Genomic DNA, 57,671 nt, shown 5'->3' with positions numbered 1-57,671 from the left:
TTATCTGTGCTATGGCCCACTTACTCATATCTACAATATTGCTATACAATCCTCCTGCTGAATTGGCTACCTCGCTCCAATCTCTCCGGATTACTTTTACTACACCATCTACAGGGGCGTGAGGGTCAATTACATTGGATTTATTCTTTAATCTACGGAATGATGCGGCTGTTTGACTCATTCCCAAAGACTGAATAATGCGCTGTTCAATGAAATCCTCCCATTCCATTCCAGAGACACGCTTTACTACTTCACCTGCCACAATATATAGTAAATTATCGTAATCATACTTGGTTCGGAAACTTGACACGGGTTTCAAATAACGTAGATTATGAATAATATCCTTTTTGCTGAAATTATTAGAATCAGGCCAGAACATCAGGTCGCCTGCTCCTAAGCCTAGTCCACTTCTATGGGTTAGCAGGTCTTTTATAGTAAATTCTTCTGTTACAAAAGGGTCATACATTTTAAACTCCGGAATAAAATCTCGGACTTTGTCATCCCACTTCACTTTCTTTTCATCAACGAGCATTCCTAATGCCGCTGCCGTAAAAGCTTTGCTATTGGAGGCTATACCAAATAAGGTATTTTCATCTACCTTTTGTTTAGTATTCAATGAACTCACACCATAACCCTTTGAATGAATTACTTTTCCATCTTTTACTACCGCTACGGCTATACCTGGAACACCAAAGGTTTTAAGTGTTTTTTCAACAAGATTATCAATTTCGGTGGAAGTAATTGTCTGAGCCTCTGCGTTGTTAAGAACAATTATTAAAGCAAATAAAAGCAGAAAGAGTATTTGGGGCTTCTTCATAAAAACAAAGCATTTTAAGGTTTTGAGAAGTGAAATGATTTGAAACTTGCTATATAACAAAGATTATCGAAAATAGCTGAAATTGCAAGAAAATAGCTTAGGTAGAACTCATTTCAGTCCAAATGATCTGTATCTACAAACAACACCTCTCCTTATTTAAAAGAGAGGTGTTCTTAAAAAACTTATATGCTTATTCAATCACATCAAGGGCAGGCAGCACTAATTTTAGCCAGGAATACACTGCCCTGAGAAGCTTCAAAGCCAGGCTCAAGCAAAACATATTTATTGGCTAGATTGTCCGCTTTGCCCCCCGTATTAATTTTATTCGTCGCCTGAATATTTTGTGCGTATAAAGTCTTAACGTCACTTACTACAACATCATCTGTTGGGCTTACCAAGACAAGGGCAGAAGGAATACTCGTACCTGTAGGCAATACCTGAACTACGACACTTCCTGATAATGCTCTGTTACATTTCCCTTCAATACTAATACTTTTTAAAGTAAAAGTAGTTGAGGCCGTTAAAGGTGCTGTAGGTACTGTAGCCAATCCGTCAGCATTTAACATAATAAACCTTGTATTACCTTCTGATTCATAATAAACCAATGCACTTGGAGTTCCTGAAAATAATACTGACCCAGCAGTGCCCGGACATACGGGAGGACCAGCTGTTATATTAACAACTGCTTTCTGGTATACATTTAAGATGGCGTCATTAGAAATAGCTACCCCACATTCTCCGGTTACTTTTACTCTATATGTAGCTCCATTATCTGCCGATGTTCGGTTTGGTAGGGTCAGTACTGAAATATCTGCAAAGTCATTAGTAAGTGGACCATTTACGCCATTCGTGATCGGCGCTTGTCTTTGCCATTGGAAAACAAGCGTACCTTCTCCAGTGGCTTCACTGGCAAACACTGCTGTTTCACCTACACAAACCCCTGTTGGTGTCGGATGCTCTGTAATCAAAGTTGGAGCTTTTATTGCGATAGTTGAGTTGACGTCCAAGACCTTTTCACAACCGGTAGCCTCATTTTTTATCTTCGTTATATAAATTATCTTGGTATTATCTGCTGAAGTCAAGCCTTCAGTAAACGAAGTTTTACCTGAAGCATCAGAAGTTACAAGAACTGTTTTATCAGTTCCGCCTGCGTCAATTTTGTAAGTAATTGTAAAGGTATCAGAAACTGGTAAGCCGGTCAGATTAAAAGTGGCAGTCTGTCCCGAGCAAACACCTGCTGCCTGAGCAACTGATGCTACTGTAACAGCAGGAGGTGTATATAAATTATAGAAATAAGCAGCGCCTTTATTAGAAATGCTGGGCGGAGGGCCTCCTGAAGACCCCCCACCAGGTGAAGCCGTAATCAATATATTTTTCCCGTCTGTCACGACATCTGAACCAAATGTGTCATCCTCAATTAGGTCATCCGGCATAATCATTTCTTTCTGTACCCATTCACCTGTAGTACTTTTCTCAAATACTATTGCAGCCCCTCTATAATCAAAATTCAACGGAGCTCCTACTATTGCAATATTATCATGAATTGAAAGCGAGTAGCCATATCCACTAACAGGATCTACACCATCACCGACCAATTCACCTTTCCGCTTCCACGTACCTAGCGTATTTTTTTCAAATACCTCCACAAAGAAACCAGAGCCTGAAACTCTTGTAGCCAATATAGTATTACCACTTATAGCTGTAGATAGGCCAATTCCGGAACTCGGATCAGATGGTGGTAATGCATCTTTGAATTGCCATGTTCCAGAATTATTTCTTTCAAAGACAAGTATAGCTCCATTTATTCCAAAACCGGGAGTACCTACTGCCAGAGTATTTTCAGAAATACCTATAGACATTCCAAAGCTATTTGAAGGCGAAGGTGAAGGATCTTCAACATCTGTATCATAGGTCCATGTGCCTGTATTATCCTTTTTGTAAATAAAGACTCTATCTTCGCCCATTTGAGTTACAGCCAGAAAATCGCCAGAAGCAGATATATTCTCACCAAAATACTCATTACCAGTACTAGATGGATCAGATAGTTTAGCTACTTGTGTCCAGCTATTATTTGCCTGCTTTTTAAATACAAACACAACCCCTTTTGAGAAATTCTTATATGGTGCACCAACGAAAGCATAATCGCCGGATATGGCAACTGAGGTGCCAAAATAATCACCATACTGAAGAGCATCGCTTGCAAGTGGGGTCAATTGTGCAGTTTGAGACCATTTCCCATCCGAGCCCATTTTATATATATAAGCAGCTCCCTTTGCTTCAAAACTGAAATCCATCGATCTACCTGGTGCTCCAACTATGGCAAAGCCATTAGATATAGCTGCAACATACCCAAATCCATCAGTTGGCAGAGTACCTGCAGGAGTCGCTTTATTCTTGTAAATAATAGTTTCAGGAAAAGTAAGGAAGGCATCTTCAGTAAAAAAGTCGCACTCGCCTACTACCCGAAGGCGATAATAACCTTCATCATTTATAGTCGTATTGGTAATAGTAAGTGTTTCTGTTGTAGCCGAAGGTATATCTGTGTAAGTCCCGTCAGCTTGTCTTTTCTGCCATTGAATAACAGTTGGAGTACCTGCGATTCCGACAGTAAATGTAACGTTATCTCCTAAACAAGCCAAAACGGAAGCAGGTTGAGATGTAATATCGCTTTTAATCGTTACTGTAAAATCCTGAAATGGGCTAAAGCAGCTAATTAACACACGGCTTACACAGCGTACTTTGTAGGTAGTGGTTGTATCAGGCATTACTCCAGGATTAATTACAGGAGTAACTCCATCGTTCAGATACCAATCAGGATCAGAGTCAGCATCGCAGGTTGCGTCCAGTACGACAATACTTCCAGGACAGACAGGGTCCGCTAAAGTATTGATTGTAGGCGTTGGTGGAGTACTGACGTCGATTTGAATATCCACAAATGGACTAGGGCAATCTGTAATACTTTCGCATCTTACATAATAATGATTTTCGCCAATTGTTGATAAATTACTAATATCAGGATCAATTTCCGTTATGCTATTACCTGCATAAAATACCGCAGTGCCTGATGGACAAGTAGCATCAAGTGTAATACTACTATTCAGACAAGCCTCTACAGGGCTAGTCATTGTAGTTGAAGGAATAGTAAGATCTGGTGTATTATTTACATAAATTTTAACTTCTTGCTTAGGGCTTTCGTAGGAGCCATCAACACAACTCACAAAATAGGAAGTTGGCCCGGGAGAGTCGGTGGGAGTAACCGTTGTGCTAACCAACAGTGTAGTTTCATCGGCTTCGTACCAGGTAACAGTTCCGCTAGGACAAAGAGCCGATAATTCAAGACTTGTCCCATCGCAAATAGACTTGTCGGTTGTTACATTTGTAGGTGTATTTACGGTAATAAGTATTTCAACAGGGTCACTTTCCAAGGGGCTACCACCACAACCACATGAAGTTTCACAAACGGCGATGTAAGTCTTCGTTTCGGTAACATTAAAGGTCAAAAGAGTTAATGCAGGGGTTGCCAGTACATCTTCATACCATTTAAGAGTTCCGGTAGCACAGGATGCCTGCAAGGTAATTTCCTCATCATAATCTACAATCTGGCTGGTAGTTATCACTGTTGGAGGAGGGGGTTGCTGACCAAAAGTGAGTTGACTAGCAAGCAATAGCACACAAAAAAGTAAGATTCTTTGATAGAGTGGCTGATAAATGTTTTTCATAAGCAAGGGTTACTTTAGGTATAAAAATTATATGGTATTTCAGCTCCCTTTATACAAGAGCATAGGGCTTTACTACTAGAATGTTGCAAAGAAATTTTTTAAGGAGCAGTTTGATAGTTTCACTCATACCAAAGACATCCAGACTTTGGGTCTATAACAATAATTTTTATGGAATTTTTACCTGACCTAATTAAAAAAGATACACTTCACAACAAAAATTATCTGCAGTTTGACATGACAACAGATAGCTGATTCAGTGCAGAGGGAAAGCATTTTTTTTATTAAAAAGCTATATAAATAAGTATTGTCAAAATTAGTCAAAAAAGCCCTACTTAAGCAAGTGTTTTCATTAAAATTGTAAGGATTTGTTAAACTTTATGAACGGTAAATAACAAGTCATTTGAATTGTTTATTTTTACACCTAAAATAAAGAAGCCATTTATGAAAGCCATTACCGCCTTTTCGCAACATTATACAGGTATTCTGAGTAATAAACTTTTTCAAACAAGCATAAAGTTTATCTTCTTGCTAAATACTATATCTATACTACTTACTTATCTCTTTGATTTTGCTTCCTGCCATTTATGCTATTTGAAACTGGTGATTATTTTTTGCACTAATAGTCTTTTCTGGTTTATTTCATTTCCTTATTTTATTGAAAAAACAGGCAATTTATTTGGTCATTGGCGTAAAATTATTACTCTGGGCATGGCTGCAATCTGTCTGAATCAACTCCTGGTAGTATTAGGATGGGTAAGTATCATTGGTGCTTTTTATGATTGCCTGAGTTTGGATCTTATCCCTCCTATTGTCTTGCAAAACAATATCTTATTTTCAATCCTGAGTTTTTTGTTGGTAGTATCATGTGTGTTTTTTGAAAATGCAAAGAAGAACGCTAACTCAAGTCCATCAATAATCAATAACCCAATCTCCCAAATTGAATCGGTTAATTATCTAAAAAGCGTATCAATTAAAAACGGCACTACTACTACGCTAATTCCTGTTGAGAAAATTTATTGGATTGAAGCGGATGATAATACGATTGAATTCAGAACGCAGCTAGGAAAATTTGTGAGTTATCAATCCCTAAAATCAATAGAAGCACAATTAAACCCTGAAGTATTCGGACGTATTTATCGCTCGACCATCGTCAATAAAACCTATATCAAAAAAATACAGAGCCTATCATCCGGGGATGCCGTTGTGTCTTTAGATAACGGTGAGAATCTGAAAATGAGCAGGCACTATAAAACCCATTTCAATTGTGGGGCGAACTTGTAGTTGTATAAATATAATTGTTGCACATATACTCAAACTATAAACCTCTAGTTAGCTGTCAGTATTGAGCAGCTCACAGCTTTTCTTTTACATTTTAGTTTTACATTTCTCGGTTTTTCTGTTTTATTCTTCCTCATTTCACCCTTTCATTTCCGCAACTTGCCTTGTTACTTTTGTGTGGTTAATAAAAACCCAACTTTTTTGCGACAAAAAACAAAATTATGATTCGCAGAAAAAACTTCCTTTTACTACTTTTATTATTTATTTGTTACCTCACCATCCATGCACAGGATACTACTTATCTGAACAAAGCCCCATTATCCATTCAAAGGTTATCAGGCAAAATTACTTTAGATGGCTCTCCTCATGAAACTGCCTGGACTTATGTCACACCTTTACCTTATATCGCTTTTGAGCCGGTATGGGGTGCACCACCTACGGAGCAAACTGATATTAGGGTGGCCTATGATGACCGTTACATTTATATAGGGGGCAGTTGCTTTACCAAAGATTCTTCAACCATTGTTGCCCGTAATTTAGTAAGGGATGGCTGGCGTGGAGATGATTGGGTGAGCGTACAATTTGATAGCCGCTTTGACAGGCAAAATGCTCTGGTCTTTTCCATTTATCCTTTGGGTAGTCGTTATGATATGGCTACCTCTAATGATGCTATAGAGCTTGGAAACTCAACTTTTAATACGGCCTTGAATATGATTTGGGAAGCCAGAACCACTATTAATAAACAAGGTTGGTTTTTTGAAGCCAGAATTCCACTTTATAATCTGCGTTATAAACAAGATAGAGCCGGCAATGTACAAATGGCAATCAGTTTTACCCGGGCTATTCAGCATAAACAGGAGTACCACCAATTTCCTGCCATGCCAAGAAGCACCGCCGATTATGTTGAAAGGCCATCTGTTAAGCAGCCTGTTTTATTTGAAAAATTGCCGTCTTCTAAGCTTTTCTTGCTAACTCCTTATATTTCAGTCGGACGAGAAAGACAATTTGAACTAAAGAATAATGTTTTTAGTCCAAAAATCAAAAACAGTTTTCAGGTTGGTGGTGATGCCAAGATTGGTATCTCCTCATATCTCACTTTGGATGTATCGGTTAATCCTGATTTTTCGCAGGTTGAAGCCGATAACCAACAAGTAAATTTAACCCGGTTTAGTTTATTTTTTCCTGAGAAACGATTGTTTTTTCAGGAGCAGGCAGGTCTTTTTGAAGTAGGCCTGGGAGGTACAGCACAAGTATTTTATAGCCGACGTATTGGTATTAATAATGGACGTCTTACATCTATTTATGGAGGTGTACGGTTAACCGGTAAATTAGATGCCAAAACCGATATTGGGGTGATCAACATTCAATCGGCGCCAACAAGTATAGACAGCTTGTTAAGGTTGCCGACCGAAAATTTTGGAGTATTGCGCCTCCGTCGCAAAATATTAAATAACCGTAGTTTTATCGGAGCTATCTTAACTTCAAGGGTGAATAGTCTCAATCAGAACTATCAGGTAGGTTTTGATGCCATCATCAATACTAAAGGCAACCACTATTTAAAAACAGCTTTTGCGAATTCTATTGATGTAGTGCCTGGAGAGGCAACTTCACTAAAAGGCAATGCTACCCGTTTTTCTGCTAACTGGGAGTTGCGTAAAACCGACCGTTTCTATTACACAGCAGGGTATACTTATTCGGGTAAGAATTTTGATCCCAAAGTTGGGTTCCTAGACCGTTCTAATTTCCATCACCTGAATAGTGTACTTTCCTATGGCATATTCGCTAAGAATAAAAAGGCAACCTTTCAATATCAGAGCATTACTCTTGGGAGAATATTGTCATATTGGAATGCTGAAAACGGTAAATTGGAAAGTATGGAAACGGGTATTGGTTGGCGCGGTAATACCATTAAAGGTATGCGTTATAGTGCACAACTCGCCAATAGTTTTGAGCATCTAAATACTCCGCTTGATTTCGGGAATGGCTTGGTCATTAAGCCAGGTAGTTATAATGCTCCAGGTTTATGGCTATATATTACACCTCCCATTTACAAAAACTTCAATATGCCTATTACTTTATCAGAGGGATATTTCTATAACGGCAAGCAATTTTATACAAGCCTTAGCCCCACACTCAACTTAGGTAAACACCTGGACATAAAGGCAAATTATAGTTTCACCTACCTTCGCTTTTCCAAAGAAAACGCTTATTATCCTATTCATCTGGCTAAACTTTCGTTCAATTATGCTTTTGATTTGCACTTTTCTGCTAATTTCAATATTCAATACAATAGCAATGAAAAGCGCTTTTTCAATAATGCCAGACTAAGATACAATTTTGCTGATGGGCATGATTTATATCTGGTATGGAATGAGAATTTCTTTTCGGAGCGAAACTATACTAATGAAGCATTAATACGGCCCAGGTCAGAGCAACAGGTATTTTTAGTAAAATACTATTATACTTTTTTACCTTTAAGAAAGTGAAATAGGTTATAAAGCCAAAGATGCAATGGTTCTAATGGCAAATCATTAGAATCCATTACATCTGAGAATAGTATGATAAAACGGTTTAGGCTTAACTTTTTACGTATATTTCAGTATATTTTCCTAAATTGCCTGCTTATCTGACTTATCTATTTATTAAACCATAAATCATGAAAGCCACGCTTATAGGATTACTTGTATTATTCAATTTTCATTTCCTTTTTGGTCAAAGTTCTAAAGCACCTGCTTATCCCCTTATTACACATGACCCTTACTTTAGCATCTGGTCAACTACAGACGAACTAACCGCCTCTCCCACTAAACATTGGTCAGGAGCCGACCATTCACTGCTTGGTATGATTGAGGTTGATGGCACTATTTATCACTTTTTGGGTAAAGCCGGTGATAATTATCAAACGATTATTCCTGCAGGCGATGAAGTGAATTACGAAGCAGCCTATACTGAAACAAATCCGGGTGAGAACTGGATGAATCCTGACCTAAACGATAGTCAATGGAAAAAAGGGCAGGCTCCCTTTGGAAATAACCCGACAATGGCGAAAACTGAATGGAATACAAAAGATATATGGATGCGTAGAAAATTCACCTTGAAAGACTTAAATTTAGATGCACTATATCTGAAACTGAATCATGATGATGATGTAGAAGTATACCTGAACGGTGAAGCAGTATATAAAGTAAAAGGCTGGACAAATAAATACATTTATGTACCAATACCTGAATCTGCCAAAAGTAAACTGAAAACCGGAGAAAATCTATTGGCTGTTCACGTAATCAATAATGTAGGCGGTGCTATCTTGGATGCAGGAGTTGTTGAAAAGATTATTGACAAACCAAATCCAAAACTACAGACGGCAGTTCAGCAATCGGTTAAACTCAATGCCACACAAACCATTTATAATTTTACTTGTGGCAAGGTTGATTTAACGCTTACTTTCACTTCGCCTCTATTGATAAACGATTTAGCCATATTATCCCGTCCGGTTTCATACATAAGTGCTAAGATGAAAGCTACTGATAATCTTTTGCATGATGTAAAATTGTACTTAGGGGCTTCAACTGATATTGCTACCAATACCCCTGCGCAAGAAGTACAAGCAAACCAATATACGGCTAATGGATTGGCCATTTTGAAAGCAGGTACAACCTCCCAAAATATCTTAAAGCTAAAAGGTGATGATGTGCGTATCGACTGGGGTTATATGTACGTAGCCGTGCCTAAAACTGCCGGTGTTATACAATCAATTTCAAATGGCATTGAAACTTCTCACCCATTTAGTTCTGTTGCTAATACCAATTTAGGTGGTAAGCACCTGCTGTTAAACACAATCGTAAATACAGGTAAAGTAAGCAGTGCAGGTAAAGAGCAGATTTTCTTACTAGGATATGACGATATCCAGTCTGTACAATATTTTCATACAAATCTGGTTGCCTGGTGGAAACTGACAAAAGATGCAACAATTGAGGGTCAATTATCACAGGCATTGGCTAGTTATCCAACTATAATCAAAAAATGTGAGGCAGTTAACCGTATGATTTACAATGATGCTTTAAAAGCCGGAGGAGAACAATATGCGCGTCTTTGTGAATTGGCTTATCGCCAGAGCATTGCCGGGCATAAATTGGTAAAAAGTCCATCAGGAGAGCTATTATTCCTGTCAAAAGAGAATTTCAGTAATGGTTCTATAAATACAGTTGACATCACTTATCCATCAGCACCGATGTATCTGGCATACAACCCTGCTTTATTAAAAGGCATGATGAATGGCATTTTTTATTATAGTGAAAGTGGTAAATGGCCAAAACCTTTTGCAGCGCATGATTTAGGAACTTATCCTCAGGCTAATGGACAAACTTACGGTGAAGATATGCCTGTGGAAGAATCTGGCAATATGCTTATTCTGACAGCAGCGATTGCCAAAATTGAAGGCAACGCTCTATATGCCAAAAAATATTGGAAAACACTTTCAGTCTGGGCTGATTATCTTAGCAAAGAAGGTTTTGATCCAGCCTTACAATTATGTACTGACGATTTTGCGGGACATTTAGCCCGAAACTGTAATCTTTCAGTAAAAGCCATTGTAGCCTTAGGTGGATATGCGCAATTAGCTGAGCAACTTGGCTATAAGGATACTGCAGAAAAATATCGTAGTATGGCAAAAGAAATGTCAAAAAAATGGATGGAATTAGCAGATGATGGCGATCATTACGCCTTAACCTTCAACGACAAAGGTACCTGGAGCCAGAAATATAATCTGGTGTGGGATAAGCTATTAAAAATGAATTTATTCCCGAAAGAAGTATATCAGAAAGAAATAGCTTATTACCTGAAAAAACAAAACCTTTACGGCTTGCCATTAGATAGTCGTAAAACCTATACCAAATCTGATTGGATTATCTGGACATCAGTATTAGCCAATACAACTCAGGATTTTGATGCCATTGTAAGTCCTATGTTCAAATATGTGACAGAAACCTCTACCCGTGTGCCATTAAGTGACTGGCACGAAACTACTACTGGCAAACAGGTGGGTTTTCAGGCAAGAAGTGTAGTGGGAGGATATTTTATGAAAGTATTGGAAAATAAATTGAAAGGAAAATAATTAAATTATATTCTGACTTTTAAGGGTAATATTCTTGGTTACTACCAAAGTATTACCCTTATTGTTTTATTGACAATGACAAATGACTTGTTCCTTTTTAGAAAATTGCGAATCTTACAAAGCCAAATAAAGATTCCACCAAATGCAACTTCTATAGTTACCCACTGTCTTTTAATCGCTATTATTCCTCTCAATATGTTTAAAAATCCACCTTTTAACATAATTTAATAGCGCGATGCCTTCAAATTCCTATACCTTTGCAAGCAACTAATACGTATGATTAATCTTTATGAAAAAGCTATTATTACTGATTTTAACCTTTGCTGGTTATACTTCTCTCTATGCCCAGATTATACCAAAGCGGCTGGAAGCTAAACGCACCAATAAATCTGTGTTAATAGATGGACGCCTAAATGAACCCGCCTGGCAAGATGCTTCTCTATTAGATGATTATACAGAATTTCGTCCGGTTATAGGCCGAAAAGAAGATCATGACAACCGAACTGAAACTTACTTAATGTATGATGATGCCGGCATATATTTCGGTGGAACCTGCTATGAAAGAAGTCTTGATAGTATTTCAAAAGAGTTAGTAGGTCGCGATGGATTTGGCGCTAACGATTACATCGGTATTATTTTTGACACCTATAATGACAAGCTGAATGGTTTCGAATACTTTATCACCCCCTTAGGTGAGCAATGGGATGCCAAAATGACATCGAACACCAATAGCGAGGATGGCGGTGAGGATTTTAGCTGGAATGCTGTCTGGAAAAGCGCTGTAGTTATTCATGATAAAGGCTGGTCATTCGAAATTTTTCTCCCCTACTCTGCCATTCGTTTCAGTAAGGATAAAGTACAGGATTGGGGTATTAATGTAACCCGCAGAAGACGCAAAACTGAACAGCAAAATACCTGGAGTGCCATCGACCCGAATGTAAACGGTTTTCTAACGCAAGAGGGATTATGGACAGGTATATCTGACATAAAACCTCCTATCCGTCTACAATTGTCTCCTTATTTCTCTGTTTACGCTAATCATTTTCCAGTGAATCAGGCTGCCCAAAAGAACTGGACAAACCAGGTTTCCGGTGGCTTGGATATGAAATTGGGGCTTAGCCAAGCCTTTACATTAGACGCTACCTTGATTCCAGATTTTGGACAGGTTCAGAGTGATAACCGCGTGTTAAACCTGACACCTTTTGAGGTTAAGTACAATGAGTACCGCAATTTCTTTACCGAAGGCACAGAGTTATTCAATAAAGGAAATCTGTTTTATTCAAGGCGAATTGGTGGCTCTCATATTAATCTGGGGGCAGCTTATAACGACTTAAAGCCCGAAGAAAGAGTAATCAAGAACCCGACCGAATCGAAACTCATTAATGCCTCCAAAGTGTCAGGGCGTATGAAAGGCGGCTTAGGGATAGGGATTCTGAATGCAATTACCCGCCCACAATATGCTATTATTGAGAATACCGAAACAGGAGTAATAAGAAAGGTTGAAACAGACCCGACTACCAACTATAATATTCTGGTGTTAGATCAGACCTTGAAGCACAATTCGAGTGTGAGTTTTATAAACACAAGCGTATTAAGGGGTAATAATAACTACAATGCTAACGTGAGTTCAGGCTTGTTTAGCTTCTTCGACAAAAAAAACACCTATAACTGGACAGGTAGCGTAGCCATAAGCAACCTGACTTATAAGATACCTGATAAAAAACATACCACGGGTTATAGTCACTCTTTTGGCTTTGCTAAGACCAGTGGTCGGTTTAATTTTAGTATTAACCAGAATCTGACTGATACCAAATATACCAGTAATGACCTGGGCTATTTCACGAATAATAATTTTATTGACCATACCCTTTATGTCGGTTATCGTTATACTGAGCCTAAAAAGTGGTACAACCGATTATCTTATAATTTCAATGCAAATATAAGTTCATTGTTTTCACCGATTGGAGATATTAAATCGAAATATCAACAATCTAATATTAACGTGAACATGAATGCGCAGATGAAGAAACTGCATTGGTTTGGGATATTTGCCAATTTCACACCTAAACAAAATGATTTCTATGAACCGCGTATTACAGGCAATTTCTTTAAACGTGGTACAAGCATAATGGCAGGTGGCTGGATAGAAAGTAATTATGCCAAAAAGTATTCGATCAATGTACAAGTAGCTGAAAGAGTTTTCCTGAACTTTTATAACCTGAACGGAACGGATGTATTTTTCTCTCATCAATACCGTTTTAACAGTAAGTTTTCAATCAGACATTCTGTTGATTATCAAGGTCGGCCAACCGGCTTAGGTTTTACTACTATTCTTGCTAACTCAAACACCCCATTATTTGCCATAAGAACAGTAAACTCGGTAGACCACATTTTAAACTTGAAATATAACTTTACCAATAAAATGGGGCTTACTTTCAGAGCCAGGCACTATGCAAGTGTAGTGAAACCGCGAGAGTTCTTTACTTTAAATAGTGATGGTACGCTAAAGCCTAAAAATGATATAACAGAAAATCTTAGCCGGAACGTAAATTTCTTTAATATTGATATGGTGTACACCTGGCAATTTGCACCGGGCAGTTTCCTGAATGTGGTATGGAAAGAAGCCAGTATCATGGACTCCAATATGGCTACAAACAATTATTTAGATAATTTGCAGAATACACTTCAAACCGAGCAGAATAATAATTTCTCGCTTAAGGTAATTTACTTCTTAGATTATTTGCAGTTGAAACAATTGAAGAGAAAAAGTTAAGGTTTTGATGGGTGGAAACGTAATAATTATGTTTCCACCGATTTCTTTGCGGAGGCGATTTTCTATTTCCTGATCCCTACGTCCATACCCGCTTTGAAGAGTTTTTGAGGTGGTTTGGTTTTGATAAATTTAGGCATCTGAAAACCTACCTGAAAACGTAAACCCATCTTCTTTTTATCCTTGTCAGTAGGATCATGGGCGTTTTCTTCTACGTTGGTAATTGATAATCTGAAACCAAAACCCAGAAAATTAGTCATCTCATCTTTCAGTTCATCGTCAGTTTCTTTATTTTCCTTGACACTTTTGGCATCATAATTAATTTTCTCTGCTACCAGAAATTTCTTTTTTTGCTCCTGCGCACTTAAGGTCCCTCCTATCAGCAACAGCGTTATCAGTAAAGCAAGCTTTTTCATTCTATTATCTGGACTTAGATATTCCCCTTAGCGATAAGACAAGTTCTACCGCTAAAATCGTATTTAAACTTTAACAAATTTAAGCCTGCATTTTAGACAAACAAAAAATGCCTGTCCTTTTTTGAGATAAAATAGACAGGCATAACTTTATTAGTGATAAAATGTAAAAATCAATGGTGGATTGGCATCAATAATTTTGACTAAAAGTGTACTTTCTTCCACACAATGATAGGTTTCTCTTCATTCATTCTTTTTTCGTAAGCTACCAGAACGCTATTTCTATATAGACTAATGCTAGGATAACTGCAATCAGCCAAAGGTTCAGATAAATAAATGGTACTTATTTTAGCACCCAACTTTCGTAGCGCAATAGCATGAAAATATTCCTCGCCCTTATGCTTGGCTTCTGCATAAGTCAGAAAAGTTTCACCAGCTTTGGTAGTAGTAATTTGCGGTTGCTTTACTTTTTCTGATATTTCGGCGTTCACAATCTTGCCACTGGATACATCGCAAACCTTGATACCTGATGCCTTTTCTTTGCCTGTGTACCAACTTATCAAAACACCTTTAGAAGTTAGTGTAGCCGATAACCCTGAATGCGGACAATAAAAAAAGACAAGGCAATGCCTTGTCTCTATTCAGAATGTTTTATACTCATTACATTGTCTATTCAATATAATCCATTTCCTTAGTAAACGTCTCATCAATATTCCAAAGGGCTATTAAAGCTACTGCCGAGGTACATACACCTATTACTAAGGCAGCATACATAATTCCCATATCAGGTTTCAGGGCTTTGAAAATAGCCAATAACGGTATAGTTGCGCCACGTACAAAATTAGGAGCAGTTGTGGCGACTGTAGCCCTTAGGTTTGTACCAAATAATTCGGCCGCAATGGTAATGAAAAGTGTCCAATAACCGTTGCAGAAACCTAAGAAAGCGCAAATGATATAGAAGCTGTAGCTACTGCTTACCGGGATAAGCAGATAAACTAAAACGAAGGCAAGAGAGAGTAAAATAAACAGTAAAATTACTTTTTTGCGGCTTTGCATATACTGGCTTAAAAAGCCACTGGCAATGTCGCCGAATACTTGTCCGGTGAAAGTTAGCATAACGGCTTTACCAGCATTGATAGGTTCTACAATTCCGGCTGCTTTAGCAAATTCGGGTGAGAACGTAATAAGGATACCTACCACAAACCAGATAGGCAATCCTACCAATATCGACATCAGGTATTTAACGAAACGGGTTTTATTATTGAAAAGCATTAATAAGTTCCCTCGCGAAACATGCTTATTTTTGGCATCAACGAATATTTTTGATTCAAAGATATTGATACGCATAATCAATAGTAATAATCCCATACCCCCACCTACATAATAGGAAACACGCCAGGCAAAAAGTTCAGCCACAAAATAGGCAGCAATAGCACCGACTAAACCTAAAGTAGCAACAATAGTAGTACCATAACCTCTGATTTGCCTTGGTAAGATTTCCGTTACGAGTGTAACACCTGCCCCTAATTCACCTGCCAGACCTACTCCGGCAATGAATCTGCAAATAGCGTATTGAGGAATAGTATCAACAAAACCATTGGCGATATTAGCCAAAGAATAAATAATAATAGAGCCAAAAAGTACCGATAGACGGCCTCTTTTATCACCCATTACTCCCCAGATGATACCACCAATAAGCATTCCGGCCATCTGGACATTTAAGAGTTTAGCACCTTCTTCAAATAATTGTTCACCTTCAAAACCTAATTCTTTCAGGCTGGGGACTCGTACCACATTAAAAAGAAAAAGGTCGTACATATCTACCAGATAGCCGAGAGCGGCTACCAGTACTGGTAATTGAAGGAGTTGTTTAAGGGTATTTTGCTGATTAGACGTAGTATTGGTCATGAATAGGTTTTGTATAGGGTTGAAATTTAGATTAGTTATAAGGCCATTAAATTACCTTTGAGTATTTTAACGGCCATACAACCACCTCTCCAAAAAACAGACAACTCTCGTTGCCTGTTTTTTGGTACTCCTCCTTAAAAAGGAGCGGACACCGCGTGGGAGAAATTAAAAGAATTACTAATTACACCTTATTAGGAATCAGATAAGGTGCGCGGTATTTGCGGCTTAACATAGCATTCGCTTCTTTGTCACCTGGGAATGTTTCAGTTTTAGGGTCGAACTTCAATGTTCTGCCTAAACGATAAGCGATATTTCCTAAGTGAGCAATGCTTGCGGCTAAATGTCCTGTTTCGATTGGTCCATTCAATAGTGCCTTGTTTTTCGCTCTTACTGCGTCCACAAAGTTTTTATAGTGGTCACCGCCTGCATTTCTTGCAGGGCCAGGTTCGCGGTTTTTACCTAAATAAGTCTTATAATCACTGTACCCGTTAATAACCATATAACCTTTATCGCCGTAGAAGATATTTCCAACTTCTACCCCATCCTCTTTATTAGTCATCCATGGGCGAACCTCAAACTGAATCACCTTACCTTGTTTAGGATAATTATAGGTTGAGGTCAATACTTCAGGTGTTTCTTTACAATCATTCCACAAATATTTGCCACCTGCAGAGGTAATTTCTTCAGGCAAGCCTACATCTAAGCCCCACATACAAAGGTCTGTTTCGTGGATACCCTGGTTACCGATATCACCATTGCCGTAATCCCAGAACCAATGCCAGTTATAATGTACATAGTTTTTGCTGAACTCTCTGGCTTGCGCAGGGCCTTGCCATAAATCCCAGTTTAAGCCTGCAGGTACTGGAGATGGTCCTTGATTACCAATGTCAGGTCTCCATTTATAAACCGTACCACGTGCCATATATACTTTTCCGATAAGACCGTCTCTTAGATGCTTAATTGCTTCCTGAATACCCTCAGAACTTCTTAATTGCACGCCATGTTGCACAATACGGTTATATTTAGTAGCTGCTTCCACCAACTTGCGACCTTCGTAAAGATTATGGCAGGCAGGTTTTTCTACATACACATCTTTTCCGGCCTGACAAGCCCAGATTGCGGCTAATGCATGCCAATGATTTGGTGTGGCTATACTTACAGCATCAATGGTTTTGTCTTCGTAAACTTTTCTTAAATCCTGCTCGGTCTGCACTTTCTTTGCGTATTTTTTCTCAAAATCAGTAGCTCTTTCCTGCAATACTACATTATCAACATCGCATAGCGTGGCTACTTCAACATTTGCTTGCTTCATAAAGCCTGAAATATGGTCTTTTCCACGACCATTGATACCGATAACAGCCACTCGCAATCTATCATTGGCTCCGAAAGCAGTGGAAGGAATGATGGTTGGAATAGACATGACTGCCAACGAACCGGGAAGGGCCGTTTTGAGCATGTCTCGTCTGGAGAATTTTTTCATAGTATAAAAAGTTAAAAGGTTGAAATTTAAATCTATTGAGTGATTTAGTGAATGAGCGATTGAGTGATTGTTTTTGTCTGAACTTTGATTTAGCTGATTCTATGATTACACTGGTTTTGAATCATATCTCTAAGCAAATGCTGGTTTCGCATCGAAGCATTTTTCATAAAATCATATCAATCAGGTAAATCATAGTTCAAGAATAATCACTCATTCACTAAATCATACAATCACTAAATTATTCTCAAAGCCTCCCCAACGTCATACCCCCATCCACCATTATCACCTGTCCCGTTGAGTAAGGAAAATCGCCTTTAGCTAATGCTGCTACTGCTTTGCCTATATCTTCCGGAAAACCCCAGCGTTTTTGCACGCAAAGGCCATTTTCAATAAGTTGGTCATATTTGGCAGTAACACCTGCAGTCATATCTGTTTTAATTACTCCCGGGCGGACCTCATATACAGGAATATTAAATTCGCCCAGGCGAACCGCAAACAATTGAGTTGCCATACTTAATCCTGCTTTCGACAGACAATATTCCCCACGATTCACAGAGGCTATAGTCGCTGAAATAGACGAAACATTAATAATACAACTATGAAAGGTTAAATCATTGTTTCGTTGCTCAATCATCCAGTTAGCCACTGCCTGTGTTAAGAAGTAAGTTCCTTTCAGATTGGTTGAAATCACATAATCAAAGCTTTCTTCGGTAGCATCCAGAATATCATTTCTCTGCTTGGGTGCTACTCCGGCATTATTTACTAATACGTGTAAATGCCCGAAATGAGCCCTTATTTTTTCGAGCATTGCTTTGCGATCTTCAGTAGAAGCGATATCTCCCTGACAATAAATTACCTCTGCACCCAATCTCCCCAAATCAATCAGCACATCTTTCACAGCATCTTCTGAACGCATGCCATTAATGGCCAGATTGAAACCTGCCTTTGCCAGATGCTCAGCTATACCCAGACCTATACCTCTGCTACCACCTGTGATGAATGCTACTTTTTTCACTGCTGTTCTTTGATTAGTTTATTTATTGATATAGTTTGATATATAAATCTCGGTTTTGTAAATGATTGCATTATCTGATTTATTTGATACTAAATACAAATAATCGTCTAAGACTAGTAATCTGTTAGGGTTCATATAAAACCTTTCAACAGAAATAATTTTCTTCTCAATTAATTTAATTTCTGCGTTGAATATGTATAAATGGTTAATTTGGTCAGATATAAAAAGAGCCAGAATAAGACTTTTTTCAATAATAATATCTTGAAGAGCGCGAGGATTTTTAAAATCTTTTACCACAAAAAAATCTTCAAAAATACGCTCTCCAAATCTTGTCACCTTTAATACCCTGAATTGTATATTGTTTTCATTCAATTCCTCTTCACCATAGTTTAAAATACCCATACTCTCAGTATTTTCATCATAGAAAATCTCTGTTTTTCCAAATCTGATAGAGTCTGGTTCATCAGGTTTTCTTCTTCTCAATGTCCTATCAGCAATTTTAAAATAAACATAGGTACTAAAAAAAGCATTTAATGTCATATTCATGATAAGGAGATAATCCCCACCTATCATTATCCTATCTTTAATAAATATTGCCTTGAGTGGTCTAGTACTTCTGAACATATGATCTGCTTGAACTAATACACTAAACCAATGATTGATTTTTGCTGATAAACCAACAGGCACTGAAAGACTTACATCATTTAAATAAGATTTGGTAATTCTTTTTCTCTTTATGACAATCTTATTTTTATCTAAATCATATTTAATGATATTATTGCTTTCATAACTATTATAAACGATTATTAAACAATTATCAATCAGTAAAGAACAAAAATCCCCGGTCTCCTGTAAATTATCTTCTAATTCAGTTTGAAATATTTCTTTTCCCTCATTGCTAAAAGCAAATAGTCTTATACTACCTTTGCCACTTTCAACTCTCCCCGTTTTTATACTTCCATCACTAAATTCGAATTCCTTAGTTATTATACTTCTGATTTTCATTAGGCCAAAATACCTTTCATTGTAATTATGGAAAGATTTAAAGCATAAATAATCATCTGTATTGAAATTAAATTCAAAATCTATTTTTTTCGTTAATTGCTTATTTACAAGGGTTAAGTCAATTCTACTATTATTTGAAGAGTAGCTCTCTAAAATAATTTCATTGTTTAATGAATAAATTTTAGGGGAGGGTGTATTTTCAACAATTAAACGAAAACAATTTTTCTTCCTGAATCTTTTAAGTACAGTATTTGAATTATTAAAAATATTTTCCTCTAAAACATAGTCGACAAAATCTCTTACCCTAGAAAAGCTATCATAAAACATAGTCTCCACTTCCTGAGTATATGTCTCAAAGAAATGATATACATGTCTAATACCATTAGATTCTTTCAATAAGGTTTCATTGGTATACGTTTCATCTTCCGCAAAATCAAATTCACATACTTTCAAATCCTCATTTACCTTAAGCTTCGCATGCAAATAAGGTCTTGGCATTGGCAAATGAGGATATTCCTTTATTTCATTGAGTATTACCAAAGCACCAGCGTCAGAGAAATAAATAAAGATATAATCCTTACTTATAGGATTTACCAAAGTTTCATTTAATAATGACAGCCCTTCATACTCAATCGTATAACCTAAGATATTTTCTATTTCAGATAAACTATCCTGCTTTTCAGTTTTAATTATTAAACCAGCAAAATTCAACATAACTAAAAATTAAACTACTTTATTCGATGCTAAAAATTATACTTGCTCTTTAATCTGCTTTAATTTATCGGCAATATCTAAATTCTTATACAATGGGTCTAACGGGAAACAACCTGAAATCAAGCCATTGCGAGGAGCGGTTGTACAATCTGAGAATGTACGACAAATCAATTTTCGTTGCATAGGTCGGTTGTTCAATACATCATCAGGCAAGGTTGGATAGGATAGTACCATACGACCTAATCCGACAAAATCAGCCATATTATTTCTTAGTACGTATTGCCCAACGTTTGGTAGCCAATCCTGTGCATATGAATAGGCCGAGCCGACGATTACCAAATCAGGAAAAGCCTGCTTCAATTCATTCGTTACATTGATTTGTCTCGCTACCCCTAAAAATGGTTCTTCCGGTGGATAATAGCCATCAGAGGGTGGGAATGTTGCCGGACGCATCAGATGCGGGTTATAATATGGACTACCCACAGTAATACAAATCAACTGAATACCCAATTTCTGTGCTAATGCCAGAAAGGCTTTAGGTTCTTCTAAATCAATAGTAGTGCCTTGACCTGTTCCACCAAAGGCATAGTTATATTTTTCTCCTGCCGAATAATCCGGTTCTCCCTGTCCTTCGCTGTCTTTTTTGAATGGTACCCAGTCGAAGGCACTTAAACGGATACCCATTTCTAAGCCAGGCGCTTCTCTTTTGATGCCTTCAACTATATTTCTAAGGAAGCGGGTACGGTTCTCAAAACTTCCACCATATTTCCCGTCACGATTAAACGAGCTTAGAAACTCATGTCCTAAATAGCCGTGACAATGCTTTAAATCTACAAAGTGAAAACCTGCTTTTTGCGCCAGTACTGCAGCCTTTACAAAATCCTCTACCAATCCATCAATATCCTCATCAGTCATTAATGGATAGTTCTCTGCTAAATGATACTTCTTGTCTAATATGGGATGGTTATAGAGAATTTTTGATTCAAACTTTGTATGACTATTCGGTTTGCAGAACCTACCCGAATGTGTTAATTGTAGGCCTACTACCAGATCATCCGTATTGCCAAACTTCTCAGCATGTTTGCTCATTACCAACTGAAAAAGTTCTTCAAATTCAGGTAGATTGGCTTCATTGATGAGCAACTGATTCGGGTTTGCACGTCCATCATGGCGCACTGCTGCAGCTTCACAGCCCCACAATAATTTAGCCCCACTAATAGCAAAATTTTCCCAACGACGTTTAGTGTATTCACTGGGCTTGCCATCTTCAGTACCATCCCAACCCTCCATTGGCAGAATACAGAAACGATTGCCGATAAGCTTACCTGACTTTAGTGTTAAAGTCTGCGCATATGGTGATTCGGCTGCATCAACCAATTCATCATCAAAATTTAAATCAACCTGCCCATCTTCCAGATATTTTCTTAAATCGGCGGCGGTTTTTAATTGTGCTACTCTGGTATATTTAGGTTTAAACTTGCCACTCATATTTTCAATCGTAAATTTTATCTGTCTAAACAGTTGTAAAAAGTATAATAGGTATCGTTATCGATGATTTTCTGTACATATAATGCTACCTCACGTGCATGGTAATCACCCCACATACTTGACTCGCCATAAGCAATTTTACTACCCTCTGGCACATAATCCCAACCATTTGGCTGGTGATAGATAGAGTGTAATAAAATACCCTGGTGGTTCGGGTTGGTACTTAAATAGGGTTCCTGTAAAATAGTATCCAGAGCCGTTAAGCCCGTTTGCCAGTATTTTTCTCCGGCTTCTATCTCTCCCTTATTTATCAGGTATCTACCCAAACGCAATAGCCCTTGTGCAGCAATAGCAGCAGCAGAACCATCCACAGGCTCGTAATCATTGAAAGGATTAGAAGGTTTACTAAGATAATCACCTAATTTATGTAGGTTCGGTGCACCTGTATCCCAATAAGGTACGCCGTCTATCGGTGTATGTTCGATGTAGAAATCGCAGGTTGCTCGGGCAGCTCGTAGCATATAATTCTCAATAACTGCCCTTCCGCCATAAGGTTCTAATTCTTCATCTGTAAGAATAGTTAAGAACTCCAGTTCTTCCGGGAAACCACAGATAGCCCAGGCTAAACCACGTGTCCAGGTTGAAAATCCTGTATACCCTTGTTGAGAATTTGGACAACGGAAGTTGCCATCTTTTGTATTAAAAATACTTTCATGCGCCGTGCGTCCCCAGATATCATAAGAGTCTCGACCTTCGCCATAAAATACTGAGTAATCAGCCGTGGCTTTGATATGTGCTAAGGCTCTTTCTAATAAACTGATTTTCACATCACCTTCTGCCTGAAATACATGCCCTAATTTATAGCTCAACATCAAGGCACGACAAGAGCGAATAGTATCAACAAACAAGGAATGAGCGCCATTAAACGAATGAATAAAGCCACCTGTTTTAATAGGAGTCCAGCGGCTGGCTTGTACTGCACCAGATATTTTCAAGGCTAATTCGTAAAAATTCTTCTCCCACTTATTCGACTCAATCTTACCTTCCTGCATCAAACGCAACAAATTACCATAAGTACTTACATTGTTGAAGCCGTGGTCGTGCACCCCTATATGACTGATATGTGGTGCCATTACCTCTATGGTTTTCTGACGACCCATTTCTAAAAATTTAGTATCACCAGTTGCATCAAATTGTAAAATGGCTGAACCAAACTGAAAGCCCTGTGTCCATTCTGTCCAGCCTCGGGTTGTATATTTTCCGGCGGCAGTAAAAACAGGTGAACCTTTGGCTACATCATAGTTTTGTTCGATAGAGGAAATTTTCTCACCGGAAAGCTCCCAGAATCTTTTAAGTTTATCAGATAAGTCGGTAGGTGTAAGTTTATAATTAATACGAATCATCAGGGATGGATTTTATTTTTTCAGATTTTTTAAATAGGCAATGGTTTGTGGCACTTGCGTAGCAATACTTGAGCTTTCGTCTTCGATATAATAATGCTCAACTCCGGCCTTTTTAGCAGCTATGAGAATAGCCGGAATATCAAGCTGACCTGTTCCTAGAGGTACATCGTGTTCAGGAGATGTTCCACCTGACATATTGCCTTGCACACCTTTCTTCAGATCTTTCAGGTGCATCAATTTGAATCGATTACGGTATTTATTGAGCAATGCGGCAGGGTCCTGACCAGGGAAGAATGTCCAGAGAATATCCATTTCAAAACTCACATATTTAGGGTCGGTATTCTGAACAATATAGTCGAACAGGGTTCCATTCTCATGCGGTTGAAACTCATAGCCATGATTATGATAGCAGAAAGTAAGTCCATGCTCATCTTTCAGGATTTTACCAAATTGATTGAAGTCTTCCACAGTTTTTTGTGCCATTGCCAAAGTAAAATCTCCTTGATGAGGTATCCATGCTACGCGAACAAAGGAAGCACCCAGAGTTTTGGCATTCTGTGCTACCTCGCCTATTTTATTTTGCAAATCAGGATAGCCTACTCCATACGAAGAACATTTGATACCTCGGGCATCTAATAGTTGGCGCATTTCCTGAGCAGTTTTACCAAACAAGCTCGAAAATTCCATATCAACGATGCCCAAATTTTTGATAGTGTCTAAAGTAGTTGCTGCGTCTTTTGCCAGACTTTTGCGGTAGGTATAAGACACCATACCGGGTTTATCGGGGAAAATCAGTTTCCCTTTTTGTGCCATCAATGGGCTGATGCCGACAACAAGTAAGAGTATAGAATAAAATAGTTTATTCATAGTAGAGTTTTTTGGGGTTGAATATGGTTGAACCCCACCCTGACCCTCCCCAACCGTGGGGAGGGGATTACAAGTCCCTCTCCCCATTGTTGGGTCGGACCGCCGATGCGGAGAGGGATTTAGGGAGTGGGGTGAAAATTCTTTTACAAACCAGTATCTTTCAGCCAGCCTTTAAAGACTGCCAGGTCTTTCTTCATGGCTGAGGTAACTTCTTTAGGTTCAACAGTAATTGTTTTAGCACCGTTTTCTGCACCACCTAATTTGTACTCAAAGTGCATGGTGATAGGTACAGAGACATTATATTGCTTTAGTAATCCTAAGTATTTGCTAAAGTTCACTACGCCTTGTCCAAGTGGACAGCCTTCTTTTACCAGCTTGCCATCTTTCAATACACGTCTGAAATCTTTAATGGCTATTGATTTGATATAAGGCTCAATAATTCTGAAACCAATTTCCCACGATGTTTCACTTTCGTGCGTAGCATGGTGCACATCATACTGGCAACCTAATAGCGGTGAGTTGATTTTTTTCAGAATAGGCTCAAAATCCCAGACAGAGGCCCCTAAGAATAAACCTGCGTGATTCTGGTATTCGCCTGAAATATTATATTTCTTATTCAAGGCAGCTACTCCCCTCATTTTCTCTTCAAACGAAGCTACCTGCGTAAGAATGTCTTTTTTAACATCAAAGCCATACCAACCCATCCGGTAGTGCTTGATTCCCAAAGAAGAAGCTGTTTTCAATACCAATTCAGTAATCGGGTTAGCTTCCAGAATATTAGTTACTATCATCGGCACACCTATATTCGCCTTTTTGCAGGCTTCTACTACTTTGGGTAAGTCTTCAGCTACTCGCTCTGGGAGAACATGTCCATCAGGACGGACAGTTAAATCAATGCCATCGAAACCGATTTCAGAAACGGTCTCGGCCAGTTTGTTGTAGTCAGGAATCCAATGGAGAGTTTTAGAAAATACACTGATTTTCATATCATTGGCTGGTTTGGCAAAAACAATATTATTTTTTGCTAAAATACTACCAGTTATGGCTGTGCCTATAAAATTTCTTCTGTTCATGCTTAAAATTAGTAAAATAATTCTGATAGAAGTACAATTTATAGACTGAAAAATTATGAGTTTTTTTAAATTTTTACGTAAAGATGCTACGCTTGCGGCCACTCCCCACTCTGAATTTCAGGTAAATTATTTATTAAGATGAAAATCTTAAAAGTAATTTATTGGATTTCATAGACCAATGAAGACGGAATGCATTCCGTCTCTACGGAACAAAAAATCCCTGCCATTTCTGGCAGGGATTTCCCTATAAACATTATCCTATCACATCGCTCGCTGGTTAATAAATATCTGTGTAAAATATGGATAACCATCTTTGCCTCGCACTACTCCTATTCCCGTGAGGTTATAATTACCTTCAATATTCTTTTTATGACCCGGGCTCTGTATCCATCTTTTTACTACCTCTTTGGCTGTGAATTTGCCAAAAGCAACGTTTTCAGCACAGGCATTGGCATTGTCTATTTTGCGCATGACTTTATCCATACGGTTATCAAAGCCATCGTGTCCGAATGGTACTCTTCCCCTGCCCATATCTTTGCTATGCTTCGTAGCGGCATCGGTAATGAGTTCTACCATTTGTAAAGGTTTTAGTCTTTTGCTGGCTCTGTAAGTATTTACCTCTTGCAATATCTCTTGTTCCATAACAGAGAAATCTTCGTCAGAAGTAGGACTTTGTGCGCATGAAGGCGTAAGATAACCTATTAGCAAAATGCCTAATAACTGGAGTAATATAATACGTTTAGTTTTCAATTTCTTCCTTGATTAATTCCATCCAATAACGTGTAATTATTATGAAATGTTATAATCGAAGCTTCGCTGGATATTAAAATTTTACTTACCTAATTTCTCAATCATCTGCTTTGCATTATTGTTAAGCGGATTCAACTGTAGCGATTTTTTATAATTACTGATAGCCAGTTCTTTATTTCCTGCAGTCATATAAGCCTCACCCAAGCTATCAAAGGCATTGGAAGAATTAGGATTTTCTTCCGTATTTAAGGTAAAAAACTGAATAGCGTCATTTACTCGTTTATTGTTCATTAAATAATAACTCAAGGAATTAACTTCACTTTCACTAAAATAATATCGACTACTGGCCTTAGTATTTTTAATAAGCTTAAAATCAGCGATTGCCTGAGCCATTCCTGCCATATTCGATTCTTCAATAATCTTATTGGCCCATGATCTTTTTGGCACAGTATAAGATTTCCCTTCTAATATATTATTGATTCCCTCACGCAATTCTCCTGTGATTGAATGGCGAACATTGCTGATAAAAATAATGGTACTATGTTGCTCAGGCTGACGCTCAATGTATGAACGAAAGCCACCGAATCCGCCATCGTGTTGTATAATCTTTTTGCCTTCGTTTTCTGAAACAAACCAACCAAAACCATAGCCTTTCTTCCCATACATATCATCCTGATTCGTAAACTTGTCAGATGCAAAGGCTTTTTCTAAGGTCTTCCTTGAAACAATAGTTGATTCATATAGCATTTTATCCCACAAATAAAGGTCATTTACAGTAGATACTACTGATGCCGCTCCACCGATGAAAGTATCATAATTATATTCATCACCAAAGACATAATAACCTACCGCCCTTTTTTTATTCCTTAATGCTGCACTATTTACATAAGTGTTTTTCATTCCTATTGGTGTAAATACATTGCTGGTCAGAAAATCATTAAGCGTTTCACCTGATATTTTTTCTATAATCAGTCCTAACAAGGTGTATCCGGCATTGCAGTATTCAAATTTTTCACCTGGATTGAATCGTAAACCTTGTTGCTTCAGGAGGATACCAAAAACATCTTTTTCATTCATATCAGGAAAATCTCCAAAAAGAGCCAAGCCAGAAGCATGATGTAAAAGATGTAGAATTGTGATTGGTTGCATGAACTCTGGTAACTCAGGAAAGTAGGCACGGATAGATTGATTATATTCTAGCTTTCCTTTCTCTTCCAGGATCATAATTCCCATCGCTGTAAACTGCTTACTTACCGAACCGATATAGCATGGCGTGTCTGTGATAAAGGGTTCTTTGCTTTTTCTGTCGGCATAACCAAAACCTTTCTTATAAATGATTTTCCCATTGTCTGCTACGAGCAGTGCTCCTGAAAACTGACCATCCTGGTTGATGGTTGACATGAAAGTATTAATCTTCTGGCTTTTGCTTGGTATTTTTATTTTTTGGGCATAAGCCGTAAAACAGAGGCTAATGATTGCAGTTAGGGTGATTAGTGTTTTTTTCATTGTTGGTAGCTTAAGAATAACTGGTCAAGGCGTTGCCGAACAGTGATTATGGGCATTTGAAAAGGTTATTACTAAATTCTACGCACAAAGTTAGACACAGTTCTGAGAATAGTTTAAGGGTAGGGTTTAATTTGCGTTTCAAAGAAGGATTTTTAAAATAAGCTAAGTTGTGCAGACATAAACCAATAAAAATCTTTAGTAATTGTGTACTCCGGCCGGTAACCGGCCGGAGTACTTGCTTTTTCATAATTTTGTAAGGGGCAGCATGAAGCTATATTATTTCGCTTTACGGATATAAATATTTCCGTGCATATTTTTCATCATTACTTCGCTACCACCACCATTCACTTTGCCTTGAATCCACTCTTCTATACTTACTTTGTACATACCATTCTGGTTGTTTCTAACACCTTTTGGTACTGTTTTGTCGATATCCATATCAAAATCACTGTATACTTCACCGCGGTCTGATTTCACTTTAGCATTCATCTTAACGGCAGCAGGAAAAGTAATATCTATATTGCCATTAAGTGTAGTGAAGGCCATTGGTGAGTCAGTAACAGTTTTGAAATTGGCTTTAATAACACCGTTTACCGTATTGGCAACAGCTGAACCTGCTACGTTGGTCATAGTAATATCGCCATTTACATTATTAATCTCCAATTCTCCGGTTATATTATCAATCACAATGTCGCCATGATTGATCGTACTTACTTTTAAAGAAAATTGTTGAGGAACTTTAATAGATAAATTAACAGGCTGACGGTGAGAACTTGAATTTACATTCACCTTATTATTTTTCTCTTCGGCCGACAATTCAAGACCACCACGTGGCGTGATGCGTTTCATACCTGAGGCTGATTCGTCAACTTTCTCCTTTTTATTAGTTACAGGAGTAGTTTCTGCGTCAATAACAACTTCTTTTCCGGCATATCCTGTTACTTTAATAGAGCCATTGATTAAACCTACATTTAATGACCCTGATTTGGCCGGGTCGCTTAGTGGTACTACCAACTGTTCTTTGATTTCGTTCTGAGCAAATGTTGGCGTGATTTTAATAAGTGACATTAGCACTAAGACTGCGATGATTACTTTACTATTTTTCATTTTTACGATTGTTTTTTAATATAAATGTTTCCGTTGAACGTTTCAAATCTGAATTTTCTGCCTCCATTGCCTATGCGGATAGAGGTCTTTTTGTCGAGCTTGTAGACGGTACCGTCGCTTTTATGCTCAATATTTTTGGTAACTTCGGGAGCTAATACTTGTGTATCCGGGAAATCGGTAAAGAACTCTCCATTAAAACTCTTGAACTGTAAATCTCCTGAGAACGAAGCCGGATAAGTAACTCTGATATTCCCGTTAAGGGTATAATAAGATGATTTTTCAGGAGGGCTCGTCAGATAATTGATAGTCACATCGCCATTAATTGTATGCACATCAGTAGCTCCTTTGGCATTGGCAAGTGAAATAGCTCCGTTAATATTATTAGCTTTGATAGACCCTGTTACATTTTTCACGTCAATATCACCATTATTGATAGTCGATACATGAAGATTAATATCGGCAGGTACTTTTACCGTATAATGCAGCGTGGCACGATACTCAATTTTACGACGCCATTCTCTATTTTTACCTGGTGTATTAGGTCTTGTATTCCAGGGTTCAGCTATATAAACCAGAATACTATCGCCTGTTTCTTCAAATTCTAATTGAAACTCTTTTTTGGCTTCATCCACAATCTCCTGGGTTTTAGCCGAAATTGTTTTGTCAATCTCAATCATCACTTTACTACCAGAATAGCTTTCAACCTTAATAAATCCGTCGATGTTGCCAATGGCTAGTACTGTTTGGCTGGCAGGCTTTTTCAGGTCAAATTGTTTACTGAGATGCTCTTTAAATTCCGGCTTCTGGGCCGTAGCAGGGGCACAAGCAAGCACCACTCCTGCTAAAAGTAGGATTAATAAGGGTTTCATAATTTTGTATGTTTATTGTTTTATACTCTGTAAGATAAAGCCTTGAGGGTCTCTTTAATTTTGGTTTTGACTATGACATCGGTATCGTCTTTTTCCAACAATCGCTGTAATGGCTTAATAGAACGTTTTTCTTCCAGTTTTACCATTACATCAGCCAAGGCGGCCTGTACCAGTGGGGTATCTTGTTTTAAGATAGATTGCACTAGACCCTCTCTTACTTTCGGGTTATCAGCCAGTTGAGCTAATGCCTCTAACGTTACTAAGCGTACGTTTACGTTTTCGTCGTTATTAAGAGTGCTTAGTAGGGCTTCAAGTACCTGTCCGTCAATCTTATCAATCTCTTTTGTATAACTTACTGCTTGCAGACGTTCAGTAGCAGAAGAGTTCTCTTTCTCTAATAGCGTCAGCATCATCTTCTCATTCATTTCCTGTACCTGACCAGATAATTTCTCAATCTGTACCTGATAATCAGGGGTTTGTTGTTTGCTTAAGAAATAGCCACCTCCCAAACCTATTAAGAGCAAACACATACTATAAGACACTCTTAATAATAATTTTGGCGTAAAAAACGATTCCAGGTTATGTTTCAAACCTTCCCAGAAAGCCGTTTTCTTTACCTTTTTGGTCTCCGTACCTTTAAAGGTCTCAAGCATCGTGTAAAACTGAATCGGGAGGTTATCGCTTGGTTTCGGTACGGCTACACTGCCCATCACATCCCAAAGCTGGCGGGTAGCTTTTAATTCTCTCTGGCAATCGGGGCACTCGTTCAGGTGGACTTCAAAAGCTGCCCTCTCCGATGCCGGCATCTGGTTATTTAACCAATCTACCATCATTTCACTGGCGTGTTCACAATTCATGAGCTTTGCTTCCATTTTCAATTTTTAAATAATGTTTTTTTAATTCATTCATGGCACGGTGCACTCTTACTTTTATGGCACCTTCAGTAGTATTAAGAATTGTTGCAATTTCTTCATACTTTAATTCCTGATAACGACTCATAATCAACACTTCTTTATGTTCAGGACTTAATTTGTCTATGGCTCGTTGCAACATTTCCGTTTCTTGTCTTTTTTCTAATTCTTCATCTGCTGTTGCGCCTCCTCCAACTCTCTCAGCATATTTCTCCAAATCGTAATGCTGCATCGAATGTTTGTTTTGTCTGTACGAATCATTTATCACATTACGTGCTAAATGATACATCCAGGTATGAAACTCACCCTCAGCCGTAAAAGTGTGCCGGTATTTCAACATCCGATAAAATACATTCTGTACCAGGTCTTCGCTTGTCTGGGTATCACTTGTCATGTGATAGAGAAACCCAAACAAAGGGCGATGGTATCGCTCAAACAGGAGACCCATTTTGTCGAGGTCACCAGCCTTTACCTGGAGCATTAGTAGATTATCTTGTGTATTCACACGTTTAAGATATGTTGGTTATCAAATTCGAAGTGGAAACCGCGCAATGGGAGAATGGTTACAGAGAATATTAAAAAAAAATATAAAATTTTAGCAAAATTAAGATAATTGACTAATAATAAGGACATTGCATTTGGAAAATATTTTCTACTATGATAATATTTTTATTCTTAGTCTATAAAAAAGTTTAAACCACGGAGTTTCACAGAGTAAAAAATCCCTGAGTTTCACGGAGTCAAAGTAAATCTCTGTGAAACTCAGTGCAGGACCGAGCGACGTTCGATCAGGGTAACTCCATGGTTAGTTACAAGAATTTAATACCTAATCTCATAGGTAACAACATTCAAACTATTGTCATACTCACGTAGATTGATACGATTAAGTTGGACTTTGTTTTTGGAAGAACCAAAAAGTCTTATGCCCTCTCCTAAAACTACAGGGTTAGCTTTTATTTTCAGCACATCAATTAATTGATTATCCAACAACCAGCCTGCAAATTCACCACCTCCACATAAGTAAATGTCTGAACCTGATTCTGATTTTAACGTTTCGATATGCTTTAAATCACGATTGAGCACTTTTACATCTTCATGAGGATTCTCCAATATCAAAGAATCAGAAAAAATGTAGTGCTTCATATTCGGGTATGCCGGTTGGCCTGGTTCCATACCATATTTATAGCCAAACTCGTAGGTTTTGCGACCCATGATTACGATGTCAAAATCTTTTAAGTCCTGAAAATATTGATTGACACCTTCACCTTGCTGAACGAATCCTGAAATATCATCATTGAGTCCGGAGATAAATCCATCTGCGGATACTGCTACGTAATAGATTATTTTTCTCATGATAGTAAAACGCCCCTAACCGCATCGGCGGTCCGACCCTAAAGCGGAATTAATATACTTGGACAATAGTAAATTTGAAATTTACTTCGTTCATAGTACAAATATTAGGAAATAAGATTTTTTAAATGAAAAATTTACATGAAAGAACTTATGCTCTTTTATGCTATAAAATGAAGAGTTGTTAGAGGTTTGTCAGCTTGACAAACTTAGGCGATTGTTACCATGATTAGCTCTACGCGAGATTTGTTGGGACAAAGGTAAAGAAAAAAATATTCAGACCAAATCTGAAAATAGGGTTTATTCTCCTATCTTCTTTAGTAAGTCTTTTGCTCTTTGTAATTCAGTCTTAAATTCATTTGGGTTATCATTTAGAAATTTACTACTTTGAATTTCATTCAATAATTGCGTAGCTGTAAAGAAGTCTTCTTTTTCAATGGCTAAATCGGCTCTGATAAGTATGACCCTGTATAAATTCGGACAAGGGTTATTTTTATCGCGCTCAATTGCTTTGTCAAGAAAGGTACTTGCTTTTTCATATTCCTCTACTTCATCTTCCAATTTATAAGCATAATCCAATGCTAAGGCCAGTCGCTTATTGGCTTCTTCTATTTCTTTAGGATATTCTTCAATTTTGTCGATTTTTCTGCCAATTCTGATACAATTACCTGCTATATCAGAAAACATAAACTCACGGACACCATAAGACTTGTCTCTGATAGCACTGATTCTTGGTAATCCACGTGTAGGTAACTTGCCGAATTTATTACGTAGGGCATCGGTAAATTCTTCGTACAATTCATCGGCTTCATCCGTTAAGATATAGCAGGTATGGTAGCACCTAAGCGGGACATGATGTTTTGTTCCATAAAAATCGAATCGAATCCATCGCTTTTCAACTATTGCATAAGGGTTAGGGTTTTTCTGATGGTAAGTTACTTCAAAACCTAAAGTCTGGTAAAACTCTAATAGTTCGCTTAAAGACTTGCAAGGGAAAATTGGCGTGATAATATTCATAAAAGCGGTTTTTAAGTGAACCGCAAAATTCAATAGTTTCTACGAGCGAAAATTGTAGATTTTCGACATTTCAGGCGTAAAGCCCTTCCTGATTAATAGTTGCTTTCAGATAGTCTTTAGGATGCAGGCCTGTAAACTCTTTAAAATCGTGATTAAAATGTGCCTGATCGTAATAACCTGCATCTAAGGCAAGACTTGTAAAAGAATCGACAGAATAAATAAGAGGCAAGGCTTTTTCAAATTTCAAAATTCGCAGATAAGATTTAGGACTAAAGCCTACTAATTCTTTAAACAAACGTTCAAATTGTCTCTGTGAGAAAGGTAATTGTCTGGCAAATAATTCGAGATTGATATTTCCTTTCGATTTATTTAATTGTTGAACTGCATCAATTATATGAGTCTTTTTAGCAGGCTTTATTAGAGATTCCAGAAATTGGGTAAGAATGCTTACTCTTTGACCCGTACTTTGTGCCAGAAATATGCTTTCTTCTAAAACTTCACCTTTATTTCCAAAAAACGTTTTCAAATCAATATATTGATTAGTTAATTCTGTGGCTGGTAAAGAGAACAAAAGGGGAATAGCATAAGGATAAAATTCTACACCCAATATGCCGATGCTTTGAGATGAGATAAATTGCGTATGTATTTTAGACTGACCCTGGATACCAGAGGAAAATGATTTTCTGATTTCACCTGATGCGCTTTTTTCATGAAAACCTCCCTGATAATGAAAAACTAATTTTGCAGAACTCGCAGCCGTGGCATGATGAATAAACAAGTGGTGTTGTGAAGCAGGGGCTTCTCCGATCCAGAAATACTTCACATAATTCGTAAGGCTTGGTGGAGGTGCTATTTGTTCATATAGCATCAGGAATCAGTTTTGATTTGATTTCAAAAATAGAGAATCTTAATTCATTGCTACAAACTTTTTTCTTTATTTTCGCAGAAAATCTATCATTTAATCATACCTCATGAAATATTTATCATTCAGTAATGGCGATTTAATGCCCGCTCTGGGCTTAGGAACGTGGAAATCTGCTAAAGGGGAAATATATCAGATTATCAGAACTGCTATAGAAATTGGTTACCGTCATTTTGATTGTGCTTTTATTTATGGCAATGAAGAAGAGATAGGTTCGGCCATTGCTGATGCAATAAAAACTCATGAGGTAAAACGTGAAGATTTATGGATAACCTCTAAACTCTGGAATAATCGCCATCGTAGAGAAGATGTGTTACCAGCAATAGAAGCCTCTTTGAAAAATCTACAATTAGATTATCTTGATTTATATCTGATTCATTGGCCTGTGGCTTTAGTATATGGTGTAAATTACCCTCAAAAAGCTGAAGAGATGATAAGCCTGAATGATTTGCCTTTAAGTGAAACATGGCAGGCAGTTATTGACTTAAAAGAAAAAGGATTAGCCAGACATATTGGAGTCTCTAATTTCAGCAGCAGGAGAATCAGTCAGTTAAGCCATGAAACAGGAGTTTTGCCAGAAGCTCTACAGGTAGAATTGCAGCCTTTTCATCAACAAAAAGCATTGGTGGACTTTACGAAACAGAATAATATAGCTATTACAGGTTTTTGTCCATTAGGTTCAGCCGATCGCCCTTCCAGTAGGATTTCACCGAATGAACCTAAATTATTTGAGAATGAAACAATCCTTTCTATTGCACAAGAAAAAGCCTGCTCTCCGGCACAAGTAATGTTGGCCTGGGCTGTAAACAGAGGAACTTCAGTGATTCCGAAATCTGTGAACCCCACTCGTTTGAAAGAAAATTTAGAAGCGGCTGATATTGTATTGGATGCCGGGCAAATGGAACGAATGAATGCCTTAGACCAGCATTATCGCTATATCAAAGGGGACTTCTGGTGCGTAGAAGGAAGTGATTATACTTTGGAGAATCTTTGGGATGAGTGAGGTTATATCTCCATTTCCAACAAAGCATAACTTAAAGTCTTTCCATGCGTATCGATAGCCAGTGAAGTAGTAACTCCGCCCAACAGCGCATGCTGACATACAAAAAGCAAGGAATGAATATTTGGTAGTTCATACCTGATGATTTCACCTGAAACAATAGCTGATAAATGTTTTTTGACAATCTCCGCTGTTATAGTCGAACAAAGTATTGAATAATCTGATTCATTGTAAGGAATCAAAGAGAGGGTGAGTGTATTGCCTTTGTCTCCTGCCCGGCTATGAGCTATTTCATAAAGCTTCATGGGAATTGAGTGATTTGTGAGTTAGTGATTGAGTGATTATTTTAATTAGCATTCAAATAACTGCACTTTGGGTTGAATGTCTTTTCGGTCTAATAAAATCGAAACGATACCAATTACTTCAGTAACATATTTTCTTACACCCCCACCTCCGGCTGGACCATTGGTATATAGTGCTTCCACCTCTTCGCCTATTAAGGCGGCATCAGATGAATTACTGGCTTTCCCTGCTACTCTTAGCCGTATTTCGTAAGGAATTGAAGTATTTCCGAAATTAGTTCTGTGAATGGCACTGCTTCCTATATAATCAATTCTCAACTCAGGGAATTGGGGTTTTAGTCGTTTTTCTATTATTTCGCCTGCCAATTGTGCACGGTCTAAAGCTGAGGCGCCTGCATAGGCTATTTCTCCTTCTCCGAGATAAAAGGCTTTGTAACCTACACTAACTTTATATGTCGGTGGTTTCGCTTTACCCGTTCCACCTGTTACCTGTATCTGATCCTCTCCAATTTCTTTCAAATAAACTGTTGTAAAATCAGCAATTACATCAGGGGTATAATATTCATGTGGATTAATTACTTCATACAATAATTGCTCTTTTGCAGTTTGCAGATTGACTACTCCGCCTGTACCTTCTACTTTACTTATAATAGCCGACCCATCTTCAAATACATCAGCAAATGGATGACCTAATTTGTCCATGTTCTCCACAGGCTTTTTGATTGGGTCAGCAAAATAGCCACCAGTGATATGTCCTGCACATTCTAATAAATGCCCAATGACTGTGCCTTTGCCCATTAAATCATAGTCGTTGGTAGTCCAACTAAACTCATGAATCATCGGCGCTAAAAATAATGATGGGTCAGCAACTCTGCCAGTAATAATTATCTGAGCATCAGCCTGCAATGCTGACAAAATACCTTCCACACCTAAATAGGCATTGGCAGATATTAATTCTCCACTTTTGCTTAAAGGTTCATTGGTTTCTATAGCCAATGTTTCGGGTGAAACATTCTCAAAAACATCATCCCCATAAACAGCCCCAACCTTTATGGAGAGGCCCTGCTTTTGAGCAATTTCTAAAATTTTCTGTGCTCCGGCTATCGGATTAGCTGCACCCATATTGGTAATTAGCCTTATATTATTCTGAATCAATAATGGCAAAAGACTTTCGATTCTTCTCTCAAGCAATGGGTCATAGCCTTTGGTTGGGTCTTGCAATTTTCGTTTTTGAGCTAAAGCTATAGTACGCTCAGCCAGACATTCTAAAATAAGATAATCTAATTCACCCTTTTCAGCCAAAACTATAGCAGGTTCCAATCTATCACCAGAAAAACCTGCACCGCAACCTATTCTTATTTTTTGTTTCATAGCCATTAGTTTATAGGTGTAATGACCCGGTTAATAGTGCTACTATGGTCATCACAATAGTTGTTCCCCAAGCCCATTTGAAAACAAACTTCTGGTGCTCACCTAATTCAACTTCAGACAAACCTATCAACAAAAAGGTGGATGCCGTTAAAGGACTTAAAGGGAAACCAACTGTCATTTGTCCAAGCAAAGCTGCCCGACCAATTTCCAAAGGGTCAATACCGAATTGAGTAGCCGTCTGACTTAAAATAGGCACAACACCAAAATAGTAAGCATCTGGTGTGAAAAGCATACTGGCAGGCATACTTGTCAGGGCTGTGAGTGTTGGCAACCAACCTGCATGGTTTTGAGGGATAAAAGAAACCAGAGTAGTTGCCATTGCTTCTATCATCTTTGAACCGGTCAGTATTCCTGAAAAAATACCTGCAGCAAATATCATACTTGATACCATAAAGATATTAGTGCCATGACTCTTCAATACCTTTTGCTGATCAGATAATTTGAAATAATTGACTAACAAAGCAATCATACTGGCTATTACAAATAAAGCCGGGGCAGGAATCCAGCCTTTCATCAAGGTAATAATTAAAGCAAGTGTCATAATCGCATTAATCCATATCAGTTTTGGTCTTCTTAATTCTCTTTGCGCCTCGGTTAGATTATCGTGATGATTGTATTGAAATTCAAGAATGCCTAATCGTTTGCGCTCTCTTTTACCAAAAATATAAGCCACAACTAATACCCACACAATACCTCCTATAATTGCCGGAATACTAGGATTGAAAATATGCACCGCATCTGATTTAAGCGTTGAAATAGCTCTTGCTGAAGTGCCCGACCAGGGTACTAAATGCAAAGGCCCGACACTTAATGCTACAATACCCGATAGAATCAGGCGATTGATTTTCAATTCTTTATAAATAGGCAAAAACGCCGAAAGGACTATCATAAAAGTAGCAGTACCATCGCCATCTAAATGCACTATCATTGTCAGAATCGCGGTTCCTATGATTACTTTCATCGGATCACCTTTCACCGAGCGAATGATCAAAGCAATAACAGGGTCAAATAATCCTGCATCCAACATAGTGGCAAAGTATAAAACCGCAAACATCAGAAGAATGCCTGTGGGTGCTACCTGTTTGATTCCTGCCAGCATCATTTCGCCTAGTTCTTTAGGATTAAATCCGGCTAACAGACCAAAAATGATGGGTATTACTACTAAAGCAGTAATAACCGACAGACGCTTGGTAATGATTAAGAACAAGAAAACCACAATGGTGGCAAATCCTAATAAGGCAAGCATATAGGGTTCATAAGATTAGGTTAATAGAATATATTATTCAAATCTGGCTTTCTCAAAGCAACTTCAATTCCTCCGCTTTCTTAATTTCTCTGTTGGCATCTTCTGGCAGCATCAGGCCTTGCTTTACCATCTTTTTAGCTGCTTTCTTTACCTTTTTTACATAGTTGGCTTGGGTCTCATAACGTTCTTCTAATGATAAACGCGTATCACTATTGACTAATCTTTCAGCTCTGGTTTTAGCAAATGGGATGTACATTCCCTCTAAAACAGCTAAATCTCCCTCACCATATCCTGCTTTGCGTAGGCTCCAACCGGTATATGTACCCAGAGGAACTCGCAAACTAAGTGTGGATAATCCCCCCATTTCGTTATTATCAGCATCAACTTTAGGCACTAAAACAGTATACTGTTTATCTTTTTTAAGTACAGGATTTTCGCTGATAATACCTGTCATCATTTTCTCATCAAATTGAGGTCCGAAGTCTCTCACCTCCAAGCCATTGACTAAACCTCTGAAAGGCACATTAAACATGATTTGCCAGCCTATTTCAGTTGATTTAACTAAAGTTTTATCTTTAATAGTCGGATAAATACTTTTAGGTGGTTTCTTGCCCTCTAATACCCATTGCTCTAAAGCAATCTGTAAAGCTCGCCACGAGTCTAAATAAGAATTTGAGTTTGATGAGAAACCCGTCATTCTATTAATATTTGAGCTAAAAGCAGGCCAATGTTGCGTACTTGAAAATAGATAGATTCTTACATTATCCGGTATTTCCAAATCTTTTGTACCATAAACATCAGTTGTACGGAGCGACATGCGCGACTGCCAGTATTCAGTGGAGCTTAATGTATGCATAATTTTAGGCATGAAACCCTGCTTCTGACAAGCATCCAAAATCCCACCCTCAATTCCTGAAAGAGGGTCTAGAGTGCTCTGCCATGTAAATGGTGGTTCATTACCCGGAAAAACCAACTCTTCGTGTTGCATACCTCCTCCTCCAGGACGGCCAAAACGTACGTTCAAAGTAATTTTTCTTGCACCGATATGTGCGTTTATCCCTTCAAAAACAGGTTTATTGTCTTCGTCGGCATTAAACCCTAAATGGAGAAAAGTACGCAGGAAATTACCACATTGAGAGACACCCACCGCAATCGATGCTTTAATTTGATTAGCTATTGGGTTATCAGTTTGCTTTGCATATCTGAAAAATGAAATAATATCTCTGGTAGCAGCGAATCCTAAACCTAATACCAAAGGATTTTTAGCTGTATAATCTAATTCATAAATATAATCAGGGTCGAAACCTCCTTTTACAGAGATCTGGGTAGTACTGGGTTTACCAGGAAATGCCTCTGTGGTACAATCAGAAAAAGCCCAATCTGAATCAGGGACTTTGATGGGTTCATCAGAGGCATGAATGCGTTTGGTTAGTGTGGCTGTAGAATTATCTAAAGAAACTGTTTCGTAGGCTTTGTGGAATTGCGCGCTGAATGCCCCGCCACTCAAGTTTTGTGTAGGAGTATTCTCATTTACTACCAATTCGGCATGGAGTTTTCCGATAATATCTTTACCATTTTCGGTGGCTACCGGAACTTTGATTTTAATCTTGCCATCTCCGATAATATCTCCTTGCCAGCTGCTCCACAGATAAATATATCCTCTTTTCAATAAGGTGGTATCAGCACCACCAATATTGCCGCGATTGGGTACACTATAATACAATAGATGGTTACTTTTGTTTAAATCAAGAGGTTTCAGTAAAACAAATTCCATTTCGTACTCTACCATCCCTCTCTCATTTCTTGGCGCTAGAGCAATATCCTGTATGATTGTATTGTGAATATCTGTTGGGCTTACTTCACCAAAGGCTCTACCTGTTAGTCGTTGATATTGTCCGACATTGCCAAACTGTTTACCATCGGCATAGACCTCGGTCTTATCAATCACGATCCTGATAATCTTTGCTTCACTGGCAATTGTACAAAGGAATACCAATAGTAGAAATAGAGTTTTCTTCATGAGTAAGGGTACGGAGTTTTAATTTTAACAAATAACTCTCTGACTATAAACTAGCAGAGAGTTATTTAAGAATGAATCAGCGAATATACTGCTGAATATAATCAACCAAAATAATATTTGACAGAATCACCATCAAATATATTTAATCAACCAAGCGTATGAAACGAAATTTATTGAGTGAATGAGTGAGTTAGCGATTGAGCGGCCGCCGCTGCGGTGATTACTTTTAAGAATACTAACAGCGCTTATTTTTATTCAGATCTCACAAATACATAATAAAATCAATTCTAATCACTAAATCGCTCATTCACTCAATCACTAAACTCTTACTGCTGCGCTACTACCTCTAATAATTCTTTATCGTGGTGATAGCGGATGGTACTGGTATTATCGAAAAACATCGTAGCACCTTTTTCTGCTGTATATGGCTCCCATTTAGGTAAACCATTGGCATTAGGGTTGCCTGTTTTAGCGAAGTTTATCCATGATTGGCTCATTTTATCAGCTAAAGCATACGCCTCTTTTCCACCTCCTGTCATTTCTTCACAACGGGCAATGTTATTGAATACAAAAGGAATCTCCATACAGTGTAAAGCTTTGTATTTGCCACCTAATACTGGTGATTGCCATGAGAATAAGTACATATAAACCGGTGCACCTCCTGCTGTAGATTTAGCTTTAGCCTGTGTAACAGCACCCGGACGGAACATTAAATCGATGTCCATCAAATCAGATGGTTTGGTATCATTCGGAAATGCTTTCTTTGCCGCGGCAACATAGGCATCTGTTTTATCTTTATATCTGTTTTTCAAAAAGTCATTTACCTTTTCAGCGCTGGCGTTTGACATGCCACTGAATAGTGAAGCCATAAATTCGTTTTTCACAGTACCAATCAGCAATGGAATATTTTTAGATAGTTCTACTGCTTTAGCGTCAGTAAACTGATAAGGCAAGAACTCACCATCATGGCTTGGCCCCCAGCTTAATCCGCCAAACGCACCTAAGTTTTTGCCTTCAGCTTTCAATTTGTCTCCTACAATCTTTAAAGCTTTGTTACCTGCAGCAACCAAATCAGCATAAGGCACTTTCTGTATATTATCAATCTGGCCTGGCTCAATGTTCAAAGCTTTTAGTACTTCTGCACCAACCAATTGAGTATCTGATTTCTCCAGAAGTGTAGTACGGAAAGCACCGCTCTGGTTAACGGCTTTGTGGAATAATCCTTTAGCAGAAGGAGTAGCCATTAAAGTATTTACTTTAGCCCCTCCACCTGACTGACCAAAGATTGTTACGTTGTTAGCATCACCTCCGAAATTGGCAATATTAGTTTTTACCCATTCTAAGGCTGCTACCATATCAACAATACTCAGGTTAGCCGATTGCTTGTATTTATCGCCATAAGCAGATAAATCCAAATAACCGAGTATATTCAGACGGTGGTTTATAGATACTACTACCACATCACCTTTTTTCGCCAGGTTTTCGCCATCATAAGATGGTAACTCCTGCGATGAACCAGCAGTGAAACCACCACCATGAATCCAGAATAATACAGGACGTTTCTTGCCATCGTTGATACCAGGTGTCCAGACATTCAGGCGCATACAGTCTTCACTGGTATAGCCCCAGTCATGATGAAAAACGAATTCTGATTCATCCTGAACAGTAGTAGTTGGTGTCATTAATGGAGCAACAGGGCCGTAAGTCAGGGAGCTACGCACACCAGTCCAGGGCTTAGGTTTTTGTGGCGATTCAAAGCGTTTAGCTTCTGCATATGGAATACCCTTATAGGTATAAACAGTATTATGTATATAACCACGTACTTTACCTGCATCGGTGCTGGTTACGGCTACGTCTTCTCCGGTTTGTAATTGTGCTGAAGCACCTGCAACAAAGCAAAATGCCAAAAGCGATAAAATGATTTTTTTCATTGATAGTTTTTATTTAGTGATTGAGTGAATGAGTGATTTAGTGAATAGTTTGTCTGAACTGTAACGTATTCATACGAAGTTCGTCGATTTGAGAATTATTGTAATTTAAATTTATGGGCTAGGTTCGCCGTAAATAATAATCCCTCAATCGCTCATTCACTAAATCACTCAATTCTTTACTTATTATTTCCATAAGCCTTGTCCAAAAACAGATAACGGGCATCGTCTTTGGCGTTTTCGGCTTTTGATTCTGCATTTAATATCATCACCGGTGGGGTTGTGTCACCTGCTTTAGCTGCTGGCCAATCAGGTAATTTAGCCCCATTTGGGTTTCCGGTTTTGATAAAATTAGCAAAATAGTTCATCATAGTCTCTGAGGTTTTATAGTCATCAGGTGTCCATGCGTACTCTTTAATCAAGTGCAGGTTACCCATACAGTACTCAATTTCACAAGCATGAGGTGCGCCCACAGGTTCTGGTGCCTTAGGAGTATTACCATCTTTCTTAACAGTACCACCAGCTAAACCTGATGCCAATGTCTGATCAACCAAAGGCGGACGAACCTTGCTGTATAAATATCTATACACAGGTTGAGAGCTGTTGTTGCGGTGCAAATCAAACCATTTCCAGGTGCTATAGGCAATGAAACGGTCGGATGCCAATGCCGTAGCAGACAACTCAATTTCTTTTTCTGAGCCGTGTGGATATAGTTTCAATACTTCTTCTGAATCATTCGGATATTCTTTTTTCACACGGGCAATATAGGCTTCATCTTTATAAGGCTGACCAAACATAAATGCCCCCCCTGGAATTTCAGCTGAGTTCCAACCTAATAGCAATGGAACTTGTGCTTGTTCTTTAGCATTAAAGATTTGAGGAATAGTTTTAGGATAGAAGTATCCATCTATAACTGTAGGGAAACCGAATCTTTTTGATTCATTGTAAATCTCATAAACTTCACGCGTACTCAAAGCTCTTAGTTTTGCTAAAGAAGGGTAACCTGCGTTTTTAGCAAAATCAGACCTACTTTCTCAGCTTCAGCCAATGGTACCGGCGCTAAAGTAGGGTTAATACCTGCACCACTTTCACCAATGGCTCCTGCAATCAAATTTCTAGACAAAGGAGATGCCATTTGCGCACTTACTGAAATAGAACCAGCCGATTCACCTGCAATAGTTACTTTTTTAGGATCTCCACCAAAGGCGGCTATATTTTTCTGTACCCATTTCAAAGCAGCAGCCTGATCCAGTAAACCATAGTTACCTGATGCCTTATAAGGAGCTTCGGCACTTAATTCTGGGTGAGCAAAGAAACCGAAGATGTTTAAACGATAGTTTACCGTTACAGCAACAATTCCTTTTTTGGCCATTGCTTCGCCGTCATAGCGAGGCTCAGAAGCATCTCCGGCTACGAAACCACCACCAAAGAAGTAAACCAATACTGGCAAATCTTTCGTATTGCGTTTAGCAGGGGTCCATACATTCAGGTAAAGGCAATCTTCACTTACGCCATTTGAGCGAGAGTTCATATCACCGAATACGACTGTCTGCATGGGTCTGGCAGAAAATTTTTTGGTTTCTTTTACACCTTTCCAGTTTTCAACAGGCTGAGGTGCTTTCCATCTTAAATTTCCTACAGGTGGCTTGGCAAATGGTACGCCAAAGTAGGTCTGAATACCTGTTTTAGTGTCGTAATTCCCTTCAATTATACCGTTTTCGATAGTGGTTTGTACAGCAAATGCATTGTTGTTCTGTGCCTGTGCCATCATGTTACACGCAAAAAACAGGCTAATCAAATAGCATATTTTTTTCATTTTCTTTAATAAAATTTAGTTATTGTCTCAATTTGTGACAATAATAATTGGTTTTTAGAAATATTCATACTTATTTTTGAAAAATTTATATTTGCAGAAAAAATTAATACACCAATTCAAGTGGAAGAAAGAAAATATTTACCTCATATTGCCTACGATTCGGTCATTTTTGGTTTTTCGGGTAACCAACTCAAAATATTGATTATGAAATATCATAATACCGGTTTGTTTGCCCTACCCGGCGGCTTTGTGAAGATAGATGAAGATTTGAATACAGCTGTAAGAAGAGGATTAAAGGAAAGAACAGGGCTAGACAATATTTATCTGGAACAGTTTTATACCTTTGGTGATGTTTCCCGTTATCAGGCCGGAGCCATGAAAACAATTCTGGAGGCCAATGGGCACCATGTTCCTGAAAACTACTGGATGCTGGATAGATTTATTTCGGTAGCTTATTATGCTTTGATAAACTATGAGAAAGTAGTGCCGAAGCCTGACGCACTATCAGATTCTTGCGATTGGTATTCGCTTGATAAATTGCCTCCGCTTATGCAAGATCATAATCAGATTGTAGAAAAAGCCTTGCAAACCTTGCGTGATAACCTTGAAAGGAAGTTAGTAAGTGTCAATCTCTTACCTTCTCTGTTTACCATGAATGAACTGCAAAAAGTTTATGAAGCTATTTTAGGCGAAAAACTCCGACGCACTACTTTTCAACGTAAAATACTGAGTCTGAATATCCTTGACCGCCATGATAAACAATATTCGGGCAAAGCGCATAAGGCCCCTTATTTATATAGTTTTAAGGAGAAGTGACGATTAGCGAATAGCATGGGAAGATAATGTATTTTTAAACCATGACTTTTATGTTCAATTTACATTTCCCTTCCTGCTTCATTCATTTTCAAGTTCTTTTAACATCTTAGATTTTTCTATCTACCTTTGAGTAGAGATATAATTTATGCAGAATAAACTTTTAATACTCCTACTTTTAGTCAACCTTTCGTGTAGCAAAAAGGAAGCAATTCCAACTGTTTATCAGATTGATCCCAAACTAGAGCCTTATCTGAAATCATTTGTAGCTGAAGCACAAAAGCGAAATATTACAGTGAAGCTGGAAAACCTTATTATGAAGTTTGATAATGAAAGTATTGAAATTTGTGGGCATTTTGTAAAAGAAAAATCAGGACAACGCGAGATTGTGATTAATCCAATCTGTTGGGATTCCGTACCTGAGCAGAATCGCGAAGCTCTGGCTTTTCATGAACTAGGGCATTGTTTTCTGAATAGGTTGCACCGGAACGATTTATTGCCCAATAATGCCCCTGTCAGTATTATGCATATTCAAAACAATGGGCCATATGAGCCTTGCATTTATCCTATTGACGGTGATAATACCTGTAACAAAACAGCCAGGAGAAATTATTATATTGATGAACTCTTTAATGATAAAACACCTGTGCCGGATTGGGCGAAGTAAACTTTGCTAATATATAGAGTTTAAATAGAATTCAATAAACATATTTCAAGAACCATACATGTTTAGAAGACTTAAGATTTGTTTGAGTTTGCTTTTTATATTAATAAAAGGCTATGGACAAAATTATGATGAAACAAAAGTACCAATCTATACCTTACCGGAGGTATTAAAAACCCTTGATGGCAAAACAGTTAGCAAGGCAGCAGAATGGGAGAAAAAAAGAAGACCGGAAATATTAACCTTATTTGAAGAAAATATTTATGGTCAGATGCCCAAAAGCTATGACCGCATTACTTATAAGACAGTAAATGATAATCCTAATGCAATGGATGGTAAGGCTCGTCTAAAGGAAGTAACAATTACTGTAGAAAAAGCCAAGAAGTCCGTTGCTATTCATCTGATATTATTTACACCTAATGCTAATAAGAAAAGCTCGCCTGTCTTCTTGTTAATTAATAACCGCGGTAATGAAAATACAGACCCTAGCAGAAAGATGAAAAGTGAATTCTGGCCTGCCGAAATGGCCATTGATAGTGGCTATGCTATAGCGGCTTTTCATGTAAGCGATGCAGCACCAGACAATAAGGATACTTATCAGAATGGTGTTTTGCAGCTATATCCTAACCAAGTCACGGCAGATAATGGTATGAAAGCCATCGGTGCATGGGCATGGGCCGCCAGTAGGGTTATGGATTATTTTAAAACTGATGCGGCAATAGATTTCAGCAAAGTGAGTGTTGTAGGTCACTCACGTGGTGGAAAAGCCGCGCTATGGGCAGGCGCACAGGATCAACGCTTTGCTATGGTTTTTTCGAATTGTTCAGGCAATACCGGTGCTGCTTTGGCCAGAAGGCAGTTTGGTGAGACAATTAAGCGAATCAATACTACTTTTCCGCATTGGTTTAATACTAATTATAAGCGGTTCAATGATAATGAAAATGCCTTACCTGTAGACCAACATATGTTAATTTCAATGATGGCACCAAGACCTGTTTACACCACATCTGCCACAGAAGATTTATGGGCTGACCCTAAAGGCTCTTACCTTTCTTTAATTGAATCGCAAAAGGTGTATGCTCTATATGGTAAAAAATCAGGCCTGACTCTTACCCCACCACCTACAAACACTCCTATCATTCATTCAGTTATGGGGTATCACAATAGAGAAGGCATTCATAATATGACAACCTATGATTGGGGCAATTTTATCCGTTTTGCCAATTTCCATTATTATGGGCGCTAAGGAATATTTTTAAGTAAATAGCTAATTATTCGAAAATATGCTCTGATACTCTTTGAAGTTTTATCTGTAAATATATGAAATAAAACGAACAAGGGTGTTTAAAAGTGAATTGATACTTTTAAACACCCTTGATAATACACTATAGCCGCTAAATGTTTCAGCCTATTTGATAAGGCTCAACAGACGTCCCCAGCGGACTCTGTTTAAGAAACTGCCATTTCTATCCAATGACATCCAGACCAATACTGCTTTACCTACAATATGGTCTTCCGGCACAAATCCCCAGAAACGGGAGTCGTCTGAGCTATGGCGATTGTCTCCCACCATATAGTAATAATTCTGCTTAAAAGTATAAGAAGTAATAGGCTTGCCATCAAGCACAATCTGCCCGTTGATGTACTTGGCATCATTGTTCCCATCGAAAGTGGTAATGATACCCTTATACATGGCAATATTTTTTTCATCTAATTGAATCGTAACTCCTTTTTTCGGTACGATAATAGGCCCGAAATTGTCACGATTGTATGGGAACAGGCGAGAGTTATATGGAAAAATATTGTAATTTGCATTGCTGGTGTCTCCTTTAGCTTGTACAATAAGGTTAGCGCTTTTCACAAAATCCAAGCTTTTCAAATCCGCAATTCCTTTGGGAGTGGTTTTTACGATATAAATTGTTTGACCTTCCGGGCTAAGTGCCTGCGCAAACTCGGTAATTCCATATTTATAAAAAACCTTGTCGTTTACGGTTGTATTGGTTTCTACTTGATACTCCATCTGCATTTCAGGAGTATTATTAAATATTTTGCCATTTACATAGGTCTGTCCTTCTCTCATTTCCACAGCATCACCGGGAATACCAATACAACGCTTAATATAGTTGGTACGGAGGTCAACAGGATATTTATCGTAACCCCCGAATTCATCCGGCCGCTCAGGGCAACCCGGATAATTAAAAACAATTACATCGCCATTTTTTGGTTTTGTAAAGCCTGGTAATCGGAATTGCGGTAATTGAATCCAATCAAGAAAAGAAGGAATCTCCGTAAACCAGATTTTCTGGTGTGTAAGAGGTACTTGCAAAATTGTCTTCGGTGTTCGGGTACCATAATGAAATTTACTTACGAAAATAAAGTCATCCGTTAACAAACTGCTTTCCATAGAGCCACTGGGTATCGTATAAGGTTCAAATAGCAACCAACGGATAAGTGTGGCAGCTACAACGGCGAAAACGACTGAGTCGAGCCACTCTCGAAAAGGTGATTTCTTTTTTATTGCCTTTACAGGCGGTTTTGGGGATTCTAAGGTAGATGTCTTGTCGGTCATTCGCTTTTAAATAAGATTGTCAGCCTTTGACAAACTAGCTCTAAAATGGTTTAGTTCTGGGAGAAAATTTATTTTGTAAGAATAGAATTTATATCGAATAAGATATTAAAGGCTTTCATAAGTATTCGTTTTTGCTAAATGAAACGATTTAGATACCAGGATTTAAAAGGAGATGACTAAATCATCCCAGCCTATACAGGCTTAAACAAATTAGAAATTTGAAACACTATGCAAAGAATTCAATCAAGTAGGGAGAGTTATTTTATCCATTTCACTATTGAAGGTAAAGTTTGTCAGCGTCAATATAAATCCCGTAAGAATAGTGTATTTGTTGAGTGGTCAGATTTGTTATTGTTTATTTTAATTTATTTAAAGACCAATCGCGGTGGCGGACCTTAGCAAAAGGCGATATTTTAAAATCAAACTAAAAAGAAAAAGCAGCTAAGCTATTTAGCTTATTCGATATAAATTTTATCAGGTAAAATTATCTTATTACTTCTTCATCGCCTAAATATCAAGTAGAAAATTGGGTTACTCAATCCAAATCTGCTGCGAAAAAGCCCCGTTGGTGGCTACATCCCAAAGCTCAACCCTTATCCATTTTTTCCCTTTTAAGTTTGTTTTTAGTTTAAAGGTTTCGCTGCCGAAGGCTGAGGTATAATTCAGATTTATTTTTTCTCTGAACACGTTTTTGCCATCTCCCGTTATGATTTCTAAAAAATTCAAAGGGAAAGTCCAATCGCCTTTTACAATAATTTCTGCATTGGCATTTTTAGCATTCAGGGTAATTGTTTCGCCACTGCTTTTTCCATTTACAGTAAATTCGGGCAACAGTACTTCTCCTGTTGAAACAAAGAATTTTCCGTTTTGCATGGCATCTAAAACGGGTTGCCAACCATCTTTATACTGTGGTAGCGTTTCCATTTGTAGGTAATTCACGTTTAAATGCGCATACATTTCATTTTCATGACGAATGGTAAATATATCAGATTCGGCAATTACGTGCTTCCGTAAGCCCCAATTAGCCATATCATCCATTAAGTCTAATACTCGTTTACCAATTTTTGGAGTGGATAAATCGGCGGGAATGTTTTTCCAGGCTGCTCCCATAAAGCGGTCTGATTTAAAAAAATCTTCTTCTTTGTATTTATCAGGATAGCCCGTTGAACCTTTTGTACGGGCGTGGGCTGTCCAGGCCAGGCCATTCTCCAATTCGAGGAGTTTTAGCATTTCAGACTTGTTTGCAATACGATATACTTTTCCATAAACAGGGTCTTGTGTAACAAAGGGTTTTTCCGGACTTCTTGCCATAATCCAATTGACTGGTTTTGGGAAAAAACTCAACCAATGTCCTCCATAAAACTCATTAGGTTCTTCACCTGGCAGCAAAAGGAATTTTTTGTCAGAAAATCTACTGCACATATCATGCAAAGCTCTTAATTCTTTCAAACGTAAGCTGTCAGGTCCTTTGGGGTGTGCTGTATAGTGAAACTCTCCCAAATGCACAATGTCTATTCCCGTATTTTTGAACACATCTACAAAAACGGGCGTTCCTTTTTCTTCCTTTTTGGGAATGATGTTATTCATCACATATTCATTATGGAAGTGGCTCGACATCGTTTTATAATGTGCCAGAGGTTTGTACCTATCGCCATGAGTGAATTTTTTAACTTCTTCAATTGCCTTTTCTGCGGTTTCGGTACTTAATAAGCAGTAAAAATTAAGTCTTTGTTGTGTTTTTGGCGGTGCATTAAACCAAGGTACATAACGATTATCACCATTCAAATCCTGGCGAATCCCTAAACCATAATCTGCAAATAAATTAGCATAATTCTGACCAAACCATGTAAAGCTTAGATTGAATGCTTCGTCCAGGGGATAAAAATATTGATGTGGTGCCGGGAAAACAGCCACACTGCCAGTCTCATTATTACCAACAATTGTTCTGTATTTGACAGCCAAAGGTGTAACAGTGTCTTTGCGTGCAGGTGATATGGCTTGTAACTGGTCGGCAGTGTTTCGCCACGAAATATTTTTCCAAAGTTTTCCTTTATTCAATAATCCTGCATCATATAAAATAGCCGTAGAATCCATTTCAGTGGACATTACAGCTGCAAAGTTCATCAATGGGCTATTGTTATAAAGCGTTATTTCAAGGTTTCCCGAAAAATTGCCTGCCTTTAGTTTCCCGATTTTTACAATAGTCCTGTTACCATCTGAAATAACAGTTGCTTCATTTTTAATCATTTCTACTGCAAATCTCTGAAATGGCTTTTTATGTGTTTTATCAAAAAAAATGTTCCATCCATTTTGTGATACTAAATCTCTTTTGCCAACGGTCAAAAGAAAAGCAGGGTTCAGGTCTGCCATGAGTTCCTTAACCACATTCGATTTTATGAGTTGAAGGCTTTTTATAAGAGGTTTATCTTTTGCAAAATCAATCACAATTTTTGCTTTTTCATCCTTGCCCGAAGTCCAAGACACAGACAATACCTCTTGTTGAATTGTAGCTTTTACATCTTTCGATTGCTTAAAATCAGATAAATTAATTTCAGTTTGCGCATAAGCCCATGAGCTTAAAAACATCAAAAAAAGCACTAAGTATTTTGGCATCTTATTAATAGTTAAAATCGTAAATCTACACCATAATTCCATAAAGTTGTTGAAGTTTTATTAAGAATATGTTTTAAAATTATATCCTGCAAATGTTATCATTTATCAGCCTATTAAAAAAACTAAAAATCTTGATTTAAGTAACCAGCAAAAGCAATACAATAGATCGAAACGTCGAAACGTCGAAACGTCGAACCGTCGAACCGTCGAAACGGAACAATCTCAACAGCATGTTTCGGTAGAACATGCTATTAGAGTAATAAAAATATTAAGATTTGTCCAGGAAAAGATACGTTCACACCTCCATGCTTGGAGAGACTTGGTTATGTATCTGGCTTGTGCAATTCACAATTTTTAAAATCAAATTAAAAAGAAAAAAGCAGCTAAGTTGTTTCTCTTATTCGATATAAATTCTAATAATAGAAATGAATCTAAATAAAATATACCATCAAAAAATCGCTGACAACTGTACATTTTGTGTAGTGTTTTTTGTCATATCAGGTTTATATTTGCATTTCAAAACCTTACACAATGTCTTATTGCTTTGCGATTGAGCGCATGAATGGTGCGCAGAAAGAACTCCATAAAAATTACCACGATAATCACTACGGTTTCCCGATTCATGATGACAATGAACTTTTTGGCAGATTGATTATGGAGATTAATCAGGCTGGTTTGAGTTGGGAGACCATTCTCCGTAAAGAGCAGTCTTTCCGAACAGCTTATGATAATTTTAACTTAGAGATAGTAGCCAATTATACAGAAGCTGACCGTGAAAGACTGATGGCTGATGGAGGAATTATCAGAAATCGTCTGAAAATCAATGCCGCTATTGAAAATGCCAGAACTATCTTGGCCCTACAACAAACGCATGGCTCATTCGAGAAATGGTTAGAGGCGAATCATCCGCGTACCAAAGACGAATGGGTAAAGTTATTTAAGAAAACTTTCCGTTTTACCGGTGGTGAAATTGTGAATGAGTTTTTGATGAGTATTGGGTATTTACCCGGCGCACATGCTGCCTCCTGCCCTATTCATGAGAAGATTTTATTGGAGAAGCCTCTTTGGAGCCAAGCTTGAGAATATCCTATAAATCAATTTATCCCAAAAATCTACCAATCAGATATCTGATTTTAAGAATGCCATCTACTTTACCTGCCTCCTTAAAATCAGCTTTGATTCTGAATGTAACCCAGAATGATTTGGGGTAAATACTCTCAAATAAAACAGGTTGAATGACTTCTTCTACTTGCAGAATTTCAAGACTTGAGGCCGGGTCGTCAGTAAGATTTTTTTTGATAGGTTCCTGATCTTTGTAACGTATGGTAAAACCCACATTCCATGTATTTTCTCCATTCAGGCTTATAGATTTATGTCCCGGCACAAGGTTCTCTTTAAATTTATTGTAACGCTCTATTGGGTCAAAATAAGGGTTCGTCAATACTCTGAACTTAGGGGCTATACTTATAGCCAGATAATTTCCATCAGCCTGATTTGTAAGGGTATTGATAAGATAACCCTTGCCCGGCTCTGATTCTGTAAGTAATTGTCTGCAATTATCAGGATTTTCATTCCATTCATGCGCAACGCCCAGAATGGTTCCCTTAAAAAATGCCATTTCTCTTGGGGGAGCATCATTGATAACTATTTGCTTGCTTATGGCATTATACTGGCCAAAGGCATCTAATGCACTTAAAACCACATGGTAAGTTGCGTTCTGGTCATAGATGAATTCGGGGTCACTTGCATAAGACTTGTTTAAACTCTTATCATCACGCCAATAGTAGTTACCGATACTTAAATTTGACAGATTCTTAAACCTTACTTTGCCTCCCCCTAATAATTCGTAGGAAAAATTAGCTATGAGCGGAGGCACACGATTCTTTATAGCTACTACTACAAACAAAGAATCATTTACATTTTTATTTTTTGCCCTGAACTGAATTTTATAGTCACCGTTTTTTTCATAACGATGATCAAAAACAAGCATCTGGTTATTTACGAATCCTTCCTGAGGTTGAAGATAGAGGTTTTGGAATTTGTTATCACCCCAATCTATGTTTATTTCAGTCGCTAATTCTAATTTTGCAGTTTTTAAATGCACAGTTACCTTTGCATTTAACTCATAATAAGTAGTATCAATGCTTTTTAGAAACACTGTATTTACCTGGTCTTCTTTATCCGGTTTTATTGGTTCCGGCTTAGTTTCGTTTTTCTTGCAGGCGTTAAGAAAACCTGATAAAATAAGCAAAAAGAATAGGGTTCTCATGGTAAAACTATCAATTGTCACTAAAGATAATTGATAGCCCAGTATTATGGACTGTCTACCAAAAGAATGATTGATTTAACGGTATATTACTTATTCAATGGTTTATTTATAGGTTTTTGATTCTGCACCCAACACGGTTGTAGCTATCTAAAGAATATATTTAGTCATTAGGACTTCAATTCATAACACATCAAAACTATACCACTATTGTAAACAGTAGTATCTTTCAATTGTAACTGCTTAAAGGCCGATAAGCTACTAAAAATAGAATCACCATGCCCAAGCGCAACAGGATTAATGAATAAATAAAATTCATCAATTAATCCAGCCTGAACCAAAGCAGCCGCAAATGAGCTGCCACCGTACACGATTATATCTTTGCCTTCTTGCGCTTTCAATTTGTTTACTTCTTCTACTAAATCACCTGTAGCAATTTCTGTATTATTCCATTCAGATTTTTCGAGAGTTTTAGTAAAGACTACTTTCTTATGATTGACCACTCTTTTAGAAACTTCGTACATTGCATCTTCCGGATTAGTATATACGCTTTCCCAATAAGGAATATAATCAATGGCTAATTTACGGCCAATAAGAATCGTATCCGCCGAATCGGCAAGAGCCAGCACGTCCGGGCCGATTTCTTCCCATGCCCAGGTCACCCATTGTTGTTCATCATTTGGGCCGGTAGATACAAAACCATCTACCGACATCTGTACTTGTAATTTTAGCTTTCTCATGATTCTTCTATTTTGCTTAAAAAAGTGGTTAATTGCTTAAATGATGCACCAAAGCCTTCTTGCATACTAGCATTGATAGAATGAAAACCTGTTTCTTGTTCCGGTGTCGCATCTACTGGCTGCCCTGTCATAGTGATGGTAGTTTTGCCATTAGTTTCAGAAAAAATTATACGATAGAAGATGCGGTCAGGTATCGAAATATCAAAAGGCGCTGGCACCACATTGGCATGCTCGTCGGCAAATGAATTGGTAAATTCCAGTAGATCATAAGGTTGAATACTACCAAATATAAATCTGCCATAATTCGTTGTCCCTGGAGATTCCATTTTAAAATGAAAAATACCTCCGGGTCTGAAATCCAGACTCACTACACTATTTTTCGTTTGTAGGGGTCCCCACCATTCATTAAGCGCTTCCGCTTTACTAAACGCATTAAATACCAGCTCTTTAGGAGCATTGAACTCATAACTGATAACGAAGTCGGTATTACTGGGGCGTGTTGTCATGGTCTGATGGTTTTGAAGATTGTACTTGAGTCAAATATTTATCTAATGAACTGAATTGCTCTTTCCAGAATTGACGACAGAAGTTTACCCATTCAGCCACCTGATTGAGTTCATCAATTTTCACTTCACAATAGCGTTCACGGCCTTGTTTTTTTATCACAATCAGGCCGCACTCTGATAAAATCTTAATGTGCAACGAAACAGCCTGACGGGTAACATCAAAGTTCTCTGCTATTTCATTCACATTTAAAGGTTTCTGCACCAACTTTTCAATGATCTGTCGGCGTGTGGGGTCAGCAATAGCCTGAAAAACATCTCTTCTCGATTCCATATAATTTGCAAGTATTTGCTTGCAAATATATAAGCAAGCATTTACTTGCACAAGTCTTTTTGATAAAAAATATATTTTGTTTAATATCGCTTCGAATATAACATTCCCTGAATGCAGAATAAGCTTAATTTAATCATTAATAATATATCAAAAACACCAAGAAAAATTTTTCTGATTGATAGCTTGGGTGGATTTCTGACGGCATTAGTATTATTTACCATTATAGCACCATTTGAAGAGTATTTTGGTATTCTAATCAATGTAGTTTACTTTTTAGGAGTATTTGGCTGCCTGTATATGTTATACTCTTTTACTTGCTATTTGCTGATTAAGAGAAATTATAAACCGTATCTGAAATTTATTATTCTCGTTAATCTACTGTATTGTTATTTCACTTTATGTCTGTTCTTCTACTTTTATACCAGCTTGACCCGTTTAGGAATCACTTATTTTCTGCTTGAAATAATAGTAATACTTTCCTTAATCTTTATTGAATATAAGATTTATCAAAGAGTATAAATCAGGTGCTTAATAAATACTCCACTTACATAGCCACACATGATTACAATAAAAAAGCCTCTCCTTAACAGAAGAAGCTTATTCGCAATTACACCAAAAATTCATATATCAGCAATACCTTAATTCCACATAGTTCCATGCAAGCCTAAAACAATCCCCATCCAAAGGCCAACAATGTATATTAAAACGGCTAGTATATTGGCAATTATCTTTTGGGTACTTCCTTGAATGCGCAAAAAATCAAGAAGATGGTTACACATCCCCGCAGTAGCGCCTGCCAATGGTGTAACTAATAATGGCTGAATCAACCAGTACTGTCCCCAGTCAGGATGATCAGGACTTACTCTCAATACAAAAAAAAGTATCACGGCTAGGCCAATGGCTGTACCAATAAGCACTCGCTTGATGAATAAAGAGGTATTGAAACCCTGTGTTGTTAAATTGTTTTTCGCTGTCATAGTTGTACAATGTTTTACTATTCTAATTTATTCTATTCAATATTCTATTAAAAAATTATGCTTTACTCTCTCTTAGATAATTCTGAATTATATTACCCGCAAACCCAAATAACACGCCGCTCATTACTGCAATAATCATTACCATTCCAGGAGCGAGTTCGTCTGATGGTGAAGTTTTATCGAGTATCAAAATTTTAAAAAGGAACAGAAAGCCAGCCATACCAATGGCAAACCCGATGATTTTACCTGCAAAGTTTTTCATAATTGTATTTACTGAGATAGTTTAAAAATTCTTCAAATGATCTTATGCAATTTGATATTCAAATTTAATCCCATAAAGTACCGCCAAGACCAGCGACAATACCAAACCATAGGCTAAAGAAGTATATCAATATGGTTAAAGTGTAGGCTATTATCCTTTTTATACCTCCATTATTGCCTAGAGAAGCCAGAAAAGAAGTACATATACCTGCCAGTGCCACCACCAATGGAGTAACAATGAATGGTCTTATCATCCAATATTGACCCCATTCCGGTTTTGGGTTATTGACACTTAATATAAAACATGATATTACTACTAGGCCAATAGCTGCGCCGATCAATGCTCTTTTAATGACCAGGTGTTGCATTGTTAAATTGTTTTTTGCTGTCATAATGGTATTGAGTTTATATCTGATTTAATCTTTAATAAGTTAATTTTCTTTTGTAAAAACTCTTTCTCCGCCACGCCTTTTTATGGTCATTTGTTTTTTTGCGGCGTCAAACTCAACCACCACAGCTCCCTCTATCTGAAACCTATTCTGTGCGGTGGCTTCGAGAGCAACAGCGGCAGATTCTCCGGGTGGTTTAAAGAAAAGTGTCTCTCCGTTTCTTGTAATAACAAATTTTACCGGAGCCTCTGGGGTTGCATAAACGCCCACATAACTATCAAGCACCTCTGGGCTTATTGTTACAGATTCAAAAGAAGGAATCTCATAGGGTTTGTTGTAATAGATATCAGTAATTCCTTTCATGATATTGGCAACCGGATAAACTTTTGCATTGGTTGTGTAGGCAATTGTCAGTTTTTCCGCTGGCAAATAGGCCAGCCATGAGCCATAATTATCTGCGCCACCTGCATGTCCATAGAAGGTCTTCCCTGCAAAGTTGAAAGGTTCCATTCCCAAGCCTTCACCCTCTCGCATGATTTTCATCTGCTCAAGGCTTTCATTTGAAATAATCTTTCCATCGAACAACGCCTGAATGAATGTAGCCATATCACTCGGTGTTGAAACAATGGCTCCTGCACTGTAAAGAATACTTGGATGTGTTTCATGCACTGGTTTCCACTCGCCACCCAAATTCATATAGGTAAGTGCTTCTTTTTTATTTACATCTATTTTTCCGGTAGCCAGATAGGTATTTTTTAGCCCTATCTTTGAGATAATTCTTTCGTTGAGCGCTGCTTCATAGCTTTTACCTGTTACCTTTTCGATAATAAAACCTAAAACCTGATAGCCGGAATTACTATATGAATGCTTTGAATCAGGTTCAAACTCAGGCGTAGCTTTAACGATAAGGTCGAGCATTTCTTCTCTCGTTATCGGAGTCGTATTCACATTTTCTTGGGAATTCTGAATACGCCTTACATTAGGGATACCACTACGATGTCCAAGTATCTGCTTAATGGTGATTTTACTTGCGTTCGGAATCTGTGGAATAAATTGGTCTATTGTATCGGTCAGCTTTAACTTTCCCTCATCAACCAATTGCAGAATGATAGCAGAAGTAAACATTTTTGTGATTGACCCGATTCTAAATCGGTTTGCCTCTGTCAAAGGTCTCTTGTTAGTTCCATTAATCTCACTATAACCAATAGACCGACTGTATTGCACTTCTCCATTTTTGATAATGACCAGACTACCCATTGCCTTGTTCTTTTCTGCTAGTCGGTCAAAAAACTGGTTGAGCTTAGCTTTGTCAAATGTTTGGGCAAATACAAAGTTTAGTGACAGGATTGCGGGTAAAATTGTAAAAAATAGCTTTTTCATAGTTTTGATATTGAGGATAGATAATACAGGAACTTCAATTAAAATTATGTAATGCTTTTTCATAGTATTCTGAGGACTTTACTCAATGTATTCTTATACTCCCCTACGCTCTGCTATTTTCCACTTCCTTTTTATCACTTTGGCAGATTGCTTAAATCTTGCCTCGCCACCACAAAAGTACTTTGCGATTCAAAGTTAAATAAAAGTACTTTGTACTTCAAAGCAAAATCATAAAAAAATTTTCTGCTATACCTTTTAATCATAAATTGAGATTTTCAGAAGGCTCTTTACCAGAGTATCGAGAGATTCTATATCCGTTTTCTCATGTAATTAGTGCTTAGCATTTAAGCCCTCCTATACTGGAAGTTAGCGAGAAGTATAACAGTCTGATTATACCAAAAACCTGGCTGAGTATTTTGAAATCACAATCCAAAACCGGAATTTAAGAGACACTAAGTTTTGGAAAATACATTATAGCAATGGTCGAAGAGAAAAAGAAAATTAATACCGCAATTATAGGCTTAACCAGGTACAGAACTATTTATAATGAGCAGCTTTATAATTCCTGTTTGCTANTCGAAGTGTGTAGCTAATAAAATAGAACCACAAAAGGTTACCAATCTAGTGGGAACCTTTTGGACTGACGGCTCTAAAAGTGCAGTGATTACGCTGTATTTGGCGCGTGTAGCCACTAAAAGTGAACCGGAAAAGATGACCAATACGGTGGAAACCTTTTGCCATACGGCTCTAAAAGAGCGATAGTTATTGTAGATTTGAAGTGTATAGGTAATAAAATAGAACCACAAAAGGTTACCAATCAATGGACTGCACCCCAAATTTTGGACAAAATTATTATTAAGTTTTAGAATGATGCGCTCGGTATTGTATGGGGCTCATTCCTTTTAGATTAAGTTTAATTCTTTCTTT

The 57,671-nt window shown here is 37.8% G+C and carries 47 protein-coding genes and 1 pseudogene (1 of these 48 running past the window's edge); 10 read left to right on the top strand and 38 right to left on the bottom strand.

Features of this window, described 5'->3' with window-relative positions:
* Together D0T08_RS21210 and D0T08_RS21205 are read right to left on the bottom strand one after the other, a co-directional pair.
* Nucleotides 1-817: the 5' portion of a serine hydrolase gene (locus D0T08_RS21210; RefSeq protein ID WP_116984694.1), read on the bottom strand. It extends 737 nt beyond the left edge of the window; only the first 817 of its 1,554 coding nucleotides appear in the window; its start codon is at nucleotides 815-817; its stop codon lies off the left edge, out of view.
* Nucleotides 818-1,020: 203 nt separating this feature from the next.
* Nucleotides 1,021-4,536, bottom strand: a complete 3,516-nt coding sequence (locus D0T08_RS21205; RefSeq protein WP_116984693.1) for a 3-coathanger stack domain-containing protein — start codon at nucleotides 4,534-4,536, stop codon at nucleotides 1,021-1,023.
* A gap of 441 nt (nucleotides 4,537-4,977) precedes the next feature.
* Between D0T08_RS21205 and D0T08_RS21200 the strand changes: the two genes are divergently transcribed.
* The 4 genes from D0T08_RS21200 (at nucleotide 4,978) to D0T08_RS21180 (ending at nucleotide 13,697) form a co-directional block, all read left to right on the top strand.
* Nucleotides 4,978-5,817, top strand: coding sequence for a LytTR family DNA-binding domain-containing protein (locus tag D0T08_RS21200; protein ID WP_116984692.1), 840 nt, complete (start codon nucleotides 4,978-4,980; stop codon nucleotides 5,815-5,817).
* Nucleotides 5,818-6,035: 218 nt separating this feature from the next.
* Nucleotides 6,036-8,300 carry a DUF5916 domain-containing protein gene (locus D0T08_RS21195; protein ID WP_116984691.1) on the top strand — a complete coding sequence of 755 codons (2,265 nt, stop codon included), beginning with the start codon at nucleotides 6,036-6,038 and terminating at the stop codon, nucleotides 8,298-8,300.
* Between the two features lie 170 nt (nucleotides 8,301-8,470).
* Nucleotides 8,471-10,924 (top strand): glutaminase family protein, encoded by a 2,454-nt coding sequence (locus D0T08_RS21190; RefSeq protein ID WP_116984690.1) that lies wholly within the window; start codon nucleotides 8,471-8,473, stop codon nucleotides 10,922-10,924.
* 289 nt (nucleotides 10,925-11,213) lie between these two features.
* Nucleotides 11,214-13,697 carry a DUF5916 domain-containing protein gene (locus D0T08_RS21180; RefSeq protein WP_199538199.1) on the top strand — a complete coding sequence of 828 codons (2,484 nt, stop codon included), beginning with the start codon at nucleotides 11,214-11,216 and terminating at the stop codon, nucleotides 13,695-13,697.
* 62 nt (nucleotides 13,698-13,759) lie between these two features.
* Here the strand turns inward: D0T08_RS21180 and D0T08_RS21175 are convergent, their stop codons facing one another.
* The 19 genes from D0T08_RS21175 to D0T08_RS21085 all read right to left on the bottom strand — a co-directional run bounded on the left by D0T08_RS21175 (nucleotide 13,760) and on the right by D0T08_RS21085 (nucleotide 33,438).
* Complete coding sequence (locus D0T08_RS21175) at nucleotides 13,760-14,110, bottom strand: hypothetical protein (protein ID WP_116984688.1); 351 nt, start codon at nucleotides 14,108-14,110, stop codon at nucleotides 13,760-13,762.
* Between the two features lie 200 nt (nucleotides 14,111-14,310).
* Complete coding sequence (locus tag D0T08_RS21170) at nucleotides 14,311-14,670, bottom strand: hypothetical protein (protein ID WP_147322825.1); 360 nt, start codon at nucleotides 14,668-14,670, stop codon at nucleotides 14,311-14,313.
* Between the two features lie 106 nt (nucleotides 14,671-14,776).
* The gene (locus D0T08_RS21165) at nucleotides 14,777-16,015 is read right to left on the bottom strand and encodes an MFS transporter (RefSeq protein ID WP_116984686.1); all 1,239 of its coding nucleotides are present in this window, start codon (nucleotides 16,013-16,015) and stop codon (nucleotides 14,777-14,779) included.
* A gap of 181 nt (nucleotides 16,016-16,196) precedes the next feature.
* Nucleotides 16,197-17,495 (bottom strand): Gfo/Idh/MocA family protein, encoded by a 1,299-nt coding sequence (locus tag D0T08_RS21160; protein WP_116984685.1) that lies wholly within the window; start codon nucleotides 17,493-17,495, stop codon nucleotides 16,197-16,199.
* A gap of 244 nt (nucleotides 17,496-17,739) precedes the next feature.
* Nucleotides 17,740-18,510: a 3-ketoacyl-ACP reductase gene (locus tag D0T08_RS21155; RefSeq protein WP_116984684.1), complete on the bottom strand. Its 771-nt coding sequence runs from the start codon at nucleotides 18,508-18,510 to the stop codon at nucleotides 17,740-17,742.
* 18 nt (nucleotides 18,511-18,528) lie between these two features.
* Nucleotides 18,529-20,229 carry a hypothetical protein gene (locus D0T08_RS21150; protein ID WP_116984683.1) on the bottom strand — a complete coding sequence of 567 codons (1,701 nt, stop codon included), beginning with the start codon at nucleotides 20,227-20,229 and terminating at the stop codon, nucleotides 18,529-18,531.
* A gap of 36 nt (nucleotides 20,230-20,265) precedes the next feature.
* Nucleotides 20,266-21,717 carry an NADH:flavin oxidoreductase gene (locus tag D0T08_RS21145; protein ID WP_116984682.1) on the bottom strand — a complete coding sequence of 484 codons (1,452 nt, stop codon included), beginning with the start codon at nucleotides 21,715-21,717 and terminating at the stop codon, nucleotides 20,266-20,268.
* 17 nt (nucleotides 21,718-21,734) lie between these two features.
* Nucleotides 21,735-23,120 carry a glycoside hydrolase family 88 protein gene (locus tag D0T08_RS21140; RefSeq protein WP_116984681.1) on the bottom strand — a complete coding sequence of 462 codons (1,386 nt, stop codon included), beginning with the start codon at nucleotides 23,118-23,120 and terminating at the stop codon, nucleotides 21,735-21,737.
* A gap of 12 nt (nucleotides 23,121-23,132) precedes the next feature.
* Nucleotides 23,133-23,987 carry a sugar phosphate isomerase/epimerase gene (locus D0T08_RS21135; RefSeq protein WP_116984680.1) on the bottom strand — a complete coding sequence of 285 codons (855 nt, stop codon included), beginning with the start codon at nucleotides 23,985-23,987 and terminating at the stop codon, nucleotides 23,133-23,135.
* A gap of 143 nt (nucleotides 23,988-24,130) precedes the next feature.
* The gene (locus tag D0T08_RS21130) at nucleotides 24,131-25,060 is read right to left on the bottom strand and encodes a sugar phosphate isomerase/epimerase (RefSeq protein WP_116984679.1); all 930 of its coding nucleotides are present in this window, start codon (nucleotides 25,058-25,060) and stop codon (nucleotides 24,131-24,133) included.
* 261 nt (nucleotides 25,061-25,321) lie between these two features.
* Nucleotides 25,322-25,810: a CAP domain-containing protein gene (locus D0T08_RS21125; RefSeq protein ID WP_229239019.1), complete on the bottom strand. Its 489-nt coding sequence runs from the start codon at nucleotides 25,808-25,810 to the stop codon at nucleotides 25,322-25,324.
* An 81-nt stretch (nucleotides 25,811-25,891) separates the two neighbouring features.
* Entirely contained in the window at nucleotides 25,892-27,316 is a 1,425-nt protein-coding gene (locus D0T08_RS21120) for a serine hydrolase domain-containing protein (RefSeq protein WP_116984678.1), read from the bottom strand.
* Nucleotides 27,317-27,592: 276 nt separating this feature from the next.
* Nucleotides 27,593-28,423 carry a DUF4097 family beta strand repeat-containing protein gene (locus tag D0T08_RS21115; protein ID WP_116984677.1) on the bottom strand — a complete coding sequence of 277 codons (831 nt, stop codon included), beginning with the start codon at nucleotides 28,421-28,423 and terminating at the stop codon, nucleotides 27,593-27,595.
* Between the two features lie 2 nt (nucleotides 28,424-28,425).
* Entirely contained in the window at nucleotides 28,426-29,292 is an 867-nt protein-coding gene (locus tag D0T08_RS21110; RefSeq protein ID WP_116984676.1) for a hypothetical protein, read from the bottom strand.
* Nucleotides 29,293-29,312: 20 nt separating this feature from the next.
* Entirely contained in the window at nucleotides 29,313-30,164 is an 852-nt protein-coding gene (locus D0T08_RS21105) for a HEAT repeat domain-containing protein (protein ID WP_116984675.1), read from the bottom strand.
* Nucleotides 30,139-30,684: an RNA polymerase sigma factor gene (locus D0T08_RS21100; protein ID WP_116984840.1), complete on the bottom strand. Its 546-nt coding sequence runs from the start codon at nucleotides 30,682-30,684 to the stop codon at nucleotides 30,139-30,141. Before D0T08_RS21100 ends, D0T08_RS21105 begins: the two co-directional genes overlap by 26 nt.
* A 338-nt stretch (nucleotides 30,685-31,022) precedes the next feature.
* Nucleotides 31,023-31,556 carry a dihydrofolate reductase family protein gene (locus D0T08_RS21095; protein ID WP_116984674.1) on the bottom strand — a complete coding sequence of 178 codons (534 nt, stop codon included), beginning with the start codon at nucleotides 31,554-31,556 and terminating at the stop codon, nucleotides 31,023-31,025.
* A gap of 297 nt (nucleotides 31,557-31,853) precedes the next feature.
* The gene (locus D0T08_RS21090) at nucleotides 31,854-32,570 is read right to left on the bottom strand and encodes a VOC family protein (protein WP_116984673.1); all 717 of its coding nucleotides are present in this window, start codon (nucleotides 32,568-32,570) and stop codon (nucleotides 31,854-31,856) included.
* Nucleotides 32,571-32,640: 70 nt separating this feature from the next.
* Nucleotides 32,641-33,438 carry an AraC family transcriptional regulator gene (locus tag D0T08_RS21085; RefSeq protein WP_116984672.1) on the bottom strand — a complete coding sequence of 266 codons (798 nt, stop codon included), beginning with the start codon at nucleotides 33,436-33,438 and terminating at the stop codon, nucleotides 32,641-32,643.
* A gap of 103 nt (nucleotides 33,439-33,541) precedes the next feature.
* Between D0T08_RS21085 and D0T08_RS21080 the strand changes: the two genes are divergently transcribed.
* Nucleotides 33,542-34,495: an aldo/keto reductase gene (locus tag D0T08_RS21080; protein WP_116984671.1), complete on the top strand. Its 954-nt coding sequence runs from the start codon at nucleotides 33,542-33,544 to the stop codon at nucleotides 34,493-34,495.
* Between the two features lie 2 nt (nucleotides 34,496-34,497).
* Here D0T08_RS21080 and D0T08_RS21075 read toward each other — a convergent pair whose 3' ends face one another.
* The 6 genes and pseudogenes from D0T08_RS21075 to D0T08_RS21050 all read right to left on the bottom strand — a co-directional run bounded on the left by D0T08_RS21075 (nucleotide 34,498) and on the right by D0T08_RS21050 (nucleotide 43,235).
* Nucleotides 34,498-34,797: a hypothetical protein gene (locus D0T08_RS21075; RefSeq protein WP_116984670.1), complete on the bottom strand. Its 300-nt coding sequence runs from the start codon at nucleotides 34,795-34,797 to the stop codon at nucleotides 34,498-34,500.
* Between the two features lie 45 nt (nucleotides 34,798-34,842).
* Entirely contained in the window at nucleotides 34,843-36,165 is a 1,323-nt protein-coding gene (locus tag D0T08_RS21070) for an acyclic terpene utilization AtuA family protein (protein WP_116984838.1), read from the bottom strand.
* Between the two features lie 10 nt (nucleotides 36,166-36,175).
* Nucleotides 36,176-37,471 (bottom strand): CitMHS family transporter, encoded by a 1,296-nt coding sequence (locus D0T08_RS21065; protein WP_116984669.1) that lies wholly within the window; start codon nucleotides 37,469-37,471, stop codon nucleotides 36,176-36,178.
* Nucleotides 37,472-37,523: 52 nt separating this feature from the next.
* On the bottom strand, nucleotides 37,524-39,491 hold the full coding sequence (locus tag D0T08_RS21060) for an alpha/beta hydrolase domain-containing protein (RefSeq protein ID WP_116984668.1): 1,968 nt from the start codon (nucleotides 39,489-39,491) through the stop codon (nucleotides 37,524-37,526).
* Between the two features lie 326 nt (nucleotides 39,492-39,817).
* Nucleotides 39,818-41,422: a carboxylesterase/lipase family protein gene (locus tag D0T08_RS21055; protein WP_116984667.1), complete on the bottom strand. Its 1,605-nt coding sequence runs from the start codon at nucleotides 41,420-41,422 to the stop codon at nucleotides 39,818-39,820.
* Nucleotides 41,423-41,598: 176 nt separating this feature from the next.
* Nucleotides 41,599-43,235, bottom strand: a pseudogene (locus D0T08_RS21050) (carboxylesterase/lipase family protein).
* 120 nt (nucleotides 43,236-43,355) lie between these two features.
* Here D0T08_RS21050 and D0T08_RS21045 point away from each other — a divergent pair.
* The 3 genes from D0T08_RS21045 to D0T08_RS21035 all read left to right on the top strand — a co-directional run bounded on the left by D0T08_RS21045 (nucleotide 43,356) and on the right by D0T08_RS21035 (nucleotide 45,958).
* Nucleotides 43,356-44,051 (top strand): NrtR DNA-binding winged helix domain-containing protein, encoded by a 696-nt coding sequence (locus D0T08_RS21045; protein WP_116984666.1) that lies wholly within the window; start codon nucleotides 43,356-43,358, stop codon nucleotides 44,049-44,051.
* Nucleotides 44,052-44,196: 145 nt separating this feature from the next.
* The gene (locus D0T08_RS21040) at nucleotides 44,197-44,715 is read left to right on the top strand and encodes a hypothetical protein (protein WP_116984665.1); all 519 of its coding nucleotides are present in this window, start codon (nucleotides 44,197-44,199) and stop codon (nucleotides 44,713-44,715) included.
* Nucleotides 44,716-44,773: 58 nt separating this feature from the next.
* On the top strand, nucleotides 44,774-45,958 hold the full coding sequence (locus D0T08_RS21035; protein WP_116984664.1) for an acetylxylan esterase: 1,185 nt from the start codon (nucleotides 44,774-44,776) through the stop codon (nucleotides 45,956-45,958).
* Nucleotides 45,959-46,120: 162 nt separating this feature from the next.
* Here D0T08_RS21035 and lepB read toward each other — a convergent pair whose 3' ends face one another.
* Nucleotides 46,121-47,281, bottom strand: coding sequence for a signal peptidase I (lepB, locus tag D0T08_RS21030; RefSeq protein WP_116984663.1), 1,161 nt, complete (start codon nucleotides 47,279-47,281; stop codon nucleotides 46,121-46,123).
* Nucleotides 47,282-47,812: 531 nt separating this feature from the next.
* The gene (locus D0T08_RS21025; protein WP_116984662.1) at nucleotides 47,813-49,894 is read right to left on the bottom strand and encodes a hypothetical protein; all 2,082 of its coding nucleotides are present in this window, start codon (nucleotides 49,892-49,894) and stop codon (nucleotides 47,813-47,815) included.
* A 531-nt stretch (nucleotides 49,895-50,425) separates the two neighbouring features.
* On the opposite strand from D0T08_RS21025, the gene D0T08_RS21020 reads away from it, so the two are divergent.
* Nucleotides 50,426-50,974: a DNA-3-methyladenine glycosylase I gene (locus tag D0T08_RS21020; RefSeq protein WP_116984661.1), complete on the top strand. Its 549-nt coding sequence runs from the start codon at nucleotides 50,426-50,428 to the stop codon at nucleotides 50,972-50,974.
* Between the two features lie 19 nt (nucleotides 50,975-50,993).
* Here D0T08_RS21020 and D0T08_RS21015 read toward each other — a convergent pair whose 3' ends face one another.
* The 8 genes from D0T08_RS21015 to D0T08_RS20975 all read right to left on the bottom strand — a co-directional run bounded on the left by D0T08_RS21015 (nucleotide 50,994) and on the right by D0T08_RS20975 (nucleotide 56,744).
* The gene (locus D0T08_RS21015; protein WP_116984660.1) at nucleotides 50,994-52,163 is read right to left on the bottom strand and encodes a hypothetical protein; all 1,170 of its coding nucleotides are present in this window, start codon (nucleotides 52,161-52,163) and stop codon (nucleotides 50,994-50,996) included.
* 167 nt (nucleotides 52,164-52,330) lie between these two features.
* On the bottom strand, nucleotides 52,331-52,900 hold the full coding sequence (locus D0T08_RS21010) for a dihydrofolate reductase family protein (RefSeq protein WP_116984659.1): 570 nt from the start codon (nucleotides 52,898-52,900) through the stop codon (nucleotides 52,331-52,333).
* Complete coding sequence (locus D0T08_RS21005) at nucleotides 52,897-53,406, bottom strand: SRPBCC domain-containing protein (protein WP_116984658.1); 510 nt, start codon at nucleotides 53,404-53,406, stop codon at nucleotides 52,897-52,899. The genes D0T08_RS21010 and D0T08_RS21005 overlap by 4 nt, the downstream gene beginning before the upstream one ends.
* Complete coding sequence (locus D0T08_RS21000; RefSeq protein ID WP_116984657.1) at nucleotides 53,387-53,737, bottom strand: helix-turn-helix transcriptional regulator; 351 nt, start codon at nucleotides 53,735-53,737, stop codon at nucleotides 53,387-53,389. The genes D0T08_RS21005 and D0T08_RS21000 overlap by 20 nt, the downstream gene beginning before the upstream one ends.
* A gap of 638 nt (nucleotides 53,738-54,375) precedes the next feature.
* Nucleotides 54,376-54,714: a potassium transporter KefB gene (locus D0T08_RS20990; RefSeq protein WP_116984655.1), complete on the bottom strand. Its 339-nt coding sequence runs from the start codon at nucleotides 54,712-54,714 to the stop codon at nucleotides 54,376-54,378.
* Nucleotides 54,715-54,769: 55 nt separating this feature from the next.
* Nucleotides 54,770-54,976 (bottom strand): hypothetical protein, encoded by a 207-nt coding sequence (locus tag D0T08_RS20985; RefSeq protein WP_116984654.1) that lies wholly within the window; start codon nucleotides 54,974-54,976, stop codon nucleotides 54,770-54,772.
* 64 nt (nucleotides 54,977-55,040) lie between these two features.
* Nucleotides 55,041-55,367 (bottom strand): potassium transporter KefB, encoded by a 327-nt coding sequence (locus D0T08_RS20980; RefSeq protein WP_116984653.1) that lies wholly within the window; start codon nucleotides 55,365-55,367, stop codon nucleotides 55,041-55,043.
* Between the two features lie 39 nt (nucleotides 55,368-55,406).
* Nucleotides 55,407-56,744 (bottom strand): serine hydrolase, encoded by a 1,338-nt coding sequence (locus tag D0T08_RS20975; protein ID WP_158561324.1) that lies wholly within the window; start codon nucleotides 56,742-56,744, stop codon nucleotides 55,407-55,409.
* 576 nt (nucleotides 56,745-57,320) lie between these two features.
* Between D0T08_RS20975 and D0T08_RS28000 the strand changes: the two genes are divergently transcribed.
* Nucleotides 57,321-57,506, top strand: a 186-nt coding sequence (locus tag D0T08_RS28000) for a hypothetical protein (protein WP_229239018.1), incomplete at its 5' end; no start/stop codon positions are given.
* A 93-nt stretch (nucleotides 57,507-57,599) separates the two neighbouring features.
* Here D0T08_RS28000 and D0T08_RS28255 read toward each other — a convergent pair.
* The coding region (locus tag D0T08_RS28255; RefSeq protein WP_409012931.1) for an IS3 family transposase at nucleotides 57,600-57,671 on the bottom strand (72 nt) is incomplete at its 5' end.

Origin of the sequence: Emticicia sp. C21 (genome assembly GCF_003418935.1) — a bacterium.
Lineage (GTDB): Bacteria > Bacteroidota > Bacteroidia > Cytophagales > Spirosomataceae > Emticicia.
This window is presented reverse-complemented; position numbering and strand designations above follow the sequence as displayed.

Excerpts from the sequence above, each read along its gene's own strand:
- D0T08_RS21205 (WP_116984693.1), bottom strand. The coding sequence starts at position 4,536 with ATGAAAAACATTTATCAGCCACTCTATCAAAGAATCTTACTTTTTTGT.
- D0T08_RS21200 (WP_116984692.1), top strand. The coding sequence starts at position 4,978 with ATGAAAGCCATTACCGCCTTTTCGCAACATTATACAGGTATTCTGAGT.
- D0T08_RS21195 (WP_116984691.1), top strand. The coding sequence starts at position 6,036 with ATGATTCGCAGAAAAAACTTCCTTTTACTACTTTTATTATTTATTTGT.
- D0T08_RS21190 (WP_116984690.1), top strand. The coding sequence starts at position 8,471 with ATGAAAGCCACGCTTATAGGATTACTTGTATTATTCAATTTTCATTTC.
- D0T08_RS21180 (WP_199538199.1), top strand. The coding sequence starts at position 11,214 with ATGAAAAAGCTATTATTACTGATTTTAACCTTTGCTGGTTATACTTCT.
- D0T08_RS21175 (WP_116984688.1), bottom strand. The coding sequence starts at position 14,110 with ATGAAAAAGCTTGCTTTACTGATAACGCTGTTGCTGATAGGAGGGACC.
- D0T08_RS21165 (WP_116984686.1), bottom strand. The coding sequence starts at position 16,015 with ATGACCAATACTACGTCTAATCAGCAAAATACCCTTAAACAACTCCTT.
- D0T08_RS21160 (WP_116984685.1), bottom strand. The coding sequence starts at position 17,495 with ATGAAAAAATTCTCCAGACGAGACATGCTCAAAACGGCCCTTCCCGGT.
- D0T08_RS21150 (WP_116984683.1), bottom strand. The coding sequence starts at position 20,229 with ATGTTGAATTTTGCTGGTTTAATAATTAAAACTGAAAAGCAGGATAGT.
- D0T08_RS21145 (WP_116984682.1), bottom strand. The coding sequence starts at position 21,717 with ATGAGTGGCAAGTTTAAACCTAAATATACCAGAGTAGCACAATTAAAA.
- D0T08_RS21140 (WP_116984681.1), bottom strand. The coding sequence starts at position 23,120 with ATGATTCGTATTAATTATAAACTTACACCTACCGACTTATCTGATAAA.
- D0T08_RS21135 (WP_116984680.1), bottom strand. The coding sequence starts at position 23,987 with ATGAATAAACTATTTTATTCTATACTCTTACTTGTTGTCGGCATCAGC.
- D0T08_RS21130 (WP_116984679.1), bottom strand. The coding sequence starts at position 25,060 with ATGAACAGAAGAAATTTTATAGGCACAGCCATAACTGGTAGTATTTTA.
- D0T08_RS21120 (WP_116984678.1), bottom strand. The coding sequence starts at position 27,316 with ATGAAAAAAACACTAATCACCCTAACTGCAATCATTAGCCTCTGTTTT.
- D0T08_RS21115 (WP_116984677.1), bottom strand. The coding sequence starts at position 28,423 with ATGAAAAATAGTAAAGTAATCATCGCAGTCTTAGTGCTAATGTCACTT.
- D0T08_RS21110 (WP_116984676.1), bottom strand. The coding sequence starts at position 29,292 with ATGAAACCCTTATTAATCCTACTTTTAGCAGGAGTGGTGCTTGCTTGT.
- D0T08_RS21105 (WP_116984675.1), bottom strand. The coding sequence starts at position 30,164 with ATGGAAGCAAAGCTCATGAATTGTGAACACGCCAGTGAAATGATGGTA.
- D0T08_RS21100 (WP_116984840.1), bottom strand. The coding sequence starts at position 30,684 with ATGCTCCAGGTAAAGGCTGGTGACCTCGACAAAATGGGTCTCCTGTTT.
- D0T08_RS21095 (WP_116984674.1), bottom strand. The coding sequence starts at position 31,556 with ATGAGAAAAATAATCTATTACGTAGCAGTATCCGCAGATGGATTTATC.
- D0T08_RS21090 (WP_116984673.1), bottom strand. The coding sequence starts at position 32,570 with ATGAATATTATCACGCCAATTTTCCCTTGCAAGTCTTTAAGCGAACTA.
- D0T08_RS21085 (WP_116984672.1), bottom strand. The coding sequence starts at position 33,438 with ATGCTATATGAACAAATAGCACCTCCACCAAGCCTTACGAATTATGTG.
- D0T08_RS21080 (WP_116984671.1), top strand. The coding sequence starts at position 33,542 with ATGAAATATTTATCATTCAGTAATGGCGATTTAATGCCCGCTCTGGGC.
- D0T08_RS21075 (WP_116984670.1), bottom strand. The coding sequence starts at position 34,797 with ATGAAGCTTTATGAAATAGCTCATAGCCGGGCAGGAGACAAAGGCAAT.
- D0T08_RS21070 (WP_116984838.1), bottom strand. The coding sequence starts at position 36,165 with ATGAAACAAAAAATAAGAATAGGTTGCGGTGCAGGTTTTTCTGGTGAT.
- D0T08_RS21065 (WP_116984669.1), bottom strand. The coding sequence starts at position 37,471 with ATGCTTGCCTTATTAGGATTTGCCACCATTGTGGTTTTCTTGTTCTTA.
- D0T08_RS21060 (WP_116984668.1), bottom strand. The coding sequence starts at position 39,491 with ATGAAGAAAACTCTATTTCTACTATTGGTATTCCTTTGTACAATTGCC.
- D0T08_RS21055 (WP_116984667.1), bottom strand. The coding sequence starts at position 41,422 with ATGAAAAAAATCATTTTATCGCTTTTGGCATTTTGCTTTGTTGCAGGT.
- D0T08_RS21040 (WP_116984665.1), top strand. The coding sequence starts at position 44,197 with ATGCAGAATAAACTTTTAATACTCCTACTTTTAGTCAACCTTTCGTGT.
- D0T08_RS21035 (WP_116984664.1), top strand. The coding sequence starts at position 44,774 with ATGTTTAGAAGACTTAAGATTTGTTTGAGTTTGCTTTTTATATTAATA.
- lepB (WP_116984663.1), bottom strand. The coding sequence starts at position 47,281 with ATGACCGACAAGACATCTACCTTAGAATCCCCAAAACCGCCTGTAAAG.
- D0T08_RS21025 (WP_116984662.1), bottom strand. The coding sequence starts at position 49,894 with ATGCCAAAATACTTAGTGCTTTTTTTGATGTTTTTAAGCTCATGGGCT.
- D0T08_RS21020 (WP_116984661.1), top strand. The coding sequence starts at position 50,426 with ATGTCTTATTGCTTTGCGATTGAGCGCATGAATGGTGCGCAGAAAGAA.
- D0T08_RS21015 (WP_116984660.1), bottom strand. The coding sequence starts at position 52,163 with ATGAGAACCCTATTCTTTTTGCTTATTTTATCAGGTTTTCTTAACGCC.
- D0T08_RS21010 (WP_116984659.1), bottom strand. The coding sequence starts at position 52,900 with ATGAGAAAGCTAAAATTACAAGTACAGATGTCGGTAGATGGTTTTGTA.
- D0T08_RS21005 (WP_116984658.1), bottom strand. The coding sequence starts at position 53,406 with ATGACAACACGCCCCAGTAATACCGACTTCGTTATCAGTTATGAGTTC.
- D0T08_RS21000 (WP_116984657.1), bottom strand. The coding sequence starts at position 53,737 with ATGGAATCGAGAAGAGATGTTTTTCAGGCTATTGCTGACCCCACACGC.
- D0T08_RS20990 (WP_116984655.1), bottom strand. The coding sequence starts at position 54,714 with ATGACAGCGAAAAACAATTTAACAACACAGGGTTTCAATACCTCTTTA.
- D0T08_RS20985 (WP_116984654.1), bottom strand. The coding sequence starts at position 54,976 with ATGAAAAACTTTGCAGGTAAAATCATCGGGTTTGCCATTGGTATGGCT.
- D0T08_RS20980 (WP_116984653.1), bottom strand. The coding sequence starts at position 55,367 with ATGACAGCAAAAAACAATTTAACAATGCAACACCTGGTCATTAAAAGA.
- D0T08_RS20975 (WP_158561324.1), bottom strand. The coding sequence starts at position 56,744 with ATGAAAAAGCTATTTTTTACAATTTTACCCGCAATCCTGTCACTAAAC.